This is a genomic window from Pseudomonas sp. NPDC087346 (assembly GCF_044744235.1).
Classification (GTDB): Bacteria; Pseudomonadota; Gammaproteobacteria; order Pseudomonadales; family Pseudomonadaceae; genus Aquipseudomonas.
Window position 1 is genome coordinate 45834 of record NZ_JBIUXX010000020.1, and the last position, 52388, is coordinate 98221.

A 52388-nucleotide genomic window follows, 5' to 3' on the forward strand; every position below is an offset into this window, starting at 1 on the left:
TGGCCCTGGCCAAACGCGCCGCCAAGCTGCGGCGCGATCTGGAGCTGGAGTGGGAAGGTGTGGCGCTGGCGCTGAATCTGCTGGAAGAAGTGCAAGAACTGCGGGCTGAAAACCAGATGCTCAAGCAGCGGCTGGGGCGACTGGTGGTCGAGTAGGTTCTCGGTGGTATTTGCGGGCCTCATCGCTGGCAGGCCAGCTCCCACAAGGTTTAGCGTCGTTCACCCATTCTGCATTCGACGACGTTCCTGTGGGAGCTGGCTTGCCAGCGATGAATTCCCCCCGGTTTTCCTGCTAAGCCTTTCTCGGCAACACCACGCTAAACAGTGTCCCGTCGGTCTCGTTCGAGCTGACTTCAATCGTCCCGCCATGGGCATTCACTACTTCCCTGACGATAAACAGGCCCAGACCGAGGCTGGTCGTCGGCTGGCCGAGTTCTTCATTGGCGCTGCGCACCAGCGGATCGAAAATCGTCCCCAGACTTTCCTCGGGGATCGGTGCCCCGTCGTTATGCACCGTGAGCCGCACACTGTCGGGCTCGCCCCGCAGAGTCAATGCAACGGCGCGTTGGTTCGAGCCATGCTGCAAGGCATTGCCGATCAGGTTTTGCAGCAACTGATCCAGACGGCCCGCATCCCACACACCACGGGTATCCCCGGTGATCGTCAGCGTCGGCGCGCAAGTCGGATTGGCGGCACTGGCCAGCGCGATGGCCGTACGTGCGGAATTGGCCATGTCCATCGGCGCGGGATCGATAGGCAGACTCTTGCCGAGACGGCTGCGTACCAGCTCCAGCAAATCGCTGACCATTGCCGCCATGTGCCGGGCACCACGCTTGATGCTGATCGCGCACGTCAGCGCATCACCTTCGAGTGCGGCTTTGCGCAGGAGGATTTCCGTCGACATGCTCACCGCTTGCAACGGCGCACGAAGATCGTGGCCGAGGATCGCGAGGAAGATATCCCGCGAGCGATTGACCTGCTCGGCGTAGGCTGCGGTGGATTCGGCCAGGGCTTCATCGATGGCTTCGTTGAAACGGATCATCTCTTGAAAGCAGGCCATGTCCGGTGACGTCAGGCTGGCGACCCAGCGGCGAATCACGCAGGCGCGCAAATGGCGGAACTCGGAGGTCATCTGCACCAGATCAAAACCCACGGTATGGCGCAGTTCACCATGACTGGCGCCGGCTTCGTCGAGGCTTGGGGTCTTTTCCGGGCCTTCACCCCGGGCCTTGGCGGCTTGCTCGCCGGGCGTCTGCGGTTTGTGCATGTCGCGGGCGGCGGCCAGCAGGATTGCACGGGCGTGATCGCGCAACGCCGGGCTGTCGAGGAAATCGGCAGCGGGGGTGATGGTTTGAGCAAATTGTTCCCAATCGTCGACGACAAGGTCAGCGTTGGACACGATGAACTCGGAAAGGCCCATGAGTGATTACCTGGACGTGAATCGTGAGGTGGCGACTCGAATACTAGTCTCTTTGGCGGGAATTACATGACCATTGATGTGAATGAATCTGTGGGTGAGGGAGCAAGCTCCCTCACCCATCCACTGCTGTAATCAGAACAGAAAATAGCGTTGCGCCATCGGCAAGGTTTCCGCCGGTTCGCACCACAGCAGCACGCCGTCTGCCTTGACCTGATAGGTCTGCGGGTCGACATCGATGTTCGGCAGATAGTCGTTGTGAATCAGGTCGGTTTTCTGCACCTCGCGGCAACCTTTGACCACGGCGATTTTCTTTTTCAGCCCCAGCGCTTCGGGCAACCCGGCCTCCTGCGCGGCCTGACTGATAAACGTCAGGCTGGTGGCGTGCAACGAGCCGCCGTAACTGGCGAACATCGGGCGGTAGTGCACCGGTTGCGGGGTCGGGATCGAGGCGTTGGCGTCGCCCATCAGGCTGGCGGCGATGGCGCCGCCCTTGAGGATTAACGTCGGTTTGACGCCGAAAAACGCCGGACGCCAGAGCACCAGATCCGCCCATTTACCGACTTCGATCGAGCCCACTTCATGGCTGATGCCATGGGTGATCGCCGGGTTGATGGTGTACTTGGCGATGTAACGTTTGGCGCGGAAGTTGTCGTTGCCTTCGCCGTCCTGAGGGAGCGGGCCGCGCTGCTTTTTCATCTTGTCGGCGGTCTGCCAGGTGCGCGTGATGACTTCGCCGACGCGGCCCATGGCCTGGCTGTCGGAGCTGATCATCGAGAACGCGCCGAGGTCGTGGAGGATGTCTTCGGCAGCAATGGTTTCGCGGCGAATACGGCTTTCGGCGAAGGCGACGTCTTCGGCGATGCTCGGATCGAGGTGGTGGCAGACCATCAGCATGTCGAGGTGTTCGTCGATGGTGTTGCGGGTGAACGGCCGCGTCGGGTTGGTCGAGCTCGGCAGCACGTTGGCGAAACCGCAGGCCTTGATGATGTCCGGCGCGTGGCCGCCACCGGCACCTTCGGTGTGATAGGTGTGGATGGTGCGGCCCTTGAACGCGCCGAGGGTGGTTTCGACGAACCCGGATTCGTTGAGGGTGTCGGTGTGGATCGCCACCTGCACGTCGTACTGGTCGGCGACGCTAAGGCAATTGTCGATGCTCGCCGGGGTGGTGCCCCAGTCTTCGTGCAGCTTGAGGCCGATGGCGCCGGCCTTGACCTGCTCGATCAACGGCTCTGGCAGGCTGGCGTTGCCCTTGCCGGTCAGGCCGATGTTCATCGGGAACGCGTCGGCGGCCTGGAGCATCCGCGCCAGATGCCACGGGCCCGAGGTGCAGGTGGTCGCGTTGGTGCCGGTGGCCGGGCCGGTGCCGCCGCCGATCATGGTGGTCACGCCGCTCATCAGCGCTTCTTCGATCTGTTGCGGGCAGATGAAGTGAATGTGCGTGTCGATGCCGCCAGCGGTGAGGATCATTCCTTCGCCGGCAATCACTTCGGTGCTGGCGCCGATGGCGATATTCACATTGGGTTGCACGTCTGGATTGCCGGCCTTGCCGATGGCGGCAATGCGTCCGTCCTTGAGGCCGACGTCGGCTTTGACGATGCCCCAGTGGTCGATGATCAGCGCGTTGGTGATCAGCGTGTCGACCACCTCGGCGGCCAACAGTTGGCTTTGGCCCTGACCGTCGCGGATGACTTTGCCGCCACCGAATTTCACTTCTTCGCCGTAGGTGGTGAAGTCTTTTTCGACTTCGATCCACAACTCGGTGTCGGCCAGGCGCACCTTGTCACCGACGGTGGGGCCGAACATGTCGGCGTAAGCTTGACGGGAAATCTTCATTTCATTTCCTTGCACAAATTTATTGTGGCGAGGGGATTTATCCCCGTTCGGGTGCGAAGCACCCGCCATTCAGCAAATGAGGTTTGTCAGGTAGAACGCGGTGACTGATGGGCGACCGCTGCGCGGCCGAACGGGGATAAATCCCCTCGCCACAGGGTTGTGCGGGTCAGTCGAGGTCGCCCATGACCCGCCCGGCAAAGCCGAACACCCGGCGATGCCCGGCGTAATCCACCAGTTCGACTTCGCGGCTTTGCCCCGGCTCGAAGCGCACGGCGGTGCCGGCCGGGATGTTCAGGCGCATGCCACGGCTGGCGGCGCGGTCGAAGGTCAGGGCGTCGTTGGTCTCGAAAAAGTGATAGTGCGAACCGACCTGAATCGGCCGGTCACCGCTGTTGGCCACTTTCAGGCTGACAGTGCGGCGGCCGAAGTTGAGTTCGATATCGCCGGGCTGGATCTGGTATTCACCGGGAATCATCACTGGGCTCCTTGCAGAATCTTGTAGTAGAGGGCGGTGGCCCGGTAAGTGCCGCTCGGGTCGCAAGCGTAGTCGGGGATTTCCCCGGCGCGGCTGTAACCCAGGGCCTTGTAAAAGTCTTCGGCGGGGGAGCCGGCCTCGGTGTCGAGGTAAAGCATGCCGCGCTTGTACTGGCGGGCAGACAGCTCCAGGGCATTCATCAATTGCTGACCCAAGCCGCGCCGCCGCGCCTGTTCACGCACCAGCAACTTCTGCACTTCAGCGCGGTTCAAGCCGTTGGCCTTCTGGCACAAGCCCAATTGCACGCTGGCTTGTACTTCTTCGTCCTTGACCACCACCCACAGCAGCACGTTGCCCTTGTTCAGGTTGTCCTGAACCTCATCGAAATACGCACGAGCCTGAACGGCATCGAGGTCAGCCATGAAGCCGACGCTGGCGCCATAACCCACCGCGTCGAGCAGCAGATCGATCAGGCCCTGACGATAGTGGGCAAAACTTTCAGCATTGACGCGGCGCAGTTGGGCGGCGTTCATCGAAGTTCACTCCTTGTTGGCGTTCGGCGGCTCCGCGCCAGGATTGAGGGTCAGTTGCATGAAGGTCAGGTCGAGCCAGCGGCCGAACTTGGTGCCCACCTGCGGCATCTGCCCGCTGATGACAAAACCGGCACGCTCGTGCAGGCGAATCGAGGCGGCGTTACCACTTTCGATGGCCGCGACCATCACATGCTTGTCGCAGGTTTTTGCGCGTTCGATCAGCACCGTCATCAGTTGCGGGCCGAGGCCGTTGCCGCGCTGATCGCTGCGTACGTAGACCGAGTGTTCGACGGTGTGACGAAAGCCGTCGAATGGCCGCCAGTCACCAAATGAAGCGTAGCCGAGCACGACATTGTCGGCGTCGACGATCACCAGAATCGGGTAGGCCTGAGACTGGCGGGCGCTGAACCATGCCTGACGATTGCCGAGGTCAACCGGGGCATCGTTCCAGATTGCCGTGGTGTTGAGCACGGCGTCGTTGTAGATGTCGCGGATCGCCGGCAGATCGGCGTGCAGTGCATCGCGAATGATGTAAGTCATGGCGCGGCCTCAGACGATCGGTTGGTGGACGGTGACCAGTTTGGTGCCGTCGGGAAACGTCGCTTCGACCTGGATCTCCGGGATCATTTCCGGGATGCCTTCCATCACTTGTTCACGGCTGAGCAGGGTGGTGCCGTAGTGCATCAGATCGGCGACGGTCTGGCCGTCACGGGCGCCTTCGAGCAGCGCCGCCGAGATGTAGGCCATGGCTTCCGGGTAGTTGAGTTTCACGCCACGGGCCAAACGCCGCTCGGCAACCAGGCCGGCGGTGAAGATCAGCAGCTTGTCTTTTTCGCGTGGGGTCAGATCCATCGTTTGAAATCCATTGTCGGCAGTTAAAAAATATTGAGTCGTATGCTGTATGTAGGAGCTGCCGAAGGCTGCGATCTTTTGACTTTGTTTTTTAAGAGCAAGATCAACAGATCGCAGCCTGCGGCAGCTCCTACAGGGGAATGCATTTCAGGTGTTCCAGATGCGTGGGGACATGGCTTCGCGGCCAAGCAACGCAGGGCGCAGCAGGCGCCATAAATCAATCAGCCAGGCACGGGCGAGCAATGCTTCACTGGCCAGGCAACGGGCGATCAAAAGGCCCGGCAACTGGGTCAGATCGCCGCGCACCTCATGGCTCAACGAGCGGCAGCGCTCCAGCAGTTCGGCATCAATTTCACCGGTCACCAGCAACGTTGCAAACACCGGTTGTCCATCCAGACCAATCGGCGAATCGAGCAAACCGTCATCGCCGACGATGCGCTGGCGCTCATGCCACAGCAAGCGGCCATCGCGGCGGATATCCAGGTGCGACTGAAAATGCCCGAGGTCGAATCGCTCGCCACTCGCCGGTCGTCCGAGTGCGACCACGTCCCAGTAAAACAGCCGGGCATCGCCTTCCAGATCAATCGAAGTCGTCAGTTCCGCCTGCGCGGCGCTGTAAACGATGGTTTCCTGCGGCAGCCATTCGAGGGTCGCTCCAGCGGCGACTTTCAAATCCAGCTTCTGATACGCCGGCCCGGCTGCGCGATACCACTTGGCGGCGCCAGGGCTGGTGATCTGTGCCCAGGCATCGCTTTCGACGCGGGCGCTGATGTCGAGCCGGTCACCGCCGGCAATCCCGCCTGGCGGGTGGACGATGATGTGCTGGCAGACTTGCGGCCCTTCGGCGTACAGATGTTTTTGCACGCGCAGCGGGCCGCGATGGCGACGCAGAACCGGGCGCGTGCAATCGCCGAAACGCGCGTAGGCGAGTTCCAGCTCGGCGTGCCAGCTCGGGGTAAACAGGGCAGTGTTCAAAGGTAAATTCATGTTTTTTAATTATCGTTAGCAGGCTACAGATTAAACCGTCGTCTTAGATTGTCACCAGCCCACGCACACCCTCGGCTTCCATGTTTTCTCCGCGCCCTTGCTGGACAATCTCGCCCCGGGACATCACCAGATATTGATCAGCCAGTTCGGCAGCAAAGTCGTAAAACTGCTCCACCAGCAGAATCGCCATGTCGCCTCGGGCTGCAAGCTTCTTGATCACTGCGCCGATCTCTTTGATCACCGATGGCTGAATGCCTTCGGTGGGTTCGTCGAGGATCAGCAAGCGCGGGCGGCTGGCCAATGCGCGGCCAATTGCCAACTGCTGTTGTTGACCACCGGACAGATCGCCGCCGCGACGCTGCTTCATTTGTAGCAGCACCGGGAACAGTTCGTAGATGAAACTTGGTACTTCTTTCGCTTCGCTGCCGGGAAAACGTGACAGACCCATCAGCAGATTCTCTTCCACGGTCAGGCGCCCGAAGATCTCCCGGCCCTGTGGCACATAGGCGATACCGGCGTGAACGCGCTGGTGCGGCTTGAACCCGGTGATCGGTTTGCCTTCCCAATTGACCACACCTTCCTTGGCCGGCAACAGGCCCATCAGGCACTTGAGCAGAGTGGTCTTGCCCACGCCGTTACGGCCCAGCAGGCAGGTGACTTCGCCGACCTTCACGTCAAAGCTCAGGCCGCGCAGGATGTGGCTACCGCCGTAGTATTGGTGCAGCTTGTCGACTTGCAGCATGTTCAGATTCCTTATGTTCCACACAGTCCGCTCTGTGTAGGAGCTGCGGCACGCTGCGATCTTTTGACTTTCAGAAGCAAGATCAAAAGATCGCAGCGTGCCGCAGCTCCTACAGGGAAGGCATGCAGCGATCAGCGGCCGAGGTAGACCTCGATCACCCGTTCGTTTTCCTGCACCTGCTCCAGCGACCCTTCGGCCAGCACGCTGCCCTGATGCAGAACGGTGACGTGGTCGGCAATCGAGCCGACGAAGCCCATGTCGTGCTCGACCACCATCAGCGAGTGCTTGCCGGCGAGGCTCTTGAACAGTTCGGCGGTGAACTCGGTTTCGGCGTCGGTCATGCCCGCCACCGGTTCATCGAGCAGCAGCAATTGCGGGTCTTGCATCAGCAACATGCCGATTTCCAGAAATTGCTTCTGCCCGTGGGACAGCAACCCGGCAGGGCGGTTGGCCGAGCTGGTCAGGCGAATGGTTTCCAGCACCTCGCTGATGCGATCCTTCTGCTCACCGCTCAGCCGTGCGCGCAAACTGGCCCACACTGACTTGTCGGTTTTCTGCGCCAGTTCGAGGTTTTCAAACACGCTCAGCGCTTCGAATACGGTGGGTTTCTGAAACTTGCGACCGATGCCGGCCTGGGCGATCTGCACCTCGCTCATCTGCGTCAGATCCAGGGTTTCGCCAAACCAGGCCTTGCCGTGACTGGGCCGGGTCTTGCCGGTGATCACGTCCATCAGCGTGGTCTTGCCCGCGCCGTTGGGGCCGATGATGCAGCGCAGTTCGCCGACGCCGATGTACAGGTTCAAATCATTCAGTGCCTTGAAACCGTCGAAGCTGACGCTGATGTCTTCCAGGGTCAGGATCGTGCCGTGGCGCGTGTCGAGGCCCGGGCCGACGCGTTGACCGAGGCCGATCGAGTCGCGGCTGGTGCCAGCATCCTTGTTTGGCTCGACCGGGAAAAATGCCGGCTCAAGCATGAATTCAGCGCTCGCAGTGACTCTCATGATTCACCTCGTTTCTTCAGCAGGCCGATCACGCCTTTGGGCAGGTACAAGGTCACGACGATGAACAGCGCGCCGAGGAAGAACAGCCAGTATTCGGGGAAGGCTACGGTGAACCAGCTCTTCATGCCGTTGACCACGCCAGCGCCGAGTAACGGTCCGATCAGCGTGCCGCGCCCACCGAGAGCGACCCACACGGCCGCTTCGATAGAGTTGGTCGGCGACATTTCGCTGGGGTTGATGATCCCCACTTGCGGCACATACAGTGCCCCCGCGAGGCCGCACAGCACCGCACTCAACACCCAGACGAACAGCTTGAAACCACGCGGGTCGTAGCCGCAGAACATCAGGCGGTTTTCCGCGTCACGCAGTGCGGTCAGCACTCGGCCGAACTTGCTGCGCGCCAGTCGCCAGCCGATGTACAGGCTTGCTACCAGCAGCAACACCGTCGCCAGAAACAGCACCGCACGAGTCCCGGGTTCGGTGATGCCAAAGCCGAGAATCGTGCGGAAATTGGTGAAGCCGTTGTTGCCGCCAAATCCGGTTTCGTTGCGGAAAAACAGCAGCATGCCGGCGAAGGTCAGGGCCTGGGTCATGATCGAGAAATACACGCCTTTGATCCGCGAACGGAAGGCGAAAAAACCGAATACCAACGCCAGCAATCCCGGCGCCAACACCACCAGACACATAGACCAGACAAAACTGCTGGTGCCGCTCCAGTACCACGGCAATTCAGTCCACGACAGAAACGTCATGAACGCCGGCAAGCCATCACCCGCTGCCTGACGCATCAAATACATGCCCATCGCATAACCACCGAGGGCGAAGAACAGACCGTGGCCGAGGGACAACAGGCCGGCGTAACCCCAGACCAGATCCAGCGCCAGCGCGACGATGGCGTAGCAAAGAATCTTGCCGACCAGCGTCAGCGTGTAGGCCGAGACTTGCAGGGCATTGTCGGCGGGCAAGAGAGACAGCAGCGGCAGGGCGATCAGCAGCGCGAGAATCACCGCACCGACAGCGATGGTGATTTTCGGACCGGCCTTTTGCGTGGCCGTAACGAGTAGAGGCTGGTTCATCAGTCGATCACCCGTCCTTTCAATGCGAAGAGGCCTTGCGGACGTTTCTGGATAAACAGAATGATCAGCGCGAGGATCAGGATTTTGCCGAGCACCGCACCGATCTGCGGTTCAAGAATCTTGTTGGCGATACCGAGGCCGAACGCGGCGAGCACGCTGCCGGCCAGTTGACCGACGCCGCCGAGCACCACCACCAGGAACGAGTCGATGATGTAGCTCTGCCCGAGATCCGGGCCGACGTTGCCGATCTGACTCAGCGCCACACCGCCAAGCCCGGCGATGCCCGAACCGAGGCCGAAGGCGAGCATGTCCACGCGCCCGGTCGGCACGCCACAGCAGGCGGCCATGTTGCGGTTCTGGGTGACCGCGCGGACGTTGAGGCCGAGGCGGGTTTTGTTCAGCAGCAGCCAGGTGAGGACGACCACAAACAAGGCGAAAGCGATGATCACGATGCGGTTGTACGGCAGCACCAAGTTCGGCAACACCTGAATCCCGCCGGACAGCCACTCCGGGTTGGCTACTTCAACGTTCTGCGCACCGAACACCAGCCGCACCAGTTGAATCAGCATCAGGCTGATGCCCCAGGTGGCGAGTAACGTTTCCAGCGGTCGGCCATAGAGATGGCGAATCACCGTGCGCTCCAGCGCCATGCCGATGGCAGCGGTGACAAAAAATGCCACCGGCAGCGCGATCAGCGGATAGAACTCGATGGCCTGCGGTGCATAACGCTGGAACATCAACTGCACCACATAGGTCGAGTAAGCGCCGAGCATCAGCATCTCGCCGTGGGCCATGTTGATCACGCCGAGCAGGCCGAAAGTGATCGCCAGACCCAGTGCCGCGAGCAGCAGGATCGATCCGAGGGACATGCCGCTGAATGCCTGACCGAGTATTTCGCCGATCAGCAGTTTGCGTTTGACCTGGGCCAGGCTGGTTTCTGCTGCGGTGCGTACGTTGTCATCGGCTTCGACGCCGGGTTGCAGCAGATTTTCGAGGCGGGTGCGGGCCAGCGGATCACCGGTTTCACCGAGCAGGCGCACGGCAGCGAGACGCACCGCCGGGTCGGTATCGACCAGTTGCAGATTGGCCAGCGCCAGGTTCAGAGCGGCGTGAACGTTTTCATCTTTTTCGCCAGCGAGTTGCTGGTCGAGGAATTTCAGCTGCGCGGGTTTCGCGCTTTTCTGCAATTGCTGCGCGGCATTCAGACGGATTTTGGCGTCGGCGGCGAGCAATTGCTGGCTGGCCATGGCGGTGTCGATCAGACCCCGCAGGCGGTTGTTCAGGCGCAGGATTTTTGGCTGGCCGTCGATGGTCAATTCGCCTTGTTGCAGAGCGTTGATCAGTTCGACACGGGCCGGATCGGGCTGCGCGGCCCAGGCTTCCAACAGTTTGGCTTGTTGCATGGGATTGGCCGCGACGAAGTCTTCGGCGTCGCCGGCGTGGGCGGCCATCGGCAGGAGCAGCGCGATGGCGAGGATGAAGCGGTAGAGGGCAGTGGGCATAGTCAGTCGCCTTGACGCGGACATTGTGGGAGTGAGCTTTGTGGCGAGGGGATTTATCCCCGATGGGATGCGAAGCAGCCCAAAACCCGACATTCGCGGTTTATCAGATAGATCGCGTCGACCGGTTTCGCGACTGCTACGCAGCCGAACGGGGATAAATCCCCTCACCACAAAGGCTCGCCCCTACAGGGGATTTGGTCGGGCCACAGAGTTCATCGGGCCCGACATCCAATGGCTCAGTTGCTCTTCACCGCATAATCCGGCTTCTTGTCGTTGCCATCGATAAACGGGCTCCATGGCTGGGCGCGGATCGGGCCTTCGGTCTGCCACACCACGTTGAACTGACCGTCCGCCTGGATCTCGCCGATCATCACTGGCTTGTGCAGGTGGTGATTGGTCTTGTCCATGGTCAGGGTGTAACCCGACGGCGCGGCAAAGGTCTGGCCGGCGAGGGCTTCGCGGACTTTGTCGACGTCGGTGGATTTGGCTTTCTCGGCCGCTTGCGCCCACATGTGGATGCCGACGTAAGTGGCTTCCATCGGGTCGTTGGTCACCGCTTTGTCAGCGCCCGGCAGGTTGTGTTTCTTCGCGTAGGCTTTCCAGTCAGCGACGAATTTCTTGTTGGTCGGGTTATCGACCGACTCGAAGTAGTTCCAGGCCGCCAGGTTGCCCACCAATGGTTTGGTGTCGATGCCGCGCAGTTCTTCTTCGCCCACGGAGAATGCGACCACTGGAACGTCGGTGGCTTTCAGACCCTGGTTGGCCAGTTCTTTATAGAACGGCACGTTGGAGTCGCCGTTGACCGTGGAGATCACCGCAGTCTTGCCGCCAGCCGAGAATTTCTTGATGTTGGCGACGATGGTTTGATAGTCGCTGTGCCCGAACGGCGTGTAGACCTCTTCGATGTCCTTGTCGGCGACGCCTTTGGAATGCAGGAACGAGCGCAGGATCTTGTTGGTGGTGCGCGGGTAGACGTAGTCGGTGCCGAGCAGGAAGTAGCGCTTGGCGCTGCCGCCTTCTTCACTCATCAGGTATTCAACCGCCGGAATCGCCTGCTGGTTCGGCGCGGCGCCGGTGTAGAACACGTTCGGCGACATCTCTTCGCCTTCGTATTGCACCGGGTAGAACAGCAGGCCGTTGAGTTCTTCGAACACCGGCAACACCGATTTACGCGACACCGACGTCCAGCAACCGAACACCACCGCGACCTTGTCCTGAGTCAGCAACTGCCGGCCTTTTTCTGCGAACAACGGCCAGTTCGACGCCGGGTCAACCACCACCGGTTCGAGCATCTTGCCGTTGACGCCGCCCTTGGCGTTGATCTCGTCGATGGTCATCAGCGCCATGTCTTTGAGCGATGTTTCGGAGATCGCCATGGTCCCGGACAACGAATGCAGAATACCCACCTTGATGGTTTCGGCGGCCTGGACAGTCCAGGTCATGCCCATCGCGGCAATGCTTGCCGTGAGTGTGAAAGCCTTGATCAAACTGCGACGCTTCATTGTGCGATCTCCATGAACGTTAAAGTTTTTTATGGTTGGCAGATGCGGACGACTGAAAGGTCTTTAGCAAAGGCTGTGCCCGGTCGGGAAAAGGCAGGGAAATGTCGCTTCAGAGCGGTTGGCGCGCCACATGGCGCACCAGGTTAGGGCTGCGACAGGTGCGTGGTGCACGTCTGTGCGCAGCATTGGTGCCGTCATAGAGTCGATCGATACGTATGTACCGCAGATGCTGCTCGAAAAGACCTGATCATCGGGTCTTCTCAATCGAGTGAGCGAATCATGGACATGACTACAAGGGAAACGTCTTCAGCACCCAGCCCGAAACGCGCATTTCCGGCATTGGGCCCCGCATTCATTAGTGCTGATGATGCGGCGTACTGGATTCATCGACTGATCGGTACACATCGCAATGTGTCGTACGGCGGCATGATTCTTCAGCGCGACGATGGCAAGTTTGTACCCACACTGCCGATCGAGGGCCGGAGGACGCTTTTCAATTTTGATGAGTTTCTCTGGATGGGATTACCTTCCCGGAAACTGTTTGAACCTGAGGGTTTTATCGGCGCTGGTTACTACGTTTCCAATGCCGCAGATCATGCGTTGCTCCACGAGCAATATCCGAAGTGGTCGACTGAGCAAATCAAGCTGTATCTCGGCTTTTTCTCCGAAGCCCATCTGGCTTTGCAAATGCAGGGTAAGGGGCCCTACGCACAGAGACATTATTTGTCGGGCCCGGATGGTTCTTTGATCAAGTACGAGTCCGTACAGCCGGGAAGCGAAAGGAAGCTTATTGACGTCGGGATCACCAGGGGCAGTGAGTTCGGCGCCACTTTTACGATGATTGATACGTTGGCGCGGATTGGCAAACTGGTTGTGCTGGTTGCCAATCCCCAGTGGGGAGGTACCAGAGGGAGAGTCCCGGCGAAGTGGACGCTTGGCATGCCGTTGCTTGAACCCGGGGTACCCGGGGATCAGCCGTTTTACGGTCCGGTGAAGAATCAGGCGAGCGATGCCATCTTGGCAGTTGGCGGGGCTGCAGTTCTGCAAAAGGGCACCAGCTATATGGGGTTCGTTCTGAAGTCCGGGTCAAGCGATGACTGGGTTGCCACGTATCGAGTCAGCTCTTATGCCCCGCAAACTGCGTTGCGTGACACGTTCCCCATGGACGGCGATGGCAAACTGACCCGGTTCCTCGACTATTCCCTCGAAGGTTTGTACTACGAATCTGCGGCTGATGGTGCGGGTACCGCCGAGCCCTGGCTGTATGAACGATTTTTTACCCCGACCGACCTGGCCAGCGGCATCGACTTTTCTATCAGGGATGTGGCCCGTGAGAAGTATGCAGACTTCCTTAAACTGTATGCCTTGATCAGCGAAAGTGCAGTACTGCAATACCAGCCTACGCACCACCTCGACGAAGCACCGTTGATCAACGGTAGTGATTTCGACGCGCAATTGAAGGCCGGTACGCTTAAACCCTCGGATTACGTCCGCCGTGTGGCACAGGGTGGAGAGTTGCTGGTGCTCAAGGGCAGCGCTTTATGGGATGTCACGGGGCGCGTTGATGATCAATGGCAGCCGTATGCCAATTCGCGTCACCTGAGCCCGGTATTTGTACTGGCTGATGATGCGGCGTGTTTCGCTCATGGGCAAATAGGCAGTCGCCGCGATCAGGCTTACGCCGGTTTGATCCTGCAAGATAGCCATAAGCGCTATGTCGCGACCTGGCCGGTTGCGGTGTCGGGTGCAAGGTTCGCCCTGGACAGGTTTCGCCCTCTGACGGCGGATGGGACGCCGGTTATTCTGGCCGAAGGTTACTCACTTTACGGGGTTTACGCCTCGCGCTGGAGCGGTGATAGCTCTGGTGTGGGCAGTGATGAGACCGAGCGGCAAAAAGCGGCGCAAATGTTCACCGAAGTAGATATCCGGATGATCCTGGGTAGCCACGAGCATCTTTCCGTGGCGTATCTTTCAAGCTCGGCGGACAGCTTGCTGGCTTATCGGTTTGATCCCGGAAAAAACACCGCCCGCCGGCAATTGCAGGATCGGGTAGCGTTGCAGGGCAATAGTGCGAGCCTCATTGCCCAGGAGCTGACGAGTGGTGCCCGGCAACCGAGCGATGTCGTTACGGAATTGGCCAATACGGGCGAGTTGCGGGTACTGATCGGCAACGATACGTGGGGCGTGCGCGACACGGTTTTGGGTGAGGTATCGTCAAGCGAAAACCCCGCCATCCGCACTTTTCAGCCAAGACTCGGGAGGTTGTTCTCGACGCCCGAAAAAGCCGTTCTCAACGCACATGCCCAAGCTTGCACAGACTATAGAGCGGTTGCCGCCGGGCTTGGATTTATCCTCAAACACCATGAACGAGACGAGTATGTAGCGACCGAGACGGTAGTCGCCCGGCGTCTGGATGCATTGAATCTGGCCGTTGATTTTGGTGCGCAGGTGCTGATCGATGAGTACCGCATCCACAGCGTGTATTACTGCGCACAGTGGCTGGCAAACGGGCTGTCGGCAACCGATCGCTGGTTCGCCCGACACTTTATTGCGCCGAACGATTTGTTCGTTGCTCTGTTCGACGACAAGGACACGCAGCGACTGACCCATCATCAGGAGTTGCAGTTGTACATTGCGACGCTCGACGGTGCCTTGCTGGACTACCGCTATACACCTGGGGCGCCGCTGTTCGCCACCGGTCAGGACTCAATCGGCCCCAGGGCCTTGTCATCGCTGATGGCGGGTGAGGTGCCGCCGTTTCCGGGTGTCATGGGCAAGATACTGGCTGCCGGGCGTCTCGAGGTCCGGGTCAGCAGTGAGTGTTGGGGGGAGACGGGACCGGTTTCAGTGTCGTGGAAGCCCAATGCCTCTGTGCAACGCCGGCGTCTGAGCCCGGCTTTTGTCTGGCAGGATGACGCGGTACGTTTTGCCATGGCGCAATTGGGCACACGGCGCGAGCGGATTTATGGCGGGGTGGTCCTGCGTCGGGCCGACGGCTTGTTTGTTACCACGTTACCGGTGCCGGTGGACGTCGAAAATTTTCCGGCAAACTGGATTCGCCTTGACGAACTGGCGGACCACGGTGAATTCCTGGCGAGCAGCACAGTGGTCGCCCGCTATCATTCGCGCCGCAAGATAGAACCGGTCTTTGCCTTGTCAGGTAAGGAACGTGACACCTACTTCAACATGTTTTCCAGTGACTTTCTGTCGGCCATCCTGCGTGAAGGAACTGCCGGGGCGAGCTTGTCACCCGGTAGCGAATACCTGATTGGTCTGGAAGACAGCCTGATCAGATATACCCGTACTGGCAGCCGTGAGGAAAAACAGCTTGGACAAGCGCTGGTGCCCGCCAGTCAGCTTCAGCTCAGACAGACACCGATCGAGTTGCAGATGCGTGCTGCGAAACTGACACCCAGCGAGTTCGTCAATCGCCTGGCCAAGGCCGGTAACCTGTATGTGGTTCAGGAAAGTCATGTATGGGGAATGGCGCGACGGTTATCGCATTGGGCTGGCTACTCCAGCCCGATTGCACCGGCGCTACGGCGTTTTGCGGTGGCAGATCCAGCGTTGAGTCCGGTGTTCACACAATCCGACGACGCCATCCGGTACGTGCATCGGCACACGCAAACCGGTGTTGAAGTAATGTTCGGTTTCGTCTTGAAATCGTTGAGCTCCGAACAGTACATGGCGACCCTTGCCGTGGTTTGTACGCAAGGTAGTTTGAGTCTTGCGCGGTTGTTTCCTCAAGAATTGTTGCCGCAGGGTTACCGTGTTCATGGGGTTTATGTTTGCGCGCCGCAGGTGTCTGCTGCTGGCCCTGGTGATCTCTACAACAGTTTCATCACGCCTCAGAATCTTTCCCGAGCACTGGATGCTGTGAGGGTGTCCTCGGCTCAGGGGAATACGTATCTACAACTGTATTTTTCCTGCGCTGACGGGGCGCTATTGCGCTACGAAGCGCGCGGCATCGCGCAGCAGTGGGCAAGCTTCAGCGCGACCGATGCCTACTGGAACGAGTTGAGTGAGGGCCGCGAGCCCTTGTCGGAATATTTGCGAAAAGTGGTGCGAAACGGCGAGCTGCGCGTGGTCGTTCGCAGCAGTTTCTGGTCACCGTTCCGCGTCAACGCCATGGGTGAAAAAACCGGTATCGGTCTGGTCAGATGGCCGCAGGACAACCGGTTTGCACTGAGCCCGATTTTCGCTCATGCCGACGATGCCGCCCGCTGGGCGCAACAATTGGTGGGTGAGTACAACGGTAAACAGTTTTTGGGCGGGATTTTGCTGCAGACCGAATCCGGTTCCTTCGTTGCAATCGAACCCCTTGAAGATGGCAGCAGTGGTGAGTATCGCGCGGCAACCCGCTTGTTTTATTCAGGTCCCGGTGGGCCGATTGCCGAGGTGAAAGTGCCCGGTGTAGCGCCGTTGTCGCCCCCGCAATTTCCGACAGGCTTCCAACTGGCCGGTGTTCATCAGTTTTACAAAGTGGTCAATGTGCTCGCCAAGGTTGTCAGTGATACGGATCGCAGGCTTGTCAGCCAGCTAGCCCTTGGCGATTTGCGCTTCAGTACTCAGGTGCTGAAGAATGCGGCGCCGGGCTCCAGTTGTTATCTGAGCGGCCGTGGTGGCGCCTTGCTGAAATTCACACCGAGCTATACGGCGAGCGAAACCGCAATATTGAATGAAGGCCTGGAGGCCGGTGTCAGCAGCTTTTTCAGCAAACTGCTGGGCAGCAGCACAATGCAGGTACTTGACGTCGATGCGTTCTGGCCCCGTCGTGGCCCGGTCAGCGCTGAATGGCAACCACCAGCGCTTAAGGATCACAGCGCAGCGGAAAAACCACCTCGTGACGAGCTGTAACTCGCGCAGGTTAAATCGCTGAGAGATATCCGCTGAGCCTCGCGAAGGCTCAGCGGCGGCGCATCAGACCGATGAAAAACAGCCCGCCGATGGCCGCAGTGGCGACGCCGATAGGCAGGTCTTCGGGGGCGATCATGGTGCGTGCGGCGACATCGACCCAGACCAGAAATATGCTGCCGAGCAGCACGCACGCCGGCAGCAATCGCCGGTGCTCGGCGCCGACCAGTCGCCGCGCAATGTGCGGCACCATCAGCCCGACAAAACCAATCGAGCCGCTGATCGAGACCAGCACCCCGGTCATCAGTGATGCAATCACAAATACGCGCAACCGCACCGCACGGGCATTCAGGCCGAGGGTCACTGCTGTCTGTTCGCCGGCCATCAGTGCGTTCAACGGGCGTGCCATCCCCACCAGCAGAATCAGGCCCAGCAACACGCTGGCCGCAGGAATCGCCAGTAGCTCCCAACGCGCCAGACCGAGGCCACCAAGCATCCAGAACATCACCGCCGAGCTTGCCCGGTGATCGCCCATGAACAGCAGCAGATTGGCAATCGCCATCATCACGAACGACACGGCCACGCCGCACAGCAACAGCCGATCACTGTCGAGACGACCGTGTCGATTGGCGATCATCAACACCATCAGCATGCTCAGCAACGCGCCGATAAACGCGGCAATCGGCAAGGTCAGCAGACCGATAATCTGGCCGACATGCAGCACCACAATCACCGCGCCGAGGGTGGCGCCGGAGGTCACGCCGAGCAGGTGCGGATCGGCCAACGGGTTACGCGTTACGGCTTGCAGCACTGCGCCGATCAACGCCAAACCGGCGCCGACCAAGGCACCGAGCAACATGCGCGGCACGCGGATCAGCCAGACGATATGTTCCTGCCCGGCGCTCCAGTTCACCTCGCCCAGCCCGAGCAGCTTGTGCAACAGAATCTGCCACACCACGTCCACCGGCACTCGCGCCGGACCGAAGCCGAGCGACACCACGCACGACACCAGCAACACGGCGCCGAGGGCGATCAGCAGCAGGGCATAGCGACGGTCGATCATTCGCCGTGGAATCCTTTGGCCAGGGTTTCCACCGCCAGCACATTGTCGATCCCGGGCGTGGCCTGCACGTAAGGGATGACGATAAAGCGCTGGTTCTTGATCGCGTCCACCGATTGCAGGGCCTTGTTGTCGAGCAGGAACTTGATCTTCTGATCGGCAGTGATTTCGCTGTAGTCGACGATCACGATCACCTGCGGATTGTGCTCGACCACGGTTTCCCAATTGACCCGCGTCCAGCTCGCTTCGACGTCATCGAGAATGTTGCGCCCGCCTGCGGCATCAATCAGCGCCTGCGGCATGCCGAGGCGGCCGGAGGTCATGGCGCGGTCTTCGCCGCTGTCATACAGAAACACCCGTGGCTTGTCGGCGGGCAGGTCTTTGCGCACCTCGGCAACTTGCGCCTGCATGTCGGCGATCAGCGCGTTGGCGCGATCCTGCACGTCGAAGATTTTGCCGAGGTTGCGCAGGTCGTTGTAAGTGTCTTCGAGCGTGGCGGCCGGGCGCTTCATCACGAAGGCGCAGGATTCGGTCAGTTCATACACATTGATGCCCAGCGGTTGCAGGGTTTGCGGCGTGAGATCGCCGCCCACGCGCATGCCGTAATCCCAGCCGGCGAAGAAGAAATCGACGTTGGCATTGAGCAGGGTTTCCACCGATGGATACTTCGCCGCCAACTCTGGCAAGCCGTCGAGCAGCGATTGCATTTCAGGCGTCACCGACTTCCAGCCACTCACGCCGCTGTAGCCGGCCATACGCGATTTGAGGCCGAGGGCGAGCATCATCTGCGTCATGTTGATGTCGTGGCTGACCGCGTGTTTTGGCGCTTCCTTGAAGGTCACTTCGCGGTTGCAGCTTTGAATGGTCAGCGGGTATTTGGTGGCTTCGGCAAACGCCTGGGCACTGCCCAGCAACAGAACGAAGCACAGCAGGGAACGCACAGTCATGGTCGGGTTATCCAGGTGATTCGCGGGTAGCCATGGAGGGGATGAGAGTCGATCAAGGCATCGACGCCGAAGACCTCGCGCAACAGTTCGCGGGTCAGCACTTGTTGCGGGGTGCCGCTGGCGACGATTTGCCCGTGATTGATCACGTACAAACGGTCACAGAAGGCGGCGGCAAGGTTCAGGTCGTGAATGCTGGCGAGGGTGCCGATTTTCAGGCGTTTGACCAGTTGCAGCAGCTCCAGTTGATAGCGCGGGTCGAGGTGGTTGGTCGGCTCGTCGAGGATCAACAGTTGCGGTTGCTGGGCCAGGGCGCGGGCGAGAATCACTCGCTGTTTTTCCCCGCCGGAAAGGGTGGCGAAGGCATGGTCTTCGAAGCCGTCGAGACCCACCGACTGCAGCGCCTGGGTGGCGAGGTTGCGGTCTTCAAGAGTGTCGCCGTCGAACAGACCTTTGTGCGGTGTACGGCCCATGGCGACGACTTCTTCAACGGTCAGGCCGAAGGCATCGGGAAACTCCTGCAACACCACCGCGATACGTTGCGCGCACCAGCGTGAGGACTGTTTCCAGACGTTGTAATGATCGAGTCTGACCTCGCCGTTTGCCGGCTGACTGAAGCGGTAGGCACAGCGCAACAGGCTGGTCTTGCCGCTGCCGTTGGGCCCGATCAGCCCGACAAACTCACCGGCGGCCACGTGCAACGATGCATCACGCAGCTGGAACTGGTGATGGCAGTGGCCATGGCCCAGTGGCGACCAGGTGAGGTTGGTGAGGGTCAGCGAGGTCATGCTTCTACTCTGAAATTTCCGTTGCTGCTGATGACGCCTTCGCGGGCGAGCCCGCTCCCACAGGTTTTGCGCAATCCCTGTGGGAGCGGGCTTGCCCGCGAAGAGGCCAGAGGATCAAAAGGTGTAATCAGCCGTGACGAAGAACGAGCGCGGTTCTCCGAGTATCCATTGCTGGCCCTCATTGTATTGGCTTTGCGCGTACTGGCGGTCAAACAGATTGTTCACCTGCAAACCCAGTGTGGTGTTGCGCAAGGCTTTCCACGACAGCGTCGCATCGACCACGGTGTAACTCGGCAGCTCGTTGCGGTTGGCCATGTCGGCATAACGCGCATCGACATAACGCACCCCGGCGCCGGCCTTCAGGTCATCGGTGATGGCTTTGTTCAGCCACAGATTGGCCGTGCGGCGTGGCACGTCCACCGGGCGATTGCCGTTGTACGACAGGGTCTGGCCGTTCACCACTGCGGAAAAATCATCGTATTTGGCTTTGACGATTGCCGCGTTGGCTTGCAGTTGCCAGGCGTGCGGCAGTTGCAGATCGAGGCAGGCTTCGAGGCCATTGGACGATTGCTGGCCGACCTGTTGCTTGAGCGTCGGGTTGCCCGGGTCATCAGTCAGGAGTTTCTTTTTGACGATGCGATACGCCGCCAGCGTGAACTCGCCGCGCTGATCCCAGAACAATTGCTTCATGCCGATTTCAGTCTGACGCGCCGTCGACAGGTCATATTGTTGCTGGCTCGGGCTCAGGGAAATCAGGCCGCCGACGCCATCGGTGCTGGTCGCCATCTGAGCGTAGAACGATGTCTGCGGCGTCAGCGCAAACACCAGCCCGGCCTTCCAGTTGTTGCCGGTCAGGGTCTTGTCACTCTGGCTGTTGTCGGTCAGATCGGTGCGATCCACCTGCACGTAGTCACGGCGCACGCCGGTCACCAGCGACCAGCGCTCACTCAATCGCGTACGGTTTTCAGCGAACACCGACATCTGTTTGGTAGTGCTGTCGAACTGATCGCGATACGGATTGGCGCTCTCGAAATAACCCGGCTGCGGGTGATACAGATCCAGTGGCTGGCCGTTGGGCAGTACGTCGTTGAACGGCGAGTTGCTGTCGAGCTGGAAACGGATGCGGTTGTACTCGACGCCGGTCACGGTCTGGCTGTCGAGGCCGAACAGCGAATGCTTGAAGGTGAAGGTCTGACGGTCGCCGACCTGTTCCTGCTGATGACCGATACCGAAGTAACCGCTGCGGCTGAGCTGCTGGCTATCGCGATCAAAGTTGTAGTTCTCGGCGTTCTGCCAGCGCCGTTGCGCCTTGAGGTAATACAGTTCGTTGCTGGCGCTGACGGCATCGTTGATCTGCCAGTCGCTGGTCAGGCGCGTCCATTGATCGTTGTAGTGCTGCTTATCGTCGCGCACGTTGTAATTCTTGTCGCGCAGGCTGTCCTTGAGATGGCCGTTGATCAGCGGCGTGCCGAAGTAGTTCTGCGGGCGCTGATCGCCATAATCGTGGGCGAGGGTGAACGCCAGATCGTCGGTGGCCTGCCAGCGCAAAGCCGCGCTGATGAAGTCGCTGGAAGAGTCGCCGCGATCAATCCAGCCGTTGCTGCGCAGGCGATTGAGATTGAGCCGATAGCTCAGGGTGTCGGTCAGCGAACCGCCGCTGTCGAACGCCTGTTGCTGGCTGTCGTAGGAGCCGTAACCGACGCGTAGATGGTTTTCGATCTCGCCGCTGAACGGCTTCTTCGGGATCACGTTGACCACCGCGCCGGTCGCGCCTTCGCCGTACAGCACCGAGGCCGGACCGCGCAGTACATCGACGCGCTCTACCGACCAGGTGTCGACCGGGAAAGTCACTGTGCCCATGCCGGTGTACATGCGATTGCCGTCATACAACTGCATCACCGAACTCTGCCCGGTAAAACCGCGTGCCTGCAACGAGGTGCCGCCATCGCCCGGCGTACCGGTGCGGCTGATGCCGGTGCTGCGCGATACCGCGTCCTGCACGCTGCGATCACCACGGGCACGGACTTGCTCGCCGCTGAGGCTTTCGACGCTAGCCGGGGTTTCCATCGCGGTCAGGTTCAGGCGCGAACCGGCGGTGGTCGGCTTGGTCAGACTGACGGTTTCATCATCGACGGCTGGTGCGCTGATGGTGCCGGTGGGCAGCGTCAGAGGAACCGTTTCGGCTTGGGCGGTGTTCACGGCGAACAGGCAAAGGCTGGACAAGAGGTACTTGTTCATTCGGGCGATGCATCACTTCTTCAAAAGAAAAGCCCGCGGCTTTTGGCTGCGGGCAGAATGGCAAGCTAGCGTTATACAGTAACACTAAAAAATACCGGATTATAAGCTCGGCAGTTTATAGAGCCCTCTAGATCGCGCATCTCGCCTGTCTCATGACGAAGTTGAGGCGGATTCATGTTGTTTGCCCAGACGCGACAACAGCAGTCGATCGAGCAACCAGACGACCACCAGCGAAGCGCCCACCAGCGGAAAAATCACCGCCAGCGTGAGCATGATCAGCACGCCGGTTTTCCATTTCGGCAGATCATGACGCAGCGGTGGTACGCCGAATTTGCCTTGCGGGCGACGCTTCCACCAGATCACCACACCACTGACGGCGCTGAGCAGAATCATCAGGCAGATCAACAGCACGATGATCTGGTTCGGCGTGCCGAACATCTTGCCTTCGTGCAGCATCACGCCGATTTCCGTGGCCCGGGCAACGGCACCGTACTGCTCGAAACGCACGTCGGCGAGCACTTTGCCGGTGTACTGATCGACGTGCAGGGTGGCGTCGTTGCGTGGGTCATCGGCAAACACTGCGATGGTGAACACGCCGGTGGCGGTAGTCGGCAGAGTGATGCTGTAACCGGGCTCGACCTTGCGCTCAGTGGCGATGTTCTGCACATCCTGAAGGCTGATGGTCGGTGCTGCGGGACCTGCATGCGCGCCACCGTGAGCCATGTGTTCGGCGTGATCGCCGGACATCGGCATCGGCGTGTTTTCCATCGCCCATGGCACAGTCTGGCGCGCGGCGTTATTCAGGCTGCCGGCCTCGATGTCGGAGGTCGGCACGTTGTTCCACATCGCCGCCGGAAACACGTTCCACACCTGCGCGTATTGCTTGCCCCAGAATCCAGTCCAGGTCATGCCGCTGAGCAACATCACCAGCAACAACGCTGCGCCCCAGAACCCGGTGACCGCGTGCAGGTCACGCCACAACACGCGTCCGCGACTGTTCAGGCGTGGCCAGAGAATCCCCGCGGCCTGACCGCGTGGCCACCAGAGAAATACTCCGGACACCACCAACACCACCCCCCAACCGGCGGCAAGTTCTATGAGCCGGTCACCGACGGTGCCGATCATCAATTCGCCGTGAATCGCCCGGGCGATGGCTTGCAGGTTCTGCTTGGCATCCTGCTCGCCGAGGATGTCGCCGTGGTACGGATCGATGAACACGTTCAGTTCATGGCCGGCATTCTTCACCACGAATTGCGCACTGCGCCCGGCTTCAACAGGTGGCAGGTACTGGGTGATCTGGCCTTGTGGATAAGCGTTTTTCACCCGTTGCAGCAAGTCGTCGGCCGAGACTGTGTGATGTCCGGCGGGGACATTGAGCAGGCTGCTGTACATCAGTTGATCGAGTTGCGGTTTGAACAGATAGACGGTGCCGGTCAGGGCCAGCATCACCATGAATGGCGCAACGAACAGCCCGGCATAAAAATGCCAGCGCCACGCTAGGTTGTAGAAATTCGCTTTGGGCTTTTGCATCACGTTTGCTCCGCTTGGCTTGGATCTTTTAGTTGTCTTTTGCGGTTGCTGCGCAACCGATCGCCAGCAGGCTGGCTCCCACATGGAAGGTATTGATCCTGGTGGGAGCCAGCCTGCTGGCGATGCTTTTAGAAACTCATATCGACCTTGGTCCAGAGCGTGCGCCCCGGTTCATTGATCGCTTGCGGGTCGTTGGCCGGGTAGCCGAAACCGGCGTTGCCCGCCAGGTTCAGGTGCTCGGCGTAAGCCTTGCCGAACAGGTTGTCGACGCCGGTACTGACCTTCCAGTTCTTGTTGATCCGGTAGGCACCGTTGAGCGAGAACACGCCAAAACCGCCGCTCTTGTCGTAGTCCTTGCCGACCACGTTGCCCTTGTTCTGGTCGATACGGTTTTGCGCGGCAACCACCCGCCATAAGGCGCCGGCGCTCCAGTTGTCTTCGCTGTAGGTCAGGCCGAAACGTGCATCCAGCGGCGGCATCTGTGGCAGGGCCTTGCCGTCGCTGCTGTTCTTGCCCCAGGCGTAGGCCAGGGTTGCGTCGGCTTTCCAGTTGCTGGTGAGGTTGTAGGCAGCACCGAGTTCGCCGCCCATGATGCGTGCGTCGATGTTTTCAGCGCGCGAAGTGCTCATGCCCATCATGGTCGGCGTGTAGTCGAACAGGATGTAATCGCGCACCACCCCGATGTAGCCCGAGGCCCAGGCTTCAAGATCGGCGCTCTTGTAGTTCACGCCGAAATCGAACTGGGTGGTCTTTTCCGGTTTGATCGAGTCGAAAGCATTCAGCGACCCGGCAGGGCCTGACTTCGGCGAAAACAGTTCCCAGTAATCCGGGAAACGCTGTACGTGGCCGAGACCGGCGTAGAGCGTGGTCGGGCTGTCGGCCAGATCATGTTCGTAACGTACGAAGCCACTTGGCAGGGTGTCGGCACGGGTGTCGTCGGCGGTCGGGTTCGGCGCGGACATCATTCCGGAACCGGTGGTTTGCCGGTAATCCTTGGCCGAAGCGCGATCGACTCGCGCACCGGTGATCAGGCGATCACGGTCAGCGGCGTACCAGGTCATCTCGCTGAACACGCCGTAGTTATGGAAGTCGGCGTCCTTGGTGTACGGCTGATCCTTGTAGGTATCGATGCCCATGCCGCTGCGTTGGCGGTGCTCGTTGGTCTGCGCGTCGAGGCCGGTGATCAACTGGATATCGGCCCAGCGCCAGGTCGCTTTGATCCGCGCGCCGAGGGTGCGGCGGTCGACGTTGGACGCCATCGGCCCCGACATCATTCCGGTGCCGGACGGGGTGCGCAGGGTGTAGTTGTCCATAACGTGGTCGGCGTAGTTGTAGTAGACCTGCGCTTCGAGTTTCTCCAATATATCGGTGATGTTGGATTTCTCGAAACGCAGGCCGAGGCTTTCGCGCAGGAACTGCGAGCCGTCCATACCACGCCCGGCGTAACGCGCTTCGCCATCGCCCTTGCCGGCGGTCAACTCGATCAGCGTGTCGGCGTCCGGGGTCCAGCCCACTGCGATGTCGCCGTTCCATTTGTCGTAGCGCGAAGGAACGGTGTCGTTGTTGCCGTCGCGATAATCGTCGGAGTGCGCGGTGTTGCCGATCACTCGCACGTAACCCTGCGGGCCACCGGCAGCGGCATCGACGACTTTGTCGAAGCGGCCGTTGGAGCCGGCCAGGACGCTGGCGTTCACCCGGGTGCCGAGTTCACCGAAGCTTTCCGGTTCACGGTCGAACAGCACCGTGCCGGCTGATGCGCCCGGGCCCCAGAGCACAGTTTGCGGGCCTTTGATCACCGTCAGCTTGTCGTAGGTTTCCGGTGAAATGTACGAGGTCGGCGCGTCCATTCGCCCCGGACAAGCACCGAGCAACATGCTGCCGTTGGTGAGGATGTTCAGCCGCGAGCCGAACATTCCGCGCAGCACCGGATCGCCATTGGTGCCGCCGTTACGCACCAGGGCGAAGCCGGGAATGGTTTTCAGATAATCGCCGCCATCGCTGGCCGGCACCGGTTGGCGCGGGTCTTTGGGATTGGTGACGATGGTCAGTGGCGAGCTCGGCGCGATGGCGGTGATCACCGTCGGACTCAGTTCTTCATTGTGGCCAGCATGTTCATCGGCCAGCACCAGCGGGGACAGCAGTACGCCGCAAAGGACGGCAGTCGCGTGCGAGAAACGAATGCGCGATTCGTTCAGGGCAAAGGTCGCCTGGGCAGAGCCCGAGCGTGGGACAACAGAAAACCTGGACATGACAATTTCCATCAAACAGTCGTAAACGACACGGCCGGCAGCCTGAAGCTGTCTTCTCAACCGTGTGCAATCAGAGGTGGATGCTTACGCTGCGATGGGCGGGGCGCGGGTGCGGGCGCCGGGGAAGAAGGTTTGCCGGGCATGTCCCAGGTGCGGGGAGGGTGGGGTAAAGGTGTTGACGTGGGCGATGCTGAAGCTGGCGAAAGAACCGCCGCCGGTCAGCGCCGGGCAGTTGAACAGCAGACTGCAATAACCGCATTTTTCCCACAGCACATGCTGCGAGGATTGCGGCGGGCAGTGTTCGGCAGAGGGCTTGGCGGCATGCCCACCGTGATCCATGCCCGGCATGTCCATCGACATGTCCATGCTCATCGGCATGGAAGTCGAGGCGTGTTGACCCATCGGCATCGACTGAGAAATCAGCGGGCCGATGAAGATCATCAACATGGCGAACAGGGCGATCCAGCTACCGCGAGTCAGCGTCTCTGTCTGACGGTATCGGCCGGATGCCCTGGCGCTTTGCGGGCGCACGGGCGGGGTCAGCCGGATCGGTTATTGAGCGTGATCGTGCGCCTGGGTGGCTTGCGCAGGTTTCTTCTGCACCGAGACTTCCACGGTGACATTCCCGGCCTTCTCGAAGTGCAGGGTCAGCGGGAAGCGTTTGCCGTCGCTGAGCAGGCTGCGATCCTTCAGATCAAGCAGCATCACGTGGTAGGCCATCGGCGCGAACGTCACCTTGCCGCCAGCAGGAACCACGACGCTCGGCACCTGTTGCATTTTCATCAGGTCGCCCTGCATCACATGCTCGTGCAACTGCGCTTCGCCGGAGATCGGCGAGTCGACACCGAGCAGGCGGTCGTCGGTTTTACCCGGATTTTCAATGACGAAATAGGCGGCAACCGTCGGCGCATTGGGCGGCAGTTCCTGCGACCACGGGTGGGCGATTTCCAGCTCGCCGGCCTTGTATTCGTGGGCATGGGCGAAGCCCACAGGCAGCAGCAACGCAGCGAGGACGATGAGTTTTTTCAACATGGCAGTTCTCCAGAACGATTTGAAACGCAGGTCAATTGCGAGAACAAATCAAACCAGAGGCGAGGCGCGGGGGTTGAGGCTGGGCCATTGCTGGCGCGGTGTGGGCGTTTCCAGTGAGGCGGGCGCGACACTGTGATTGCTTTCGAATCGAGCGAAATACAGCTGCGGCACATGCCCCGGCAACGCCACCAATGGCGCTGAGCCCGAGCAGCACCAGCAATGCTGCATGTTGGAATGGGTGTCGTTTGGCGGAGTTTTCTGATCGGTAATGCCGATGTTGATCGCCACCATCTTCGTCCCGCTGCCGGTGCAGAAACTGCTCCACAGCAGTTGTTCGGCCGGTGATTTGGCCGCCTGCGCCATCGCTCCCGTCATCGGCATGGCGAGCATGTTGAACAGCACTGCAAAGCAGGCGATCCAGGCAAATGCTAGCCGTTGTCGGTTCATGGGACAGATCCATTGGGTGGGCGATCAGGCGCGGCTATTTAGCCTGATCAGGGCCGATAAGTAAAAAAGCGTCGTGCGGTTTGGTGTCGCAGCGCACTCTTCAATGACTCGCTCAATTCACAGGTACGGCGTGAACCTGCATATCTACACCTAGCGTAGCGCGGATTACCGAAAATATTTTGGCCAGGTTATCCATGCTCGGGTTGCCTTTGGCTGACAGCATTCGATGCAGGCTTTTACTGGGTTTTTCAGTCTCCCTTGCCAGCTCTTCGAAGCCGACAGTCGCGTTAACCAGATCGCGCAGAATTATTCTCGCCATTTCTGGTTCGCCATTCAGGAACAGTGTTGCGGCCTCATCCAGCAATGCTTGAGCAAATTCAGGGTCGCGTTGTGCGCGTTCTGCAATTGAATGTTTGTAGCTTCGAGTGAGAACCATCAAATTACCTCCGGTCCTGTTCAGCTTTTTTTCGAGTTCGAAATTCGGCTATCAATGCTTTCGCCTGTTTGATGTCTTTTTTCTGGGTGGACTTGTCTCCTCCACCGAACAGGATGATCAGCCGTTTTCCTTCTTGTATCAGGTAGATTCTGTACCCAGGCCCCCAATTGATTTTGTATTCGCCTAGACCATCGAACCATTTGATATTGGAGGTGTTGCCCATTTCCAGCCGGATCATGGCATTAGAAACCTTGAGTGCCGCCTGTACATTCAAAGTGGAGAACCACCGTCCAAACGGGCTTGATTCGTCTTCGTGTAAATATTCTTCGAGTGTAATCACGGCTGGCCCTGAAGGTAACAAATAGGTTACTTATCATGCAAGCTGCGGATATTGCCTCAGAAGGAGATTGCCTCCAACGCCGCAAGTGTTTCCGGAAGCGACTGAAACTCCCGATCAACCCCCGCCAACACCGGGCGCTTCAATATGATGACCGGCACCCCGCGTTCGCGGGCCACTTCCAGTTTCGGCTCGGTCGCGGTGCTGCCGCTGTTTTTGCTGATCAGCACGTCGATCCGCCGGCGTTCGAACAGTGCGCGTTCATCCTCAAGCAGAAACGGCCCCCGGGCGCCGATGATTTCGCAGCGTTCGTTGCCGGGGTAAACGTCGAGGGCGCGCAGGGTCCAGAACTGATCGGCGGGGATTTCGTTCAGGTGTTGCAGCGGTTCGCGGCCGAGGGTGAACAGCGGTCGGCGAAACGGTTTGAGGGCACTGATCAGTTCGGCCCAGTCGCTGACTTCTCGCCAGTCATCGCCGGCCTGCGCTTGCCACGCTGGTCGGCGTAGGGCCCAGCAAGGGATGCATGTCAGGTTTGCGGCGCTGGCGGCGTTCTGGCTGATTTGCGCGGCGTAGGGGTGAGTGGCGTCGAGCAGCAAATCGATGCCTTCGTCGCGGATGAATTGCGCGAGCCCTTCGGCACCGCCGTAGCCGCCGACCCGCACCTGACAGGTCAGATCAGTCGGCACCCGACCTACCCCGGCGAGGCTGTAAATGTGTTCCGGCCCAAGCGTGCGGGCGATGGCCAATGCCTCGGTGACGCCGCCGAGCAATAGAATCCGTTTCATGCGAAACCTCCGGCATGGCCGACGATGCCACCCTGTCGATCAATCGCAAAGACCTCGACCTGCACCTGCGCCGGCACCACGCTGCGGGCAAAATTCAAGGCATGGCGACAGACCTCATCGCCGAGGGCGATGCCCGCCGCACTGGCCATTGCCAGTGCCTGCTGGCTGGTGTTGGCCTCACGAATGGCCTGCTGCAAATGCTCGTCAGCGCCAATTGCCGCTGCCCATTCGGCCAGTTGCGGCAGGTCGATGCTCGAATGACGACTGTGCAAATCCATATGTCCGGCCGCGAGTTTGCTGATCTTGCCGAAGCCGCCACACAGACTGAGTTTATCCACAGGCACTTTGCGCAAATGCTTGAGCACCGCGCCAACGAAGTCGCCCATCTCGATCAGGGCGATTTCCGGCAGGTTGTAGACCCCGCGCATGGTGTCTTCGCTGGCATTGCCGGTACACGCGGCGATGTGCAGATAACCATTGGTTTTAGCGACGTCGATGCCTTGATGGATCGAGGCGATGTAGGCCGCGCAGGAAAACGGCCGGACGATGCCGCTGGTGCCGAGAATCGACAGACCACCGAGAATGCCCAGGCGAGGGTTCATGGTTTTCAGCGCCAGCGCTTCACCGCCCTCGACGTTGACCGTGACCTCGAAACCACCGCCATAGCCGGTTTCTTCGGCGAGCAGGCGCAGGTGATCGCTGATCATTTTGCGCGGCACCGGGTTGATCGCCGGCTCGCCGACACCCAGCACCAGCCCCGGCCGGGTCACGGTACCGACACCCAGACCGGCGTTGAAACGAATCCCCGGCTCGGCATTCAGCCGTACCCGCGAATAGAGCAGTGCGCCGTGGGTTACGTCAGGGTCATCACCGGCATCCTTGATCGTCCCGGCCTCGGCGCCGTCGTCGGTCAGCCGGCAGAACTCCAGACGCATCTGCACTTGCTTGCCTTTGGGCAAGACGATCTGCACCGCATCCGCCGAGGTTCCGGCGAGTAACAGGCGTGCGGCGGCGAGGCTGGTGGCGGTGGCGCAACTGCCGGTGGTCAGGCCGCTGCGCAGCGGGGCGGGTTGTTCAGCGGTTTCGTCACGCATCGAGGGGTTTGACCAGATCCAGCAAGGTGATCGGCAGCGCCTGACGCCAGGTGTCGAACTCGCCCAGCGGCTGCGCCTGCGCAACATGAATGCGCGTCAGTTCGCCGCCGTGGCGTTCGCGCCAGTTCATCAGAGTGGTTTCGCTTTGCAGGGTCACGGCGTTGGCGACCAGTCGGCCACCGGGTTTGAGCTGCGCCCAGCAAGTGTCGAGCACGCCTTCACGGGTCACGCCGCCGCCGATGAAAATTGCGTCCGGGCGCTCCAGCCCGGCGAGCGCCTGCGGTGCGCTGCCGCGAATCAGTTGCAGGCCGGGAACGCCCAACGCATCGCGGTTGTGCTCGATCAATTGCTGACGGCCGTCGTCGGCTTCGATAGCCAGTGCGCGACAGCTCGGATGCGCGCGCATCCATTCGATACCGATCGAGCCGCTGCCAGCGCCAACATCCCACAGCAGTTCACCGGGAGTCGGCGCGAGGCGAGCGAGGGTGATGGCGCGCACGTCGCGTTTGGTCAGTTGGCCGTCATGCTTGAAAGCGCTGTCGGGCAGCCCGGCCAGACGTGACAGGCGCGGTGCGTCCACGTCGGCCAGGCATTCGATGGCGATCACGTTGAGGTCGGCAACTTCGGCGGTATCCCAGTCATTGGCGGTGCTGTCGATACGCCGCTCGGCATCGCCGGCCAAATGCTCGAGAACACTGATTCGACTGCCACCAAAACCGCGTTCTCGCAGCAGTTCTGCCACAGCCGCAGGGCTCTGCCCGTCATTGCTCAGCAGCAACAGTCGTACGCCGCTGAACAGCTGAGCGTTGAGCGCCGACAGTGGCCGGGCCACCAGCGACAGAATCGTCACGTCCTGCAACGGCCAGCCCATGCGTGCAGCGGCCAATGAACAAGAAGATGCAACCGGCAAGATCAGCATTTCATCGCTCGGTATTTGCCGAGCGAGGCTGGCACCGACGCCATAGAACATCGGATCACCACTGGCCAGCACGCACACCGCTTCGCCACGGTGTTCAAGTACCGGCGCGAGAGTAAACGGGCTCGGCCACAACTGGCGTTCGCCGCGAATGCACACGGGCAGCAAGTCCAGTTGGCGCTGACCGCCGATGATCCGCGAGGCGCGCAGCAGAGCGTGCCGGGCATTTTTGCCCAGCCCCTTGAAGCCGTCTTCACCGATTCCCACAACCGTCAACCAAGGGGTCATGCCGTTCCTCATCACGCGTTTTTCGTAAACAGGCAGCATGATAACGCGCCTTCTCCCCAATCGGCTGCTTCCATTTCGATGGTCATCTACATCAAGTGTTTATATTGTTTTTTTTAAATATTGTTATTTGTTGTTAGTTTGTTTTTGCGTGTGCTGGAGTTGGTCCATTGGTGCGCAAAATTTTTATAATTTAAAACTGGAGATGGTCATGAGAAGTGATGTTTGCAAAAGTGGCATGCAGCAACAGTTTCAGGCGCTCGCTGAAAGCGGTGGGTCATTGGTAATGGGCAGTAGCGTGATGACTTTTTTTGATGGGTTGTCCAGGCAAGACAAACAATTCGTCAAGGACAGTATTGGTCTGGCGGAATATCAGGCTGATCTGCTTTACGATAGAAAGCGCGACCCGGGTAACTGGTTTGAATATTACACCGGAGCGCTCTGGAGTGTCGGCTGGAGCCTGGAACACGATGCAAAAGTCATCGTGGATCGAGATTTTTCCGGTGATGTGCTGGATACCTGGGCGACGGCGTTATCCCTGGAAGTCAGCAGGGCAACTGTTAAAAAAGTAACAGAAACGTTCCAATTGCTTGAAGGCAGCGCTGAAGGCGTTGAACTACTGACCGGGAGTGCACGGAAGTGGGGTGATTTTCGTTTTTTACCGGTGCAATACAATATGCACAAGGAGCTTGAAATAGTGCTGAGTAACGTGCGCTTGCTTTCACTTGAGTGGAATTCTTCTTACCTGTTCTGGAAGGTTAGATACTCGCAGTCACAACTTGATATGCATGCTCGAAGATTTGTCATCACACCCCGGCAGATGGATATGCATCGTTCGAAACTGAGCGCGGCGGTGATCGAGTTGCGCCAGAAGGAAATCGAGTTGGCTTAGTTAGGTGCAGATCCATGCGATAAGTTGATTTGGTTTTTAGTGTGGTTTTGAAATAAGTTGAATTTGTTGTCGTTTGCTTAGTGTCTGTCTAAAAGATAGTTTGTCGCTGGCGCCATGAAGGCGTTCTAATTTAAAAAAGGAATTGTAATTGTGACTGAAGTAACCAAGCAGGAATTCTCCGTGGCTCAACGTGTACAACTCATTGAAGAGTGCAACTCGCTGATTGCCGCAACACCACGAAGCCTGGCGCGCTCCCTGTCGAGTGCGGTACTTCCCATCGATAAAGATGAGCTGAATGCGGCGATCATGGGCAGTGGTATCGCCGGTTTTGATGTGAGCATGTCCAAACGCAGCAAACGTATTGTCAAAAATACCTATATGTATGCCGATCTAGTCGCACTGCTTAAGTTTCCGAGCTCCACTCAGAAAGAACAGCGTTATAACGAATTCATGCGGCTGATGAAACTGACAGGCTGGTTTGCCTTTAGCCAGCCTTACAATCGTTACAAGGCGACGTCGCAAAAACTGACCATGGATAACATTGCGGTATCCATTCTGCGTACGGCGGTGAATGCAGCAGTAGGTGGTGCAGCTTCGCTGAAAGTGCTGGCAGACGTGGCGGACGCCACCATGGACGCGCTGAAGGATCAACCGCAGGCTCTGGAGCTGTTCGAGCGTAACTCGAAGAAAGCTGAAGGCGGCAACTTTTGCATGTCGACGGCTATGGAGGACGCCGAGGGCGGTATTACCATGGCCATTGCCGCCGTTCAGTATTTTGCCACCGCCAAACCGACGAAGGTGCTGTTCGTCGAATGGACTTCTTCCAATGTCGAAATCTATAACGGAGCGGCCACCATGCACATGGACGAAGAGGACTACTTGTCGGTCGAGCATCTGATCGTCAAGGCGCTGACCGAGCAGCGTGAAAAAGCGCTTAGCTATGAATTTCCGCAGGGCTGAGTATCAATGAAGTCAGAGGTGCAAGCCTCTGACTTATCAGGGAGTGATGAATGAATACAGATATTGGCTCCACGATTTATATATGTGCCGGCGCGGTTGTTCTGATGTCGAATCAGATTCCACAAACCGACAGGTGTGATGGCCTGGATGCATTGCTCTACTCGCAAACCGTTGCTTCTCACAAAGAACCGGACTTATCGAAGTTCGAAGCATGGACGCATGCCGGCAAAGTAGCGATGAGAGTGGCGGGCGCCATGTTTCTGGAAAACCCGCAAGTAAGCCTGCCTGTCCCGCTGCCGGAAAGTTTTTCCCTGGTGGAGTTGGGTCGAAAGGTTCTTCGGCACTGGGTGCCTGATACCCAATTGGCGGCACTGTCAGATCAACCCGTTACTGCGCTGGCGAGTGAGTTGCTTTGTCGCCATGTGTCAGACCAGGGGCGATGCATACGGATCATGTTCGGTGTGATTTCCCTGGACCTGATTCACACAATGGCAATCATAGGTTTCGAGTCTGATGAAGTGGTCGTCGGTGACCTGCTTCATCATCGCTTCAACCCCCAAAAGGTGCAGGGAAACATCTCGGTCGATAGTTACAGGGTTCAATTGGAGCGGGAGGATTACGACTTGTCCCGGGCAACCGTCATTGCGTTATTGGGTGCCCGACGCAGCGAGCAAATCATCGCGTTATCGTGAAAGGCCGGTTTGGCTTCAAGCATGAGCTTCTACGTTACGACCTGCCAACAGTCGATCCGACGGGCAGACTTTTCATGACGCCGGGCAAAGCAGGCATAATGGCGACCTTTCGCCTATCACAGCGCTGCCTGCCAGCCGGTCATCCCTTGAACGAACGCCCGATGTCCACCGTTTTACGCCCCTCGGCTTGTCCGGGGTTGCTGCGTATCGTCCAGGCACTGGACGGCGGTATCTGTCGGATCAAGCTCAATGGCGGTTCGATCACGGCAGCTCAGGCCGACGCGGTAGCCGATGCCGCCGAGCGTTTTGCCGGTGGCGCAATCGAGGCCACCAACCGCGCCAATCTGCAGATTCGGGGCATCGGCGAGCAGTCCGCAGCGTTGATCGACAGCCTGCTGGCTGCCGGACTCGGGCCGCGAACGGCGGCAGGCGATGATGTGCGTAACCTGATGCTCAGCCCGACCGCCGGGCTCGACCGGCAGATGCTTTTCGACACACGTGCACTCGCCGAGCAGATCCTCGACACGCTGCAAAGCCACCCCCGATTCCATGAGCTGAGCGCCAAGTTCGCCGTGCAACTGGATGGCGCTGAAGCGCTGGTGATGCTCGAACATCCGCATGACCTGTGGTTGTCGGCGTTCGAACGTGACGGTGAGGTGTTGCTGGGATTTGGTCTGGCAGGTTGCCCGACGGATCGAGCACTGGGCGCCGTTACACTGGAAAGTGCCCATGCATTGGTGGTCGCGGTGCTGGAATTGTTCCTTGATCTGGCTCGCCCGGAGCAGACGCGGATGCGCCATTTGCTCGATGAACTGCCGAGGCTGGCGTTTCTCGAACAGTTGCGCGCGCGCGTGCCGGTAAGGACCATCAGTGGCTGGCAGCGTATCTCAGCGGCAGACGACCTGCACATCGGCGCTCATCCGCAAAACACAGAAGGTCTGCTGTACGTTGGCGCAGTGCCGCCGCTCGGTCGTCTTGATCCATCGATGCTGCGTGGTGCCGCGCAACTGGCGCGGCAGTTCGGCGACGGCAGCCTGCGTTTCACGCCATGGCAGAGCCTGTTGCTGCCCAACGTAAAGGCCTGCGATGCAGCCGAAGTGCTCAGCGGGCTGGAACAACTCAAACTGCTGACTCAAGCCGCCGAACCGCTCTCACGCCTGATCGCCTGCACCGGTTCCAGTGGCTGCGGCAAAGGCTTGGCCGATACCAAACAAGATGCGCGTCATCTGGCGACATTGCTGCAAACAGGCCAAAGCGTGCACCTGTCAGGCTGCTCGCGTTCGTGCGCTGCCGCTCACCGTGCCCCGGTGACTTTGCTGGCGGTCAGCCCCGGTCGTTACGACCTCTATTTTCGCGATGCCTCGCAGCCGGGTTTCGGCGCGTTGCACGCACACAATCTGACTATTGAAGCGGTCGCGATCTTGCTCGCCACCCGCTCACGGAGCCCCCTTGATGCTTGATTACATCCGCGACGGTCAGGAGATCTATCGCAACTCCTTCGCGATCATCCGCGCTGAAGCCAACCTGTCGCGAATTCCCGCCGACCTGGAAAAACTCGCCGTGCGGGTGATCCACGCCTGCGGCATGGTCGATGCCATCGACGGTCTGCAATTCTCCGAAGGTGCGGGCAAGGCCGGGCGTGATGCGCTGGCTGCCGGGGCGCCGATTCTGTGTGATGCGCGGATGGTCTCCGAAGGCGTGACCCGTACGCGCTTGCCGGCTGACAATCAGGTGATCTGCACCCTGCGTGACGAGAGCGTGCCGGACCTCGCCCGTGAGCTGGGCAACACGCGTTCCGCCGCTGCGCTGGAACTGTGGCGTCCGCATCTGGAAGGCAGTGTGGTGGTGATCGGCAACGCGCCGACCGCGCTGTTCTATTTGCTGGAAATGCTCGATGCCGGCGCTCCGAAACCGGCATTGATCCTCGGTTTCCCGGTCGGTTTCGTCGGCGCGGCGGAGTCCAAGGCAGCGCTGGCGGCTGACAGCCGTGGCGTGCCGTTCGTGATCATGCAGGGCCGGCTCGGCGGTAGCGCCATGGCTGCCGCCGCTGTCAATGCGCTCGCCACGGAGATCGAATGATGCAGGCTAAAGGACGTTTGATCGGCCTCGGTGTCGGCCCCGGTGATCCGGAACTGATTACCGTCAAGGCGCTGCGCCTGCTGCGCGAATCGCCGGTAGTGGCGTACTTCGTCGCCAAGGGCAAGAAGGGCAACGCCTTCGGCATTATCGAAGCGCACCTGCAAGACGCGCAGAATCTGCTGCCGCTGGTGTACCCGGTGACCACCGAAGTGCTGCCGGCACCATTGTCTTACGAACAGGTGATCAGCGATTTCTACGATGACGCTGCCGAAGAAGTGGCTGCGCATCTGGATGCCGGTCGCGATGTGGCGGTGATCTGCGAAGGTGATCCGTTCTTCTACGGCTCCTACATGTATTTGCACGACCGCCTCGCTACGCGCTACGAAGCGCAAGTGGTGCCGGGCGTGTGCTCGATGCTCGGTGGCGCTTCGGTGCTGGGTGCGCCGCTGGTATATCGCAATCAGAGCCTGTCGGTGCTTTCCGGTGTGTTGCCGCATGAAGATCTGAAACGACGTTTGGCGGATGCCGACGCCGCAGTCATCATGAAGCTTGGGCGTAACTTTCCCAAGGTGCGTCAGGTGCTGGAAGAACTCGGCCTGGCCGAGCGTGCGCTGTATGTCGAACGCGCAACCATGGCCAATCAGAAAATCGTACCGCTGGATCAGGTCGAGCCGATGTCCTCGCCGTACTTCTCGCTGATCATTGTCCCGGGCGAACGGTGGCAGGGCTGATGACTCAATCCACTCCCGCCATTGTCATCCTCGGGCAGGGCAGCCTGGCCACTGCGCTGCGTATTCAGCAGGTGTATCCCGCTGCTTTGATCCACGGCCTCGCCGGTCGGGTCGAGGGCGCGGATCGCAGCTATCAGGAATTCGGTACAACCCTGCGCAAGTTGTATCTGCAAGACACGCCGATCATTGCCCTGTGCGCCGCCGGTATTGTCATTCGCACGCTGGCGCCGCTGTTGCTGGAAAAGGGTGCCGAGCCACCCGTGCTGGCCGTCGCCGAAGACGGCAGCGCGGTGGTGCCGTTGCTTGGCGGACTGGGCGGGGTGAACGTCATGGCCCGGGAAATCGGCAGCGCTTTGCAGATTGCCGCGGCGATCACCACCAGCGGTGAATTGCGCTTCGGCACCTGCCTGCTCAATCCTCCGGCGGGTTACACCCTCGGCGATCTCGAATCGGGCAAGCGCTTCGTTTCCGATTTGCTGGCCGGGCACAGCGTGCGCATCGAAGGCGCCGCGCCGTGGCTGGCTCAGGCGCATTTGCCGGAAGATCCACAGGCGCAGCGCTCGATCCACGTCGGAAGTGCCCAGCGCGAGGCGAGTGCCAGCGAACTGTTGATCTATCCGCGCAGTATCGCGGTGGCGGTGAGTGCCGAAGTGGCGGATCTGCCGAATGCCATTCGTACAGCCTTGCAGCAATCCCGAGTCGTGGTGCAGTCACTGGCGTGTCTGGTGGCGGCTGACACTGACATGGCTTCGGCGAACTTGCGTGAAGCAGCGCTTGAGTTGGACGTGCCGCTGCGATTTGTCGCGGCGCAAAAAGACCTCACTGCACTGGTGTGTCATGCGTTGCCGCAGGCATCAATCGTCGAGGCAAATGGCTTGGCTATAGCGGTTGCCGAACAGCCGCTGGACGTTTCGCAGATCGGTCGTGCGCGTGGTCGCCTGGCGGTGATTGGTCTCGGCCCGGGTGCTGCTGAACTGATGGTGCCAGCGGTGAAAGCCGAACTGGCGCGCGCCACCGATGTGCTTGGCTATGAAACCTACGTGAAAATGGCCGGCCCGTTCCGCGACGATCAGGTGCAGCATTGCACCGACAATCGCGAAGAGATGCAGCGCGCCCGTCACGCCTTCCGGCTGGCGGCGGAAGGGCGTTCGGTGATCGTAGTCTCGTCGGGTGATCCCGGCGTGTTCGCCATGGCGGCGGCGGTGCTTGAGGCATTACACGAATCCAGCGATCCCGCCTGGCACAGCGTCGATCTGGAAATCCTGCCGGGTGTTTCGGCTTCGCTCGCCACCGCCGCCCAGGCGGGTGCACCGCTGGGCCATGACTTCTGCGTGATGTCGCTGTCGGACAACCTCAAACCGTGGTCGATCATCGAAAAGCGTCTGGATCTGGCTGCTGAAGCCGATCTGGCGCTGGCCTTCTACAACCCGATTTCACGAGCGCGCCCATGGCAATTGGGCCTGGCGCTGGAAATCGTTGCGCGGCATCGCACTGGCGCAACGCCGGTGGTGCTGGGGCGTGACATCGGGCGTCCGGGGCAGACCCTGCGCGTGACCACGCTCGGGCAATTGACGCCGGAGCAGGTGGATATGCGCACGATGGTGCTGATCGGTTCTTCGACCACGTGCACCTTCCCCAAGCCGGACGGGGGCGAATGGGTGTACACGCCACGCTGGTACGGCGAAAAACCACAGTCGTGATTGATGGCGGTCCTTGAGGCCGCCATCGGCCTGCCGGACTGTCATGGTCCGGATTTGGCCGTATCGGATTTTTCGACGTCGCTTGTGGGATCTCTTTCTTTAACTCGTCGGAGCTTTTTCACTACTTACATTCGGTCTGATTTATTTTGAATCTTCACTTGGTTGTCCTCAAGTTGGAGTTGTGTGTTTGCGGCTCTTCGCCAAGCAGTAAGGTTTAAGTTGTGATTCCCGGTTACGTCGGATAAGTGTCACCGATTTTTTCGACGGTTTTTTATATGTGCTTTCTGACACTTGTTGAATGTTTTCTGGTTTGAGACTGAGTCTGCCGGTTGTTAACTTTGTCTTGCGTGGAGGTGCCGCGGGTTCCCGTGGTGTTTATCAGGATAAAGGGAAGCAACTGTCATGCGGAATGCAGATAATCGAAGTGCTAGTGGCTACGTCGACTTTATAAGCTTGTTTAAACAGGCGGATCTCGAACAAGCGTTATTGCCTCACCGAGACAGCAATTCGTACCAGGCGGTTCTGCGTTATTACTTTGCCTGTATTGGCTCAATCGACAGCCAACGGTTGATCGAGCCGCTGGCCCTGTTGAAGCAAACGCTGGGACAACTAGTCGATCCAGGTCGCGTACGCCGGGACGCTGATAGCGGCCACTCCGGGATTAGCGGTCTGGGGCAGATCCGTAATCAGGTCGAAGCGTATGAAACGCGAATTAAAAATAGTATTGCCTTTAATAAGGCCGTAGCGACTCCCGTTCCCAAGAACCTGCACTTTGTCTGGCTCGGTGGCGGTATGGGGGCGATTCAGCGCGATTACATCAATCTCTGGAAGCAAGTACTCAACGGGCAGGGTTACCAACTCAATCTCTGGTATGACAGTGACGCGTTATTGGCGTGGCAGACCAATAAGTCAATTGTTGAGGCGGCGAAGGCTGATGCGATGTTACATGGCGGTGTCAGCAGCACTTCCGAGTCGGAACTGGGTGCTCTTTACGAAGAGCGGGCGATAGTTCTGAAGCAGCAGATGTTCATGCACATCAATGCTGCGGTGGACAACGGACGCTCGGCTGATGAAGCCAGGGTGGATCTACTGACCCGGGCTTACGGTCAGGATGCGGCGAAGCTGGAACAGCAGATCGAGCAAAACCATCTCAGTCTGTTGGAACTGGCAGGTGGGGATCTACGGTTGCGTGATCTTCATGGCGCAAGCGAGCCGCTGACATTGCAGGCTGTCTACGATCGCGAGACCCGGCTGCGTGGCAATCTGGCAGCGGCATCCGATGTCGTGCGAGTCGAGGTCCTGTTCGATGAGAGCGGAATTTATGCCGATGTCGATAATCTTCCGCCACTGGCCAAGACCTTGGGCGGCGTTGATATCAGCGAATTTGGCGGCGACGCGCGCCTTGGCGTTTTGCAGTTATTGCTGGATCACAATCCGCAATGGATGCCCGGCCGTCAGGCGCTACGCGGTCAATACACAGATTACTTCGAGCAGATTCCCCAAGAGCACAGGGTCGCGCTTGAAACATTTGCCAAAAGTCAGCCAGCGCTGGGGCAGGTATTTCAGGCGCCGGCAGAACGTCTCGTCCGCCCTCAGGCCCTGCGCGCTGTTGCAGAGCAAAACTCACTGAGTAACGCCTACCTGATGGCGCACGCCGGGTCGGCGATGCTGAAAGCGGTGATCGAGCGGTATCGTTTCAACTATCAGGTGATCAATGACACCGCTCGACTGGCAGCAAAGCGCGGTGTTGCATTGCATGATTTCGATGCCATGTCGGTGCTTTCACGCGAAGTGCTTGAGAAACAAACCGGCCCATTCGCTGAGCTGTCCATGGAAGAAGATGTGGCTGCCAGCTATCTGGCTGGAGCGGTTGCGGGCTATTTCGGTGACGGCATTCGTCCGCAAAGCGAGTGGACAATCTATCTGACCGGTCCCGGTGCGATGCGTGATGGCCTGGCGGATTATGAGCGTCAGCACTTCATTCCCAGAGACGTTGAAGCATTGCGCATGGACGCAGCCATTACGCCACTCTGGACGGTCAATCGCAAGACCGAGGAAGAGCAGGACCATTCCTGGAAAGACAACGAAACCGATCAGCAGCAGTGGGTCAGCAACGAACAACAGCGCTGGCAAAAGGGAGATTTCGCCACTCGCTACAGCGGTGACATCGCAGCATTGCTTAAGCAATCAACAGTACTGTTCGAAGAAGGCTGGCCGGTGATCGAGGGTCGGCCAGTGCTGTTGACCGAGATTCTGCAAGCGATGATTGACAGGCTCGGTGAGCCGTTCGTGGCAGCGATGAGACAAGGTCATAACGGGCCTCTGGATTTCGCAGATGCACCGCCGCTCGGTTTCGATGAGCGTCAGGCCATCAAGGCTCAGCCTTCCAGGCTGCAAGCCCCGGCGTCACTCGGTGATACGTCGATCGAGGATTTGCCGCTGGACGAACTGCTGAGCCGACTTGCCGATGGTTCTCTGCATGTTTTCCAGATCAGCGCTTTGCACAGGGTCTTGCTGGGCCAGTTACTGGGGGCGCATTCCCTTGATAACCAGAGCTTCACGCAACTTGCGCCCGAGCTCGATAATCTGGCCAACAGTGTTAACGAACTGGGCGCGTCTGGCCGGTATGCGGTCATTGAGCGACATCTTTATCAGCGTCGGGCGCCGGCGTTCATGGCGGGCCTTGCCAGCCATATCGATGAACTTGTTTCATCGTCAGAAAGCGCATTGACGCTGAAGAAGGCTGCACTTGGCCAGGCGCATACATTGTTTGAATGGGGGCGCCATGTTGCACTCATCCAACAGGTCGCCACGCTTGAACACCGTCAGCAGGTCATCGAGCGGGTCGGTCAGGTGTTGGATCAATTCGAGGCCAGTAGCGTAAAACTGGTGCCTCAGGATCTATTGCTGCACGGCCTCGGTGATACCGCAGGGGGCCGTTGTTACCCGCTGGCGCTGGTCATGAGTGCGGCGCTTGAAAGGGGCGCCTTGGCTTCGAATCGATTACGTGAGCGTTTCAACCTGGCGACTATTGATCCGCAGCAGCAAGACTCAGCTGTGTTTCTGGATGCGCTGGAGGAATTGCGTGGTGTGCAGTTGCAAGAGGTCGGGACGCCGCTGGGGCGGATGAGCGTTGAGCAGGTCACCGCCACTTTGCAAGGCTACGACAGCACTCGCACGATGATGCTCAATTCGGATAATCACGCCATGTTGGTGGCGAAAACCGTCATTGGCGGGCGCACGACTTTTCATTTCTACGATCCTAATTTCGGTGTGTTCGAATTCGAGAAGCCGGCCATGTTCCAGCGGTCGCTGGCGCATTTTTTTCAGAAGCAGGGCATGGCCAGGCACTACGCCGCTTATGGCAGTGACACCCATCCGACGTTCGATCTGATAGAGCTGCACGGTGAGCGCGTAGCCGGCTGGAGTTTGTCCAACGGACTCAAAGTAGAGCAACTGCTGGAGTCCGACACCTTGATGTCGGGAATACCGGAGCGCGCCCTGCGCGTGCGGCTTAACAGCGCGCGAGGTCAATCGCTGGTCAGTAATACTCATCTGGGTCGCAGTTTGCTGGAGCTGGACAGCCTTTGGTGGGGGCAGCAAATCGCGCATGTCACGGACGGATTGCAGGGGGTGCATACATCGGTTTCGCCGTTGGTGCCGTTGTTTGAAACGCTCGAGATAACCCCCAAGGGCGAATACCGGATCTCCATGATTGATCCGTTGCAGCCGGAGCACATTGTGCAGGTGATCAGTGGTGATCATCGTCTGCTGCGAATCAAAAACTATCTGTCGGAGCAGTTTGCAAAGCTTGCCGGCAAATCGACAGTGGGGCCGTTCGAGGTCGGCAGCGTGCACACCCTCAATACCGGATTCACGATTCAGGCATTGATGAATGCGCTGCGTGGACGTGAAGGCGAGGACCGCACCTTGACCATTGCGGTACGCCTGCATGCGTACGTCAACTATGCACAACTGGTGCATGGCAATGCCCTGGATGTGGCGGGTCTGGTCAGTCTGGTTCGCATCGGTCTGGGTGAAGAAAAGATCATTGCGCGCACCTGCGCTCCCGTGGTGCGGGAGGCTTTGGGACATATCGCCAACGAAGGTGTAGGAGCGATATTGGGGCTGGCGAATGTCGGCTTCGACATCTATCAATTGGCGACGGCGCAGGATGAAGTCGAACAGGCGCAGTTCGGCACCCAATTGGCCTTCGATTCCGCCAGTCTTGCGTTAACTGCCGGGGGGCTGGGCGCGGCAGTGGCCGGCGCTACGACTGCGGCAGCGGTACTGGGAGGTGCCGGTGTGATCCTTGGCGGCCTGGCTATAGGTGTCGCGGCACTGGCCCAGGGATTTGCCAGAATCGCCGAAGAGGCTCAGGCAGTCGGGTTGTTTTTCGATGATCTGGAGCGTAGTTATCGCGGCGTTGGTTATCGCTACGATAAATCACTTCGGGGTTGGGTCCCACATTCATCGTTGATCGTCCAGAGCCTGGATTTCAAACAGGGCCGAATGACACTCGACAGTCCGAAGCTGTATCGATTGCATGACCATTTCGGGGTGCCCGATTTCAACCCGGATTATCAGCAGGCAATTAATATCCAGAGGGAGCTGAGCCTGCCCGGCGGCATGAAATTCGAGCCTCCTGCCGGGCAACAGGTTGTGCTGCCGTGTACGCCGCAAACGTGTTACGGCTATGAATACAAGGCATTGCCATTTGCTACGTTACGTCATGACAGCGGTTTCGATACGGCGCGACGGTTGGAAAAAAAAGACCGGCAGGGGCAGTGGCAGTTCCTCTTTTCGTTCTACTCCTTTCCTGTCCACTACATCCTGCATCGTCTGGTGCCGGTCTATCGGGCAACCGTTATCGAGGTGCAACTGGACGCGGTGGAGCGGTTGCTTGCGGTACCGGTAGTGCCGCAGGACTGGCATGACAAGGTGTCTTACAGGATTGAAGGCGCAGGCGCCTCCTGCACCCTGATGATGAATCGCGGGGTTAGTGTCGAGCTGTTGTCGCCAAGCCTTCAGCAATGCCGATGGAATCTGGTGGCGACCTGGGCGAGTGAGCGTGATGTCGTTGTAGACGTTGGCGGACAGATCGTCATTGGAAACGTCAAAGTGCAGGTTTCCGGAAGGGGCCACCATGATGTGTTGATCACGCTGGCTGACCAGCGACTGTTCAGGGTCGATTATGCCAGGCGTCAATTGAATGTTCTGGAGCAGACGGCGTCAGCGGAAGAGAACGAGCAGTCGCTGCTTGAACATTACAAGTCGCTGGCTCAGGAGCATCGGCTGGTGTTGCCATACACTCCCGTTCATCGTTTCCTGATCCCGTTCGAAGCACAGCAACAACCACGCTATACCACTGCCTGGTACGAGGCTGCTGAAGATCGATTTCTGTATATCCGCAACGAAGAAGTGCAGCAGGCCGATGAGACGTTGCTGGCGCTGGTCGTTGGAGATTCGGCGTATTTCTACGAACCGCAGAATTTTATTATCTGGCAGGTCGACGCTGCCAGTGGCTTGCTCAAGTGTCGTTATCGATTATTGCTGATGCGAGGCCAATGCAGCGTCCGTCGAATCGAAGTGGACGCGCAGGGTGTGATTCATATCGAGCAGCAATGGACGGGTGAAGATCTCGCCGTTACGCAGTTCAATTATTTCATCCATGACGGACAACTGATGCTGGGGTCAGTCACGCATGGCATGGCTCGAGAGCTGGGCGAAAGGCTGTTTTCGAAGCCAGCGCTGGCTGACTGGTCGGCAGTGTTGGGCAACTATCTGACCTTATCCCCCGTGCCTGAGCAGGCAGGGGTGTCGACGGTTGACTGGCTGCCGGCACCGTATGTATCAGTCTGTTGGATGTTTGCGTCGGACAAGCGCGATTTGGCCTGGGTGCGCAGCCGTGATGGCTTGTGTATTCATCCATTTGCCTCCCCCGGGCGTACCCGCGGCTGGGCTGACTCGATCAAGAATCTGGGGGATTTGGTACTCCTGCCAGTGGATGATGAAAACGACCTGTTTTTCATCTACGACCGCTTTGCACAACGTCTTTGCAGGTTGCAACGGGCCATGGTCAGCGCTGAGCGCTGGCCTGCGCAATGGGGCCATCAGTGGGTTCAACCGGTTGGCCTCAAGGACGTTGTCACGGTCGAGGGCGGATATCTGGCGCTGACCGAAGATGGAATGTTTTTCAACCTGACGGCACAAGGAGAAGTGCGCCTTGGGGGGCTGAGTGAGCGCTGGCTCAAGGATCGACCGCAGTGGTGGCTGACACTGGAGTCGATTGCCACGCAGTACTCGGCTGACAGTTTTGCGGTTCTCGGTTTGCGTAACGCACAAGGTGACGGCAGCCTGGCTGCTTGGTTCGTCGACAATCGTCTGCTGCTTTGCGACCCGGGACACGACAAGGTCCTGCGTTTGCTCGGTGTTACGCCGAATAGGCAGGCTGCATGGTTGTTCGACCTGTCCAACGGCGAAATCTGCAATCAGGTGTTTTTCGATAGTCAGCAACTGGCCGGTGCGTTCGGTGCGGGAGTGCACTTGTTGTCACAAGATGTTCTGCCTGCGGTAGAGGTTGAGTGGGACGACCGGATATTTGCCAGTGTGACTGGTCTGGGGGCAGAGCTTCGAGGAACAACGGTCGATGGTGTAGTGCTGGATCTTCGCTATCAGGAAACGGAAAGAGTCGTCGGGGTCAATCTTCAGTGGGTGACTGCTCACTCGGATGATTTGACTGAGCATTTGCGAGCACTATCGGACACCGGCGAGCATGACGCCTTTATCTCTGTGGCATCTGGCACCAACCACCTGCAATGGTATGACGTGGCAAACGCCCGGATGATACGGGTAGCCGGCGGCGGCTTGCCGAGCGACTGTGAACTGCTGGGCACTCGGCAGACCGATGTGTTGTTGTACGAGCCGCAGGGAAAGCTTGTGTATGTCTATCCCCGCTTGCAGGCCATCGGTCCTTTTGAATACGTTCGGCGCAACGCTGACGTATTAGTCGTCGAGGGGCAGAAGCGGGTCGACGACCTCTTGCCATTGATCGCCGATGACGTGACTCGTCTGGTCTTGCGCCTGGGGGACGGAGGCGTGACGTATCACTTGTCAAAGGCGACGTGGCTGCGGCTGGACTCGGTGATTGTTGACTGCCGGCATGGTCTGGGTGAGGTGCCGGTGGTTCCAGGAAAGTTGATCTGGGCGCTGGATGCGCCGGAAAAACTACAACTGTCGATTGTTGAAGGGCATCTGATCATCGTCGATCCGGATCTCCAGCACAGTCTGATCTTGCGCGATGTTTGCTCCTCCGATCCGGCGCTGCGGGGGAACGTCTTCCTCGGTTTCGAGGGCGGCAGGTCCTACTCGGTGTCGAGTCTGGTTCGTGCGCTGAGTGTTTTCCAGGATGCGACTGCTGGCGCATCACTTGAACAATTACTGACAGCTGTACCGGCGTGAAGCATGTCTAAAACGAGCTGCGGATAATCCGCAGCTCGTTTTCTATTTTGTTCAGGAGACAAGATAGCCTTTGACCCCGGTAAAGATGATCTGCGCCGCCAAGGCGCAAACAAACAGCCCCATCAATCGGCTGACGATCTGCAAGCCCTGATCGCCAAGAATCCGTTCGATGTGATTGGACAGGTACAGCACCACCCCGACCGTCAAACTGGCCAGGGCAATGCTCATGATCGCGGTGAGTTTGTCATCCCAATGCGGCTGACTTACGCCCATCACCAGCAGCGCACCGATGGTGCCGGGGCCGACGGTCAGCGGGATGGTCAGTGGCACGATGGTCACGTCTTGCTGCACGTTATCGCTTTGCACCGCCGGTTTGCCTTGGGCCATGCCCAGCGCGGAGATGAACAACACGCTGCCGGCACCGATTCGGAAAGCATCTGCGGTAATCCCGAACACATCGAAAATCACCCGTCCAAACAGATACAGCAAGACACTGGACACCAATGTGGCAATCGCCACTTTCCAGGCAAGGCGCCGTTGTTCCTTGCGCGAATAGCCTCGGGTCAGGCTGATGAAGCAGGACAACACGAAGAACGGGCTGTAGAGCACCAGCATCTTCAGGTAAACGCTGAATAACACATGGAGCATGGGGGCGGCTCGTATCAGGAAAATGATGGCATGGAGTCTAACAGTCGATTTGAAAGTTCGGGACAGACATCAAGGCAACGTGTCGATCTTGCCATTGGTGGAAGAGGTTCGGATTGCGTAGAACACGCAGGCTTAAAAGGTCGAGGCCGTGCGGTTCTGCTGGTCACGCTGGGCTACCCAGTGTTCGATCAGTTCACGCAGTTGCGACAATTCCACCGGTTTGGCCATGTGCCCGTCCATTCCGGCCTGACGTGCGCGTTCCTTGTGCTCGGCGAGAATGTGCGCAGTGAGCGCCACGATCGGTGTACGGATACGCTGATTGCTGACTTCCCAGGCTCGTAGTTGCTGGGTGGCGGAGAAGCCATCGAGGATCGGCATTTCGCAGTCCATCAGCACCAGATCGTAACGCTGGGCTTTCATCGCTTGCAGGGCTTCTTCGCCGTTGCTCGCGGTATCCGGTTGCAGGTTCAGTTTGCCGAGCATGCCGCGAATCACTTTGGTTGAAATCGTGTTGTCTTCGGCAACCAGGATGCGGAAGTCGCTCGGTACTTTCGCCGCTGTGGCCGGGGTCACCACTTGGGGCTGGAACACTACCTGGCCTTTGTTGCGCTGGTTCAGTTCGTCGGCCAGAGTGGTTTTGAGCGTATAGCCGGCCACCGGTTTCGCCAGAATCCGTTTGATCCCCGAGTTGCGCGCAATGATCTTGCTCGGCGCATTGCTGATGCCGGTGAGCATGATCAGCAGGATGTCGTGGTTCAGGCTCGGGTCTTCCTTGATCTTCGCCGCCAGTTGCATGCCGGTCATGCCGGGCATGTTCTGATCGAGCAACACCACATCGAAGTAGTCACGCAGATGCGCCTTGGTCCGCAGCAGCGCCAATGCTTCCTTGCCCGATGGCACGGCGCTGACATTGAGGCCCCAGGCGCTGCATTGCTGCACCAGCACTTTGCGGCAAGTGTCGTTGTCGTCCACCACCAATACGCGCGCGCCTTGCAGCGGGCTGTCGAGATCTGAAGTCGGGTGTTCGAGACGGTCGGGGTCCAGCGGCAGGGTCAGCCACAAAGTGCTGCCCTGATTGGCGCCGCTCTTGATGCCGAATTCGCCGTGCATCAGGCGGATCAGTTGACGAGCAATCACCAGACCGAGATTGCCGCCCAGGCGGTTGGCCGAGAGGAAGTGTTTGCTGTGCAGTTCGGCGTGCATCAGTGCATCGCGTTCTTCCGGCTCCATTGGCTGGCCGCTGTCCTGCACCGCGATCCGCAGGCGCGGTTTGGCGCTGCGCTCATCGAGGGCGACGACAATCAGCACTTCACCTTCGTCGGTTTTCTTCAGCGCGTTTTCCAGCAGGCTCAGCAGTGTCTGGCGCAGGCGAGTCGGATCACCGCTGATCACTCGCGGCACCTGTGGCTGGATGAAACTGATCAGTTCGACGTTCTGCTGTTCGGCTTTGGCGCGGTAGATGCTCAGGCAGTCGTCGATCAATGCGTTGAGGTCGAACTGCACGTCATCGAGTTCGATCTGCCCGGATTCCAGTTTGGAAATGTCGAGAATTTCGTTGATCAGGCTCAGCAGTTCGTTGCCGGCGCTGTGAATCGTCTGCACGTAGTCGCGTTGTTTGACCGACAGGGGCGTGCCCAGCAGCAATTCGGTCATGCCCAGGACGCCATTCATCGGCGTGCGGATTTCATGGCTGATCTTGGCAAGGAATTCGGCTTTGGCGTTGATCTCGGCGTTGCTCGCGGCGAGGTCGCGGCTGATGCTGAAGCGGCTTTCAGTGATGCTGCGCTGACGCTCGCCCAAGGCAATGCTCATCAGCACACCACTGACGCAGATGAACGCCATCAGGGTCATGATCAGGCCTTGCGGCGCGACCAGGGTCAATCCCAGCAGGGCCGGCAAAATGATCAGTGTGCCGATGTTGAACACCACCATCGCCGCAACGAAGGCGCGCGCCGGACGATAACCTTTCTGCCAGTGGTAGAACGCAACCAGCAACATGCTCAGGCCGGCGAGGGCTACCAGACCATAAGTGATCAGGTTCAACGGCAGGGTGTTGACGAACAGCAGCAACAGGCTGCAAACCACGATGAACAGAATGTCGCCCAGCAGCAGCTTGTTCAGTGGGTGCGGGCCGAGCGGGGCGAAGAAGCGGTAAGCGAACATCAGACCGGCCGGTGCGGTCAGCAGCAGCGCCAGATAGGCGCCGGGGGTCTGAATCGCATGCCAGTTCGGTATCCATGGACCTGCCAGATTGAGCAACAGCAACAGACTCAGTGCCAGCAACCCTTCACAGACCGCCAGCCACAGACTGCTGCGCGAACGGGTGTAGGCGTAACGCACCAGACTGTGCAGGATCAGCATGCCGAGGCAACCGAACAGCAGGCCGTAGATCAGCGTCTGGTTTTGGTTGGCCGCGCTCATCACCGCCGATTGCAGGGCAACGTGCGGGCGTAGCTGATGCTCGGAAACCATTCGCAGATAGACATCGAGGGGTTTATCGCTCTGGGGCAGCGCCAGCATGAAGTCGCTGCTGGGCAATGGTCGCTCAGCCTGAGGCTGGCTGGTGCCGGTGTTGCGTTGCTCGATCAGCTTGTCGCCGTCCAGCACGTAGAGATTGAGTTGTGACAGATCGGGGGCGAAGACCCGCAGCACTTGTTCGTGCTTGCCGGGCGCGAGTTTGAAACGCAGCCACAATGCACCGTCGGGCTCGGCCGCGGTCAGGCGGTCAAGTTCGATGGGGCTGAATTGATTGGTGTAGCGGGTGGAGCGGATATCGCTCAGTTGCAGGGAGCCTTGATCGTCGAGCAATACTGACCAGCCACTGCCTTGCGCGGCCTGGGCCGGGAGCATGCAGAGCAAGGTCAACAGCGTGACGGTGAAGCTTATGGCAATCCTGAGCCAGCGCACGGCGAAATCCCTTCGTAGATTGATGCCAGAATATAACGATGCGCAGCGTCGGAACAGCCCGGCGGGCACTAACAGTACCCGCCGGGCCACACAGGTCGCTTATTCCTGCGTTTCACCGCGTTCACGGGCAATGGCGCGGTAGCCAATGTCCTTGCGATAGAAGCAGCCTTCCCAGTCAATTGCCGCTGCAAGCTTATAGGCTTGCTGCTGAGCTTCGCCGACGCTGGCGCCCATGGCCGTGGCGCACAGCACCCGGCCACCGGCGGTCACGACCTGACCATCTTTCAGTGCGGTGCCGGCGTGGAAGACTTTGCCTTCCAGAGTTGCCGCAGCATCCAGACCGTTGATCGCAGCGCCCTTGGCGTAGTCGCCCGGGTAACCGCCGGCAGCCAGCACGATGCCGACGCTCGGACGCGGGTCCCATTGCGCTTCAACCTTGTCCAGCGCCTGCGCCAGTGCGGCTTCGACCAGCAACACCAGGCTCGACTGCAGACGCAGCATCACCGGTTGGGTCTCAGGATCACCGAAACGGCAGTTGAACTCGATGACTTTCGGATTGCCGGCCTTGTCGATCATCAGCCCGGCGTACAGGAAGCCAGTGTAGACGTTGCCTTCGTCGGCCATGCCGCGCACGGTCGGCCAGATCACCAGATCCATCACGCGTTTGTGCACGTCGGCGGTGACCACCGGAGCAGGGGAGTAAGCACCCATGCCGCCAGTGTTCGGGCCGCTGTCGCCGTCGCCAACACGTTTGTGATCCTGGCTGGTGGCCATCGGCAGCACGTTCTTGCCGTCGACCATGACGATGAAGGACGCTTCTTCGCCGTCGAGGAATTCTTCGATTACCACGCGGGAACCGGCGTCACCGAAAGCATTGCCAGCGAGCATGTCGCGCACGGCGTCTTCGGCTTCGGCCAGGGTCATGGCTACGATCACACCTTTACCAGCCGCGAGGCCATCGGCCTTGATCACGATCGGTGCGCCTTTTTCACGCAGATAAGCAAGGGCGGGCTCGATCTCGGTGAAGTTCTGGTAGTCGGCCGTCGGGATCTTGTGGCGAGCCAGGAAATCCTTGGTGAACGCTTTCGAGCCTTCCAGCTGCGCAGCGCCAGCGGTCGGACCAAAGCAGTCGAGGCCACGGGTACGGAACAGGTCGACGACGCCAGCCACCAGCGGCACTTCCGGGCCGACGATGGTCAGGGAAACGTTTTTCTCGGCAAAGTCTGCAAGCTGCTCAAGGGCCAGCACGTCGATGGCGACGTTCTCGCACTTGGCTTCAATCGCAGTACCGGCGTTGCCCGGAGCCACAAAAACCTTCTGCACGCGTGGGTCCTGGGCTACTTTCCAGGCCAGGGCGTGTTCACGGCCACCGCTGCCAATGATCAAAACATTCATTTCAAAAACCTCGGATGACGCTAATTCTGGAGGCAGCACTGAGCTGCTTTTCTGTGGGGGCTGGCCTGCCGGCGATGCAGGCGACTCGGTTCATCAATCAGACCGAGGGGATGCAATCGCTGGCAGGCCAGCTCCCACAGGATCGTGTACTTAGTGGCGGAAGTGGCGCATACCGGTGAAGACCATGGCGATGCCGGCTTCGTCAGCTGCAGCGATGACTTCAGCGTCACGCATCGAGCCACCCGGCTGGATCACCGCAGTGATACCGACCTTGGCCGCGTTGTCCAGACCGTCGCGGAACGGGAAGAACGCGTCCGATGCCATGACCGAGCCCGCTACTTGCAGGCCAGCGTGCTCAGCCTTGATCGCAGCGATGCGCGCGGAGTTCACACGGCTCATCTGGCCAGCGCCGACACCGATGGTCTGGCGGTTCTTGGCGTAGACGATGGCGTTGGACTTGACGTACTTGGCGACTTTCCAGGCGAAGATCAGGTCGTTGATTTCCTGTTCGGTCGGAGCGCGTTTGGTCACGACTTTCAGGTCTTCGCTGCCGATCATGCCGATGTCGCGGCTCTGCACCAGCAGACCACCGTTGACACGCTTGTAATCCCAGGCAGCGGCGCGATCAGCCGACCACTCACTGCACGACAGCAGACGCACGTTGGCTTTTGCGGCGACGATGGCGCGAGCTTCTTCGCTGACGCTTGGGGCAATGATCACTTCAACGAACTGACGCTCGACGATCGCCTTGGCGGTCTCGGCATCCAGTTCACGGTTGAAAGCGATGATGCCGCCGAACGCCGACTCGGTGTCGGTGGCGTAGGCCAGTTCGTAGGCCTGGCGGATACCGCCTTCGGCGTCCGGGCTCACGGCCACGCCGCACGGGTTGGCGTGCTTGACGATCACGCAGGCTGGCTTGACGAAGCTCTTCACACATTCCAGCGCGGCGTCGGTGTCGGCCACGTTGTTGTACGACAGCTCTTTGCCTTGCAGTTGGGTCGCGGTGGCGATGCCAACTTCGGCAGGCTTGGCTTCAACGTAGAACGCCGCGCTCTGGTGCGGGTTCTCGCCGTAGCGCATTTCCTGAGCCTTGATGAACTGGCTGTTGAAGGTGCGCGGGAATTCGCTGCGATCTTCGGTGCTGAGGGTGTCAGCAGCCTGGTTCACGGTGCCCATGTAGTTGGCGATCATGCCGTCGTAGGCTGCGGTGTGTTCGAAGGCCTTGAGCATCAGGTCGAAACGCTGAGCGTAGGTCAGGCCGCCGGCCTTGAGACCTTCGAGGACGCTGGCGTAGTCGCCGGCATTCACTACAATGGCCACGTCTTTATGGTTTTTCGCTGCCGAACGAACCATGGTCGGGCCGCCGATATCGATGTTTTCGATGGCGGTCGGCAGGTCGCAACCTGGCTTGTTGATGGTGGCTTCGAACGGGTACAGGTTGACCGCGACCAGATCGATCGGCTTGATGCCGTGCTCGTTCATGATCGCGTCGTCGATACCGCGACGACCGAGGATGCCGCCGTGGATTTTCGGGTGCAGGGTCTTCACCCGACCGTCCATCATTTCTGCGAAACCGGTGTAATCCGCGACTTCCACTGCGGCGACGCCGTTGTCTTGCAGCAGCTTGAACGTTCCGCCGGTGGAGAGGATCTCGACGCCAAGAGCTTCCAGCTCCTTGGCGAATTCGAGGATCCCGGTCTTGTCGGAAACGCTGATCAAGGCGCGGCGGATCGGCAGGCGGGTAGTCTGGTCGGTCATCTCAATTTCCATCAAAAGCAAAGGAAGTCAGCAAAAAAGGCGACCGTTTTTTACGCGGGCGCCTTTCTGGTTTGATTGAATGCTTACAGCAGATCGTACTGCTTGAGTTTCTTGCGCAGCGTGCCTCGGTTGAGTCCGAGCAGCTCGCTGGCCTTGGTCTGGTTGCCCTTGACGTAGTTCATCACGCTTTCGAGCAGGGGAGCCTCGACTTCGGAGAGCACCAGGTTGTACACGTCCGTGACGGACGC

Annotated in this window: 41 protein-coding genes; 10 read left to right on the forward strand and 31 right to left on the reverse strand. The window is 59.4% G+C overall.

What is annotated here, in order from left to right; translation table 11 throughout:
• The coding region (locus ACIOZM_RS14335) for a chaperone modulator CbpM (RefSeq protein WP_401214888.1) at nucleotides 1-155 on the forward strand (155 nt) is incomplete at its 5' end.
• Nucleotides 156-291: 136 nt separating this feature from the next.
• On the opposite strand, the gene ACIOZM_RS14340 is transcribed toward ACIOZM_RS14335, so the two are convergent.
• From ACIOZM_RS14340 to urtA, 12 genes are all read right to left on the reverse strand, one after another.
• On the reverse strand, nucleotides 292-1419 hold the full coding sequence (locus ACIOZM_RS14340; RefSeq protein ID WP_401214784.1) for a sensor histidine kinase: 1128 nt from the start codon (nucleotides 1417-1419) through the stop codon (nucleotides 292-294).
• A gap of 132 nt (nucleotides 1420-1551) precedes the next feature.
• Complete coding sequence (ureC, locus tag ACIOZM_RS14345; protein WP_401214787.1) at nucleotides 1552-3252, reverse strand: urease subunit alpha; 1701 nt, start codon at nucleotides 3250-3252, stop codon at nucleotides 1552-1554.
• Nucleotides 3253-3418: 166 nt separating this feature from the next.
• Complete coding sequence (locus ACIOZM_RS14350; protein WP_401214790.1) at nucleotides 3419-3727, reverse strand: urease subunit beta; 309 nt, start codon at nucleotides 3725-3727, stop codon at nucleotides 3419-3421.
• Entirely contained in the window at nucleotides 3727-4260 is a 534-nt protein-coding gene (locus ACIOZM_RS14355; RefSeq protein WP_401214793.1) for a GNAT family N-acetyltransferase, read from the reverse strand. The genes ACIOZM_RS14350 and ACIOZM_RS14355 overlap by 1 nt, the downstream gene beginning before the upstream one ends.
• Nucleotides 4261-4266: 6 nt before the next feature.
• A complete protein-coding gene (locus ACIOZM_RS14360) occupies nucleotides 4267-4800 on the reverse strand; it encodes a GNAT family N-acetyltransferase (RefSeq protein ID WP_401214796.1) in 534 nt (177 codons plus the stop codon).
• Nucleotides 4801-4809: 9 nt separating this feature from the next.
• Entirely contained in the window at nucleotides 4810-5112 is a 303-nt protein-coding gene (locus ACIOZM_RS14365; RefSeq protein ID WP_401214799.1) for an urease subunit gamma, read from the reverse strand.
• A 147-nt stretch (nucleotides 5113-5259) separates the two neighbouring features.
• Nucleotides 5260-6099 (reverse strand): urease accessory protein UreD, encoded by an 840-nt coding sequence (locus ACIOZM_RS14370; RefSeq protein ID WP_401214802.1) that lies wholly within the window; start codon nucleotides 6097-6099, stop codon nucleotides 5260-5262.
• Between the two features lie 43 nt (nucleotides 6100-6142).
• The gene (gene urtE, locus ACIOZM_RS14375) at nucleotides 6143-6841 is read right to left on the reverse strand and encodes an urea ABC transporter ATP-binding subunit UrtE (RefSeq protein ID WP_401214805.1); all 699 of its coding nucleotides are present in this window, start codon (nucleotides 6839-6841) and stop codon (nucleotides 6143-6145) included.
• A gap of 131 nt (nucleotides 6842-6972) precedes the next feature.
• Nucleotides 6973-7842, reverse strand: coding sequence for an urea ABC transporter ATP-binding protein UrtD (urtD, locus tag ACIOZM_RS14380; RefSeq protein WP_401214808.1), 870 nt, complete (start codon nucleotides 7840-7842; stop codon nucleotides 6973-6975).
• Nucleotides 7839-8918, reverse strand: a complete 1080-nt coding sequence (gene urtC / locus ACIOZM_RS14385) for an urea ABC transporter permease subunit UrtC (RefSeq protein WP_401214811.1) — start codon at nucleotides 8916-8918, stop codon at nucleotides 7839-7841. Before urtC ends, urtD begins: the two co-directional genes overlap by 4 nt.
• Entirely contained in the window at nucleotides 8918-10420 is a 1503-nt protein-coding gene (gene urtB, locus ACIOZM_RS14390; protein WP_401214813.1) for an urea ABC transporter permease subunit UrtB, read from the reverse strand. Before urtB ends, urtC begins: the two co-directional genes overlap by 1 nt.
• 236 nt (nucleotides 10421-10656) lie before the next feature.
• Entirely contained in the window at nucleotides 10657-11922 is a 1266-nt protein-coding gene (gene urtA, locus ACIOZM_RS14395; protein ID WP_401214816.1) for an urea ABC transporter substrate-binding protein, read from the reverse strand.
• Nucleotides 11923-12201: 279 nt separating this feature from the next.
• On the opposite strand from urtA, the gene ACIOZM_RS14400 reads away from it, so the two are divergent.
• Nucleotides 12202-16779 carry a hypothetical protein gene (locus tag ACIOZM_RS14400; RefSeq protein WP_401214818.1) on the forward strand — a complete coding sequence of 1526 codons (4578 nt, stop codon included), beginning with the start codon at nucleotides 12202-12204 and terminating at the stop codon, nucleotides 16777-16779.
• A 49-nt stretch (nucleotides 16780-16828) separates the two neighbouring features.
• Here the strand turns inward: ACIOZM_RS14400 and ACIOZM_RS14405 are convergent, their stop codons facing one another.
• The 14 genes from ACIOZM_RS14405 to cbiE all read right to left on the reverse strand — a co-directional run bounded on the left by ACIOZM_RS14405 (nucleotide 16829) and on the right by cbiE (nucleotide 30920).
• The gene (locus ACIOZM_RS14405) at nucleotides 16829-17839 is read right to left on the reverse strand and encodes a FecCD family ABC transporter permease (protein ID WP_401214821.1); all 1011 of its coding nucleotides are present in this window, start codon (nucleotides 17837-17839) and stop codon (nucleotides 16829-16831) included.
• Nucleotides 17836-18783, reverse strand: a complete 948-nt coding sequence (locus tag ACIOZM_RS14410) for an ABC transporter substrate-binding protein (RefSeq protein ID WP_401214824.1) — start codon at nucleotides 18781-18783, stop codon at nucleotides 17836-17838. The genes ACIOZM_RS14405 and ACIOZM_RS14410 overlap by 4 nt, the downstream gene beginning before the upstream one ends.
• Entirely contained in the window at nucleotides 18780-19568 is a 789-nt protein-coding gene (locus tag ACIOZM_RS14415) for an ABC transporter ATP-binding protein (protein ID WP_401214827.1), read from the reverse strand. Before ACIOZM_RS14415 ends, ACIOZM_RS14410 begins: the two co-directional genes overlap by 4 nt.
• Before the next feature lie 114 nt (nucleotides 19569-19682).
• Nucleotides 19683-21806: a TonB-dependent receptor gene (locus ACIOZM_RS14420; RefSeq protein ID WP_401214830.1), complete on the reverse strand. Its 2124-nt coding sequence runs from the start codon at nucleotides 21804-21806 to the stop codon at nucleotides 19683-19685.
• 150 nt (nucleotides 21807-21956) lie between these two features.
• The gene (locus ACIOZM_RS14425; protein WP_401214833.1) at nucleotides 21957-23336 is read right to left on the reverse strand and encodes a PepSY-associated TM helix domain-containing protein; all 1380 of its coding nucleotides are present in this window, start codon (nucleotides 23334-23336) and stop codon (nucleotides 21957-21959) included.
• A 128-nt stretch (nucleotides 23337-23464) separates the two neighbouring features.
• On the reverse strand, nucleotides 23465-25585 hold the full coding sequence (locus ACIOZM_RS14430) for a TonB-dependent copper receptor (protein ID WP_401214836.1): 2121 nt from the start codon (nucleotides 25583-25585) through the stop codon (nucleotides 23465-23467).
• Nucleotides 25586-25669: 84 nt separating this feature from the next.
• Nucleotides 25670-26116, reverse strand: a complete 447-nt coding sequence (locus ACIOZM_RS14435) for a DUF2946 domain-containing protein (RefSeq protein WP_401214839.1) — start codon at nucleotides 26114-26116, stop codon at nucleotides 25670-25672.
• 21 nt (nucleotides 26117-26137) lie between these two features.
• Entirely contained in the window at nucleotides 26138-26617 is a 480-nt protein-coding gene (locus tag ACIOZM_RS14440; RefSeq protein WP_401214842.1) for a copper chaperone PCu(A)C, read from the reverse strand.
• A 48-nt stretch (nucleotides 26618-26665) separates the two neighbouring features.
• Nucleotides 26666-27064 carry a DUF2946 domain-containing protein gene (locus tag ACIOZM_RS14445; RefSeq protein WP_401214845.1) on the reverse strand — a complete coding sequence of 133 codons (399 nt, stop codon included), beginning with the start codon at nucleotides 27062-27064 and terminating at the stop codon, nucleotides 26666-26668.
• 112 nt (nucleotides 27065-27176) lie between these two features.
• A complete protein-coding gene (locus tag ACIOZM_RS14450; protein WP_025111781.1) occupies nucleotides 27177-27500 on the reverse strand; it encodes a DNA-binding protein in 324 nt (107 codons plus the stop codon).
• 4 nt (nucleotides 27501-27504) lie between these two features.
• Nucleotides 27505-27840, reverse strand: a complete 336-nt coding sequence (locus ACIOZM_RS14455; RefSeq protein WP_401214848.1) for a type II toxin-antitoxin system RelE/ParE family toxin — start codon at nucleotides 27838-27840, stop codon at nucleotides 27505-27507.
• A 56-nt stretch (nucleotides 27841-27896) separates the two neighbouring features.
• Entirely contained in the window at nucleotides 27897-28622 is a 726-nt protein-coding gene (locus tag ACIOZM_RS14460) for a cobalt-precorrin-6A reductase (protein WP_401214851.1), read from the reverse strand.
• Complete coding sequence (locus ACIOZM_RS14465; protein WP_401214854.1) at nucleotides 28619-29716, reverse strand: cobalt-precorrin-5B (C(1))-methyltransferase; 1098 nt, start codon at nucleotides 29714-29716, stop codon at nucleotides 28619-28621. The genes ACIOZM_RS14460 and ACIOZM_RS14465 overlap by 4 nt, the downstream gene beginning before the upstream one ends.
• A complete protein-coding gene (cbiE, locus tag ACIOZM_RS14470) occupies nucleotides 29709-30920 on the reverse strand; it encodes a precorrin-6y C5,15-methyltransferase (decarboxylating) subunit CbiE (protein WP_401214891.1) in 1212 nt (403 codons plus the stop codon). The genes ACIOZM_RS14465 and cbiE overlap by 8 nt, the downstream gene beginning before the upstream one ends.
• A gap of 208 nt (nucleotides 30921-31128) precedes the next feature.
• Between cbiE and ACIOZM_RS14475 the strand changes: the two genes are divergently transcribed.
• The 8 genes from ACIOZM_RS14475 to ACIOZM_RS14510 all read left to right on the forward strand — a co-directional run bounded on the left by ACIOZM_RS14475 (nucleotide 31129) and on the right by ACIOZM_RS14510 (nucleotide 45432).
• A complete protein-coding gene (locus ACIOZM_RS14475) occupies nucleotides 31129-31809 on the forward strand; it encodes a hypothetical protein (protein WP_401214857.1) in 681 nt (226 codons plus the stop codon).
• 150 nt (nucleotides 31810-31959) lie between these two features.
• Nucleotides 31960-32769, forward strand: a complete 810-nt coding sequence (locus ACIOZM_RS14480; protein ID WP_401214859.1) for a hypothetical protein — start codon at nucleotides 31960-31962, stop codon at nucleotides 32767-32769.
• Between the two features lie 50 nt (nucleotides 32770-32819).
• The gene (locus tag ACIOZM_RS14485) at nucleotides 32820-33461 is read left to right on the forward strand and encodes a hypothetical protein (protein ID WP_401214862.1); all 642 of its coding nucleotides are present in this window, start codon (nucleotides 32820-32822) and stop codon (nucleotides 33459-33461) included.
• Between the two features lie 161 nt (nucleotides 33462-33622).
• Nucleotides 33623-34921, forward strand: a complete 1299-nt coding sequence (gene cobG, locus ACIOZM_RS14490; RefSeq protein ID WP_401214864.1) for a precorrin-3B synthase — start codon at nucleotides 33623-33625, stop codon at nucleotides 34919-34921.
• On the forward strand, nucleotides 34914-35540 hold the full coding sequence (locus ACIOZM_RS14495) for a precorrin-8X methylmutase (protein ID WP_401214867.1): 627 nt from the start codon (nucleotides 34914-34916) through the stop codon (nucleotides 35538-35540). Before cobG ends, ACIOZM_RS14495 begins: the two co-directional genes overlap by 8 nt.
• Nucleotides 35537-36271: a precorrin-2 C(20)-methyltransferase gene (locus ACIOZM_RS14500; protein ID WP_401214870.1), complete on the forward strand. Its 735-nt coding sequence runs from the start codon at nucleotides 35537-35539 to the stop codon at nucleotides 36269-36271. Before ACIOZM_RS14495 ends, ACIOZM_RS14500 begins: the two co-directional genes overlap by 4 nt.
• Nucleotides 36271-37971: a precorrin-3B C(17)-methyltransferase gene (gene cobJ, locus ACIOZM_RS14505; RefSeq protein ID WP_401214873.1), complete on the forward strand. Its 1701-nt coding sequence runs from the start codon at nucleotides 36271-36273 to the stop codon at nucleotides 37969-37971. The genes ACIOZM_RS14500 and cobJ overlap by 1 nt, the downstream gene beginning before the upstream one ends.
• 402 nt (nucleotides 37972-38373) lie before the next feature.
• Entirely contained in the window at nucleotides 38374-45432 is a 7059-nt protein-coding gene (locus tag ACIOZM_RS14510; RefSeq protein WP_401214876.1) for a TcdA/TcdB pore-forming domain-containing protein, read from the forward strand.
• 51 nt (nucleotides 45433-45483) lie between these two features.
• Here ACIOZM_RS14510 and ACIOZM_RS14515 read toward each other — a convergent pair whose 3' ends face one another.
• The 5 genes from ACIOZM_RS14515 to fis form a co-directional block, all read right to left on the reverse strand.
• On the reverse strand, nucleotides 45484-46080 hold the full coding sequence (locus tag ACIOZM_RS14515) for a MarC family protein (protein WP_401214878.1): 597 nt from the start codon (nucleotides 46078-46080) through the stop codon (nucleotides 45484-45486).
• Nucleotides 46081-46212: 132 nt separating this feature from the next.
• A complete protein-coding gene (locus ACIOZM_RS14520; protein WP_401214881.1) occupies nucleotides 46213-48987 on the reverse strand; it encodes a response regulator in 2775 nt (924 codons plus the stop codon).
• A 99-nt stretch (nucleotides 48988-49086) separates the two neighbouring features.
• The gene (gene purD, locus ACIOZM_RS14525; RefSeq protein WP_401214884.1) at nucleotides 49087-50382 is read right to left on the reverse strand and encodes a phosphoribosylamine--glycine ligase; all 1296 of its coding nucleotides are present in this window, start codon (nucleotides 50380-50382) and stop codon (nucleotides 49087-49089) included.
• Nucleotides 50383-50532: 150 nt separating this feature from the next.
• Nucleotides 50533-52140 carry a bifunctional phosphoribosylaminoimidazolecarboxamide formyltransferase/IMP cyclohydrolase gene (purH, locus tag ACIOZM_RS14530; RefSeq protein WP_401214886.1) on the reverse strand — a complete coding sequence of 536 codons (1608 nt, stop codon included), beginning with the start codon at nucleotides 52138-52140 and terminating at the stop codon, nucleotides 50533-50535.
• Nucleotides 52141-52223: 83 nt separating this feature from the next.
• The coding region (gene fis / locus ACIOZM_RS14535; RefSeq protein WP_401214894.1) for a DNA-binding transcriptional regulator Fis at nucleotides 52224-52388 on the reverse strand (165 nt) is incomplete at its 5' end.

Coding starts and splice junctions, on each gene's coding strand:
- urtD (WP_401214808.1), bottom strand. CDS start 7,842: ATGAGAGTCACTGCGAGCGCTGAATTCATGCTTGAGCCGGCATTTTTC.
- urtB (WP_401214813.1), bottom strand. CDS start 10,420: ATGCCCACTGCCCTCTACCGCTTCATCCTCGCCATCGCGCTGCTCCTG.
- ACIOZM_RS14340 (WP_401214784.1), bottom strand. CDS start 1,419: ATGGGCCTTTCCGAGTTCATCGTGTCCAACGCTGACCTTGTCGTCGAC.
- ACIOZM_RS14475 (WP_401214857.1), top strand. CDS start 31,129: ATGAGAAGTGATGTTTGCAAAAGTGGCATGCAGCAACAGTTTCAGGCG.
- ACIOZM_RS14370 (WP_401214802.1), bottom strand. CDS start 6,099: ATGAATTTACCTTTGAACACTGCCCTGTTTACCCCGAGCTGGCACGCC.
- ACIOZM_RS14495 (WP_401214867.1), top strand. CDS start 34,914: ATGCTTGATTACATCCGCGACGGTCAGGAGATCTATCGCAACTCCTTC.
- ACIOZM_RS14510 (WP_401214876.1), top strand. CDS start 38,374: ATGCGGAATGCAGATAATCGAAGTGCTAGTGGCTACGTCGACTTTATA.
- urtC (WP_401214811.1), bottom strand. CDS start 8,918: ATGAACCAGCCTCTACTCGTTACGGCCACGCAAAAGGCCGGTCCGAAA.
- ACIOZM_RS14460 (WP_401214851.1), bottom strand. CDS start 28,622: ATGAAACGGATTCTATTGCTCGGCGGCGTCACCGAGGCATTGGCCATC.
- ACIOZM_RS14430 (WP_401214836.1), bottom strand. CDS start 25,585: ATGTCCAGGTTTTCTGTTGTCCCACGCTCGGGCTCTGCCCAGGCGACC.
- ACIOZM_RS14500 (WP_401214870.1), top strand. CDS start 35,537: ATGATGCAGGCTAAAGGACGTTTGATCGGCCTCGGTGTCGGCCCCGGT.
- ACIOZM_RS14405 (WP_401214821.1), bottom strand. CDS start 17,839: ATGATCGACCGTCGCTATGCCCTGCTGCTGATCGCCCTCGGCGCCGTG.
- ACIOZM_RS14400 (WP_401214818.1), top strand. CDS start 12,202: ATGGACATGACTACAAGGGAAACGTCTTCAGCACCCAGCCCGAAACGC.
- ACIOZM_RS14360 (WP_401214796.1), bottom strand. CDS start 4,800: ATGACTTACATCATTCGCGATGCACTGCACGCCGATCTGCCGGCGATC.
- ACIOZM_RS14440 (WP_401214842.1), bottom strand. CDS start 26,617: ATGTTGAAAAAACTCATCGTCCTCGCTGCGTTGCTGCTGCCTGTGGGC.
- urtA (WP_401214816.1), bottom strand. CDS start 11,922: ATGAAGCGTCGCAGTTTGATCAAGGCTTTCACACTCACGGCAAGCATT.
- ACIOZM_RS14415 (WP_401214827.1), bottom strand. CDS start 19,568: ATGACCTCGCTGACCCTCACCAACCTCACCTGGTCGCCACTGGGCCAT.
- ACIOZM_RS14465 (WP_401214854.1), bottom strand. CDS start 29,716: ATGCGTGACGAAACCGCTGAACAACCCGCCCCGCTGCGCAGCGGCCTG.
- ACIOZM_RS14420 (WP_401214830.1), bottom strand. CDS start 21,806: ATGAACAAGTACCTCTTGTCCAGCCTTTGCCTGTTCGCCGTGAACACC.
- purD (WP_401214884.1), bottom strand. CDS start 50,382: ATGAATGTTTTGATCATTGGCAGCGGTGGCCGTGAACACGCCCTGGCC.
- ACIOZM_RS14485 (WP_401214862.1), top strand. CDS start 32,820: ATGAATACAGATATTGGCTCCACGATTTATATATGTGCCGGCGCGGTT.
- ACIOZM_RS14425 (WP_401214833.1), bottom strand. CDS start 23,336: ATGCAAAAGCCCAAAGCGAATTTCTACAACCTAGCGTGGCGCTGGCAT.
- ACIOZM_RS14445 (WP_401214845.1), bottom strand. CDS start 27,064: ATGAACCGACAACGGCTAGCATTTGCCTGGATCGCCTGCTTTGCAGTG.
- ACIOZM_RS14515 (WP_401214878.1), bottom strand. CDS start 46,080: ATGCTCCATGTGTTATTCAGCGTTTACCTGAAGATGCTGGTGCTCTAC.
- urtE (WP_401214805.1), bottom strand. CDS start 6,841: ATGCTGCAAGTCGACAAGCTGCACCAATACTACGGCGGTAGCCACATC.
- ACIOZM_RS14365 (WP_401214799.1), bottom strand. CDS start 5,112: ATGGATCTGACCCCACGCGAAAAAGACAAGCTGCTGATCTTCACCGCC.
- cobJ (WP_401214873.1), top strand. CDS start 36,271: ATGACTCAATCCACTCCCGCCATTGTCATCCTCGGGCAGGGCAGCCTG.
- ACIOZM_RS14350 (WP_401214790.1), bottom strand. CDS start 3,727: ATGATTCCCGGTGAATACCAGATCCAGCCCGGCGATATCGAACTCAAC.
- ACIOZM_RS14410 (WP_401214824.1), bottom strand. CDS start 18,783: ATGACTGTGCGTTCCCTGCTGTGCTTCGTTCTGTTGCTGGGCAGTGCC.
- ACIOZM_RS14355 (WP_401214793.1), bottom strand. CDS start 4,260: ATGAACGCCGCCCAACTGCGCCGCGTCAATGCTGAAAGTTTTGCCCAC.
- cbiE (WP_401214891.1), bottom strand. CDS start 30,920: ATGACCCCTTGGTTGACGGTTGTGGGAATCGGTGAAGACGGCTTCAAG.
- cobG (WP_401214864.1), top strand. CDS start 33,623: ATGTCCACCGTTTTACGCCCCTCGGCTTGTCCGGGGTTGCTGCGTATC.
- purH (WP_401214886.1), bottom strand. CDS start 52,140: ATGACCGACCAGACTACCCGCCTGCCGATCCGCCGCGCCTTGATCAGC.
- ACIOZM_RS14450 (WP_025111781.1), bottom strand. CDS start 27,500: ATGGTTCTCACTCGAAGCTACAAACATTCAATTGCAGAACGCGCACAA.
- ureC (WP_401214787.1), bottom strand. CDS start 3,252: ATGAAGATTTCCCGTCAAGCTTACGCCGACATGTTCGGCCCCACCGTC.